Origin of the sequence: Pseudarthrobacter sp. H2 (assembly GCF_050157045.1) — a bacterium.
Lineage (GTDB): Bacteria > Actinomycetota > Actinomycetes > Actinomycetales > Micrococcaceae > Arthrobacter.
In genome coordinates this window covers 57,672-114,545 of record NZ_CP189596.1, presented here as the reverse complement: position 1 = coordinate 114,545, position 56,874 = coordinate 57,672, and the positions used below count along the sequence as shown (strand labels likewise).

General features: G+C 63.2%; 48 protein-coding genes and 10 pseudogenes (2 of these 58 running past the window's edge). 31 read left to right on the top strand and 27 right to left on the bottom strand.

From position 1 onward, the window contains the following. Positions 1-2,177 carry the 3' portion of a bifunctional salicylyl-CoA 5-hydroxylase/oxidoreductase gene (locus ACQCSZ_RS25980; RefSeq protein WP_427008706.1) on the top strand. 226 nt of this gene lie to the left of the window's left edge, so 2,177 of the gene's 2,403 nt are visible here — the last part of the coding sequence; the start codon falls outside the window, past its left edge; it ends in the stop codon at positions 2,175-2,177. Between the two features lie 434 nt (positions 2,178-2,611). Here ACQCSZ_RS25980 and ACQCSZ_RS25975 read toward each other — a convergent pair. Beyond that, positions 2,612-2,833, bottom strand: a pseudogene (locus ACQCSZ_RS25975) (hypothetical protein); the annotation flags it as partial. Between the two features lie 384 nt (positions 2,834-3,217). On the opposite strand from ACQCSZ_RS25975, the pseudogene ACQCSZ_RS25970 reads away from it, so the two are divergent. Beyond that, positions 3,218-3,727 (top strand): annotated as a pseudogene (locus ACQCSZ_RS25970) (IS630 family transposase); the annotation flags it as partial. Between the two features lie 52 nt (positions 3,728-3,779). Here ACQCSZ_RS25970 and ACQCSZ_RS25965 read toward each other — a convergent pair. Continuing rightward, entirely contained in the window at positions 3,780-5,927 is a 2,148-nt protein-coding gene (locus ACQCSZ_RS25965; protein WP_427008705.1) for a glycogen debranching N-terminal domain-containing protein, read from the bottom strand. Between the two features lie 383 nt (positions 5,928-6,310). Continuing rightward, on the bottom strand, positions 6,311-6,874 hold the full coding sequence (locus ACQCSZ_RS25960) for a recombinase family protein (RefSeq protein ID WP_427008803.1): 564 nt from the start codon (positions 6,872-6,874) through the stop codon (positions 6,311-6,313). A gap of 238 nt (positions 6,875-7,112) precedes the next feature. Between ACQCSZ_RS25960 and ACQCSZ_RS25955 the strand changes: the two genes are divergently transcribed. The 7 genes from ACQCSZ_RS25955 (at position 7,113) to ACQCSZ_RS25925 (ending at position 15,354) form a co-directional block, all read left to right on the top strand. Then, the gene (locus tag ACQCSZ_RS25955) at positions 7,113-8,351 is read left to right on the top strand and encodes a hypothetical protein (protein ID WP_427008704.1); all 1,239 of its coding nucleotides are present in this window, start codon (positions 7,113-7,115) and stop codon (positions 8,349-8,351) included. 388 nt (positions 8,352-8,739) lie between these two features. Next, positions 8,740-11,523: a class I SAM-dependent DNA methyltransferase gene (locus tag ACQCSZ_RS25950; protein WP_427008703.1), complete on the top strand. Its 2,784-nt coding sequence runs from the start codon at positions 8,740-8,742 to the stop codon at positions 11,521-11,523. A 176-nt stretch (positions 11,524-11,699) separates the two neighbouring features. Next, a complete protein-coding gene (locus tag ACQCSZ_RS25945) occupies positions 11,700-12,491 on the top strand; it encodes a TIGR04255 family protein (RefSeq protein WP_427008702.1) in 792 nt (263 codons plus the stop codon). Continuing rightward, a complete protein-coding gene (locus ACQCSZ_RS25940; protein WP_427008701.1) occupies positions 12,481-13,128 on the top strand; it encodes a hypothetical protein in 648 nt (215 codons plus the stop codon). Before ACQCSZ_RS25945 ends, ACQCSZ_RS25940 begins: the two co-directional genes overlap by 11 nt. A gap of 17 nt (positions 13,129-13,145) precedes the next feature. Beyond that, positions 13,146-13,829 (top strand): hypothetical protein, encoded by a 684-nt coding sequence (locus tag ACQCSZ_RS25935; protein WP_427008700.1) that lies wholly within the window; start codon positions 13,146-13,148, stop codon positions 13,827-13,829. Positions 13,830-14,084: 255 nt separating this feature from the next. Continuing rightward, entirely contained in the window at positions 14,085-14,564 is a 480-nt protein-coding gene (locus ACQCSZ_RS25930) for a nucleoside deaminase (protein ID WP_427008699.1), read from the top strand. Between the two features lie 190 nt (positions 14,565-14,754). Continuing rightward, positions 14,755-15,354 (top strand): recombinase family protein, encoded by a 600-nt coding sequence (locus ACQCSZ_RS25925; protein WP_427008698.1) that lies wholly within the window; start codon positions 14,755-14,757, stop codon positions 15,352-15,354. A 157-nt stretch (positions 15,355-15,511) separates the two neighbouring features. Here the strand turns inward: ACQCSZ_RS25925 and ACQCSZ_RS25920 are convergent. Then, positions 15,512-16,711: pseudogene (locus ACQCSZ_RS25920) on the bottom strand (IS4 family transposase). 27 nt (positions 16,712-16,738) lie between these two features. Here ACQCSZ_RS25920 and ACQCSZ_RS25915 point away from each other — a divergent pair. From ACQCSZ_RS25915 to ACQCSZ_RS25900, 4 genes are all read left to right on the top strand, one after another. After that, positions 16,739-16,975 (top strand): hypothetical protein, encoded by a 237-nt coding sequence (locus ACQCSZ_RS25915; RefSeq protein WP_427008697.1) that lies wholly within the window; start codon positions 16,739-16,741, stop codon positions 16,973-16,975. 108 nt (positions 16,976-17,083) lie between these two features. Then, the gene (locus ACQCSZ_RS25910; RefSeq protein ID WP_427008696.1) at positions 17,084-17,383 is read left to right on the top strand and encodes a DUF4193 domain-containing protein; all 300 of its coding nucleotides are present in this window, start codon (positions 17,084-17,086) and stop codon (positions 17,381-17,383) included. 348 nt (positions 17,384-17,731) lie between these two features. Further along, positions 17,732-19,531, top strand: a complete 1,800-nt coding sequence (locus ACQCSZ_RS25905) for a translation initiation factor IF-2 N-terminal domain-containing protein (RefSeq protein ID WP_427008802.1) — start codon at positions 17,732-17,734, stop codon at positions 19,529-19,531. Next, positions 19,528-20,649, top strand: a complete 1,122-nt coding sequence (locus ACQCSZ_RS25900) for a hypothetical protein (protein WP_427008695.1) — start codon at positions 19,528-19,530, stop codon at positions 20,647-20,649. Before ACQCSZ_RS25905 ends, ACQCSZ_RS25900 begins: the two co-directional genes overlap by 4 nt. 1,531 nt (positions 20,650-22,180) lie before the next feature. Here ACQCSZ_RS25900 and ACQCSZ_RS25895 read toward each other — a convergent pair. From ACQCSZ_RS25895 to ACQCSZ_RS25885, 3 genes are all read right to left on the bottom strand, one after another. After that, on the bottom strand, positions 22,181-22,960 hold the full coding sequence (locus tag ACQCSZ_RS25895; protein ID WP_427008694.1) for an FAD-dependent monooxygenase: 780 nt from the start codon (positions 22,958-22,960) through the stop codon (positions 22,181-22,183). A 249-nt stretch (positions 22,961-23,209) separates the two neighbouring features. Further along, positions 23,210-23,530: a YegP family protein gene (locus ACQCSZ_RS25890; RefSeq protein ID WP_427008693.1), complete on the bottom strand. Its 321-nt coding sequence runs from the start codon at positions 23,528-23,530 to the stop codon at positions 23,210-23,212. A 218-nt stretch (positions 23,531-23,748) separates the two neighbouring features. Then, positions 23,749-23,979, bottom strand: a complete 231-nt coding sequence (locus ACQCSZ_RS25885) for a hypothetical protein (protein WP_427008692.1) — start codon at positions 23,977-23,979, stop codon at positions 23,749-23,751. A gap of 240 nt (positions 23,980-24,219) precedes the next feature. Here ACQCSZ_RS25885 and ACQCSZ_RS25880 point away from each other — a divergent pair, with 240 nt between their 5' ends. The 3 genes and pseudogenes from ACQCSZ_RS25880 (at position 24,220) to ACQCSZ_RS25870 (ending at position 26,215) form a co-directional block, all read left to right on the top strand. Further along, positions 24,220-24,654, top strand: a complete 435-nt coding sequence (locus tag ACQCSZ_RS25880; protein WP_427008691.1) for a hypothetical protein — start codon at positions 24,220-24,222, stop codon at positions 24,652-24,654. 86 nt (positions 24,655-24,740) lie between these two features. Beyond that, complete coding sequence (locus ACQCSZ_RS25875; RefSeq protein WP_427008690.1) at positions 24,741-24,971, top strand: hypothetical protein; 231 nt, start codon at positions 24,741-24,743, stop codon at positions 24,969-24,971. 43 nt (positions 24,972-25,014) lie between these two features. After that, positions 25,015-26,215 (top strand): annotated as a pseudogene (locus ACQCSZ_RS25870) (IS4 family transposase). Between the two features lie 341 nt (positions 26,216-26,556). Here the strand turns inward: ACQCSZ_RS25870 and ACQCSZ_RS25865 are convergent. Further along, positions 26,557-29,052, bottom strand: a complete 2,496-nt coding sequence (locus ACQCSZ_RS25865; protein ID WP_427008689.1) for an ATP-dependent Clp protease ATP-binding subunit — start codon at positions 29,050-29,052, stop codon at positions 26,557-26,559. 445 nt (positions 29,053-29,497) lie between these two features. Here ACQCSZ_RS25865 and ACQCSZ_RS25860 point away from each other — a divergent pair, with 445 nt between their 5' ends. Next, positions 29,498-30,436 carry an endonuclease/exonuclease/phosphatase family protein gene (locus tag ACQCSZ_RS25860; RefSeq protein WP_427008688.1) on the top strand — a complete coding sequence of 313 codons (939 nt, stop codon included), beginning with the start codon at positions 29,498-29,500 and terminating at the stop codon, positions 30,434-30,436. A 248-nt stretch (positions 30,437-30,684) separates the two neighbouring features. Here ACQCSZ_RS25860 and ACQCSZ_RS25855 read toward each other — a convergent pair whose 3' ends face one another. From ACQCSZ_RS25855 to ACQCSZ_RS25845, 3 genes are all read right to left on the bottom strand, one after another. Then, complete coding sequence (locus ACQCSZ_RS25855; RefSeq protein WP_427008687.1) at positions 30,685-31,974, bottom strand: ArsB/NhaD family transporter; 1,290 nt, start codon at positions 31,972-31,974, stop codon at positions 30,685-30,687. Next, complete coding sequence (locus ACQCSZ_RS25850; protein ID WP_427008686.1) at positions 31,971-32,459, bottom strand: hypothetical protein; 489 nt, start codon at positions 32,457-32,459, stop codon at positions 31,971-31,973. Before ACQCSZ_RS25850 ends, ACQCSZ_RS25855 begins: the two co-directional genes overlap by 4 nt. A 203-nt stretch (positions 32,460-32,662) precedes the next feature. Next, a complete protein-coding gene (locus tag ACQCSZ_RS25845) occupies positions 32,663-33,853 on the bottom strand; it encodes an FAD-dependent monooxygenase (protein WP_427008685.1) in 1,191 nt (396 codons plus the stop codon). An 85-nt stretch (positions 33,854-33,938) separates the two neighbouring features. On the opposite strand from ACQCSZ_RS25845, the gene ACQCSZ_RS25840 reads away from it, so the two are divergent. After that, positions 33,939-34,244, top strand: coding sequence for a helix-turn-helix domain-containing protein (locus ACQCSZ_RS25840; protein WP_427008684.1), 306 nt, complete (start codon positions 33,939-33,941; stop codon positions 34,242-34,244). A 27-nt stretch (positions 34,245-34,271) separates the two neighbouring features. Here the strand turns inward: ACQCSZ_RS25840 and ACQCSZ_RS25835 are convergent, their stop codons facing one another. The 4 genes and pseudogenes from ACQCSZ_RS25835 to ACQCSZ_RS25820 all read right to left on the bottom strand — a co-directional run bounded on the left by ACQCSZ_RS25835 (position 34,272) and on the right by ACQCSZ_RS25820 (position 36,519). After that, a complete protein-coding gene (locus tag ACQCSZ_RS25835; RefSeq protein WP_427008683.1) occupies positions 34,272-35,003 on the bottom strand; it encodes a hypothetical protein in 732 nt (243 codons plus the stop codon). Then, positions 35,000-35,380 carry a hypothetical protein gene (locus ACQCSZ_RS25830; protein ID WP_427008682.1) on the bottom strand — a complete coding sequence of 127 codons (381 nt, stop codon included), beginning with the start codon at positions 35,378-35,380 and terminating at the stop codon, positions 35,000-35,002. Before ACQCSZ_RS25830 ends, ACQCSZ_RS25835 begins: the two co-directional genes overlap by 4 nt. Positions 35,381-35,494: 114 nt before the next feature. Continuing rightward, a pseudogene (locus ACQCSZ_RS25825) lies at positions 35,495-36,046 on the bottom strand (transposase); the annotation flags it as partial. Positions 36,047-36,147: 101 nt separating this feature from the next. Next, the gene (locus ACQCSZ_RS25820; RefSeq protein ID WP_427008681.1) at positions 36,148-36,519 is read right to left on the bottom strand and encodes a DUF427 domain-containing protein; all 372 of its coding nucleotides are present in this window, start codon (positions 36,517-36,519) and stop codon (positions 36,148-36,150) included. Positions 36,520-36,845: 326 nt separating this feature from the next. Between ACQCSZ_RS25820 and ACQCSZ_RS25815 the strand changes: the two genes are divergently transcribed. From ACQCSZ_RS25815 to ACQCSZ_RS25800, 4 genes are all read left to right on the top strand, one after another. Beyond that, complete coding sequence (locus ACQCSZ_RS25815) at positions 36,846-37,847, top strand: acetamidase/formamidase family protein (protein WP_427008680.1); 1,002 nt, start codon at positions 36,846-36,848, stop codon at positions 37,845-37,847. 160 nt (positions 37,848-38,007) lie between these two features. Beyond that, entirely contained in the window at positions 38,008-38,586 is a 579-nt protein-coding gene (locus ACQCSZ_RS25810) for an acetate uptake transporter (RefSeq protein WP_427008679.1), read from the top strand. A gap of 19 nt (positions 38,587-38,605) precedes the next feature. Next, positions 38,606-39,367, top strand: coding sequence for an SDR family NAD(P)-dependent oxidoreductase (locus ACQCSZ_RS25805; protein ID WP_427008678.1), 762 nt, complete (start codon positions 38,606-38,608; stop codon positions 39,365-39,367). An 83-nt stretch (positions 39,368-39,450) separates the two neighbouring features. Then, entirely contained in the window at positions 39,451-40,338 is an 888-nt protein-coding gene (locus ACQCSZ_RS25800; RefSeq protein WP_427008677.1) for a recombinase family protein, read from the top strand. A gap of 386 nt (positions 40,339-40,724) precedes the next feature. Here the strand turns inward: ACQCSZ_RS25800 and ACQCSZ_RS25795 are convergent, their stop codons facing one another. Then, positions 40,725-42,020, bottom strand: a complete 1,296-nt coding sequence (locus ACQCSZ_RS25795; RefSeq protein ID WP_427008797.1) for an MFS transporter — start codon at positions 42,018-42,020, stop codon at positions 40,725-40,727. Next, entirely contained in the window at positions 42,017-43,390 is a 1,374-nt protein-coding gene (locus ACQCSZ_RS25790; protein WP_427008796.1) for an MBL fold metallo-hydrolase, read from the bottom strand. Before ACQCSZ_RS25790 ends, ACQCSZ_RS25795 begins: the two co-directional genes overlap by 4 nt. Before the next feature lie 107 nt (positions 43,391-43,497). On the opposite strand from ACQCSZ_RS25790, the gene ACQCSZ_RS25785 reads away from it, so the two are divergent. The 4 genes and pseudogenes from ACQCSZ_RS25785 to ACQCSZ_RS25770 form a co-directional block, all read left to right on the top strand. Next, a complete protein-coding gene (locus tag ACQCSZ_RS25785; RefSeq protein WP_427008801.1) occupies positions 43,498-44,193 on the top strand; it encodes an ArsR/SmtB family transcription factor in 696 nt (231 codons plus the stop codon). Next, positions 44,148-45,361, top strand: a pseudogene (locus ACQCSZ_RS25780) (cysteine desulfurase family protein). Before ACQCSZ_RS25785 ends, ACQCSZ_RS25780 begins: the two are co-directional and overlap by 46 nt. 40 nt (positions 45,362-45,401) lie before the next feature. After that, on the top strand, positions 45,402-45,752 hold the full coding sequence (locus ACQCSZ_RS25775; protein WP_427008795.1) for a DsrE/DsrF/TusD sulfur relay family protein: 351 nt from the start codon (positions 45,402-45,404) through the stop codon (positions 45,750-45,752). A gap of 159 nt (positions 45,753-45,911) precedes the next feature. Beyond that, positions 45,912-46,058: pseudogene (locus tag ACQCSZ_RS25770) on the top strand (ISAzo13 family transposase); the annotation flags it as partial. On the opposite strand, the pseudogene ACQCSZ_RS25765 reads toward ACQCSZ_RS25770, so the two are convergent. From ACQCSZ_RS25765 to ACQCSZ_RS25755, 3 genes and pseudogenes are all read right to left on the bottom strand, one after another. Continuing rightward, positions 46,055-46,387 (bottom strand): annotated as a pseudogene (locus ACQCSZ_RS25765) (hypothetical protein); the annotation flags it as partial. The pseudogenes ACQCSZ_RS25770 and ACQCSZ_RS25765 overlap by 4 nt on opposite strands. Next, on the bottom strand, positions 46,384-46,992 hold the full coding sequence (locus tag ACQCSZ_RS25760) for a helix-turn-helix domain-containing protein (protein WP_427008794.1): 609 nt from the start codon (positions 46,990-46,992) through the stop codon (positions 46,384-46,386). The gene ACQCSZ_RS25760 and the pseudogene ACQCSZ_RS25765, both read right to left, overlap by 4 nt. A gap of 97 nt (positions 46,993-47,089) precedes the next feature. Further along, positions 47,090-48,427, bottom strand: coding sequence for an alpha-hydroxy acid oxidase (locus ACQCSZ_RS25755; RefSeq protein ID WP_427008793.1), 1,338 nt, complete (start codon positions 48,425-48,427; stop codon positions 47,090-47,092). Between the two features lie 92 nt (positions 48,428-48,519). Between ACQCSZ_RS25755 and ACQCSZ_RS25750 the strand changes: the two genes are divergently transcribed. Beyond that, entirely contained in the window at positions 48,520-49,206 is a 687-nt protein-coding gene (locus ACQCSZ_RS25750; protein WP_427008792.1) for a FadR/GntR family transcriptional regulator, read from the top strand. Between the two features lie 244 nt (positions 49,207-49,450). Here ACQCSZ_RS25750 and ACQCSZ_RS25745 read toward each other — a convergent pair. Then, a pseudogene (locus ACQCSZ_RS25745) lies at positions 49,451-49,549 on the bottom strand (LexA family transcriptional regulator); the annotation flags it as partial. A 649-nt stretch (positions 49,550-50,198) separates the two neighbouring features. On the opposite strand from ACQCSZ_RS25745, the gene ACQCSZ_RS25740 reads away from it, so the two are divergent. Further along, positions 50,199-50,762, top strand: coding sequence for a recombinase family protein (locus tag ACQCSZ_RS25740; RefSeq protein ID WP_427008800.1), 564 nt, complete (start codon positions 50,199-50,201; stop codon positions 50,760-50,762). A 129-nt stretch (positions 50,763-50,891) separates the two neighbouring features. Here ACQCSZ_RS25740 and ACQCSZ_RS25735 read toward each other — a convergent pair whose 3' ends face one another. Both ACQCSZ_RS25735 and ACQCSZ_RS25730 read right to left on the bottom strand, forming a co-directional pair. After that, positions 50,892-51,473, bottom strand: a complete 582-nt coding sequence (locus ACQCSZ_RS25735) for a protoglobin domain-containing protein (protein ID WP_427008791.1) — start codon at positions 51,471-51,473, stop codon at positions 50,892-50,894. Between the two features lie 187 nt (positions 51,474-51,660). Continuing rightward, a pseudogene (locus tag ACQCSZ_RS25730) lies at positions 51,661-51,873 on the bottom strand (transposase); the annotation flags it as partial. 423 nt (positions 51,874-52,296) lie between these two features. Here ACQCSZ_RS25730 and ACQCSZ_RS25725 point away from each other — a divergent pair. Continuing rightward, on the top strand, positions 52,297-53,265 hold the full coding sequence (locus tag ACQCSZ_RS25725; protein ID WP_427008790.1) for an oxygenase MpaB family protein: 969 nt from the start codon (positions 52,297-52,299) through the stop codon (positions 53,263-53,265). A gap of 95 nt (positions 53,266-53,360) precedes the next feature. Here the strand turns inward: ACQCSZ_RS25725 and ACQCSZ_RS25720 are convergent, their stop codons facing one another. Further along, positions 53,361-53,585: a hypothetical protein gene (locus ACQCSZ_RS25720; protein ID WP_427008789.1), complete on the bottom strand. Its 225-nt coding sequence runs from the start codon at positions 53,583-53,585 to the stop codon at positions 53,361-53,363. 110 nt (positions 53,586-53,695) lie between these two features. Here ACQCSZ_RS25720 and ACQCSZ_RS25715 point away from each other — a divergent pair, with 110 nt between their 5' ends. Together ACQCSZ_RS25715 and ACQCSZ_RS25710 are read left to right on the top strand one after the other, a co-directional pair. Next, complete coding sequence (locus ACQCSZ_RS25715; RefSeq protein WP_427008788.1) at positions 53,696-53,998, top strand: DUF4193 domain-containing protein; 303 nt, start codon at positions 53,696-53,698, stop codon at positions 53,996-53,998. 705 nt (positions 53,999-54,703) lie between these two features. Beyond that, positions 54,704-55,252, top strand: a complete 549-nt coding sequence (locus ACQCSZ_RS25710) for an OsmC family protein (RefSeq protein WP_427008787.1) — start codon at positions 54,704-54,706, stop codon at positions 55,250-55,252. A 432-nt stretch (positions 55,253-55,684) separates the two neighbouring features. Here the strand turns inward: ACQCSZ_RS25710 and ACQCSZ_RS25705 are convergent, their stop codons facing one another. From ACQCSZ_RS25705 to ACQCSZ_RS25695, 3 genes are all read right to left on the bottom strand, one after another. After that, positions 55,685-55,945 (bottom strand): hypothetical protein, encoded by a 261-nt coding sequence (locus ACQCSZ_RS25705; protein ID WP_427008786.1) that lies wholly within the window; start codon positions 55,943-55,945, stop codon positions 55,685-55,687. A gap of 280 nt (positions 55,946-56,225) precedes the next feature. Further along, positions 56,226-56,618, bottom strand: a complete 393-nt coding sequence (locus ACQCSZ_RS25700) for a ParB family protein (RefSeq protein ID WP_427008785.1) — start codon at positions 56,616-56,618, stop codon at positions 56,226-56,228. Then, positions 56,615-56,874: the 3' end of a ParA family protein gene (locus ACQCSZ_RS25695; protein WP_427008784.1), read on the bottom strand. It continues 664 nt past the right edge of the window; 260 of the gene's 924 nt are visible here — the last part of the coding sequence; its start codon lies beyond the right edge, outside the window; it ends in the stop codon at positions 56,615-56,617. The genes ACQCSZ_RS25700 and ACQCSZ_RS25695 overlap by 4 nt, the downstream gene beginning before the upstream one ends.

The following is a 56,874-nucleotide window of genomic DNA, read 5'->3' as shown; positions in this document are numbered from 1 at the left end:
ACATCCACTTCAAGGGCGAGACCATGACCGTCGGCGGCCAGGGATTCGCCGCCATGAGCCGGAAGGAACTGCTCGAACTCCTGCAGCGCCGCTGTGCCGAGCTCGGCGTCGACCTGCGGTTCTCCACCGTGGCCCCCCCGGTGGAAGAACTGGCGGCTGGCTACGACATGGTCTTGGCCTCCGATGGCATCAACTCCCAAATCCGGGCCAAGTACGCCGAAACATTTAAGCCGGCCCTGGACCCGCGCCCGAACAAGTTCATGTGGTTGGGCACCGACCAGGTTTTCGAGGCCTTCAAGTTCTTCGTCAAGGACACCACCTGGGGCACCATGCAAATCCATGGGTACCCCTACTCGGACCAGGGTTCGACGTTCATCGTGGAGATGAGCGAGGAAGTCTGGCATGCCGCGGGCTTCGATGAGACTGCCGGGGACGTTTTTCCGCCCGGCGCATCGGACGAGAAAGCCATCGCCAAGATCCGCGAGATCTTCGCAGAGGAGCTGGGCGGCCACGAGGTACTGAAGAACAACTCGAAGTGGCTGAACTTCACCACCGTCCGCAACGCCACCTGGCAGTACGGGAACATCGTGCTCCTCGGCGACGCAGCACACACCGCGCACTTCTCCATCGGCTCCGGAACCAAGCTGGCGATGGAGGATTCCCTGGCCCTGGCCGCATGCCTCCATGAGCACCCCGACCTGGAATCTGCATTGACCGCGTACGAGGCCGAGCGACGTCCAGTGGTGGAATCCACCCAGCGCGCCGCCCAGGCGTCGTTGGAATGGTTCGAGCGGATCGGCCAGTACAAGGACCAGGACGCAACCCGCTTCGCCTTCAATCTGCTCACCCGCAGCCGTCGAATCACCCAGGAGAACCTGCGCCTGCGTGACCCCGGGTTTGCCGCACGCGTCGAGGCCGATTTCGCCGCCTTGCAGGGCAGCGCCGATGTTGTGCCCGCGATGTTCCAGCCGTACCGGATCGGAAACCTGGAACTGAAGAACCGCGTCGTCGTCTCACCCATGGACATGTATTCGGCGGTCGACGGCGTCCCCGGGGATTTCCACCTGGTCCATCTGGGATCCAAGGCACTCGGCGGGGCCGGCCTGGTGATGACGGAGATGGTGTGCGTGTCCGCCGAAGGCAGGATCACGCCCGGCTGCACCGGGCTGTACTCGGACGGACAACGGGACAGCTGGACGGGCATTGTGGACTTCGTCCACTCCCGTTCCACCGCCAAGATCGGTGCGCAAATCGGCCATTCCGGGCGCAAAGGGTCTACCCGCCTCATGTGGGACGGCATGGACAAACCTCTCGAAACGGGCAACTGGCAGGTGTCGGGGCCGTCGGCGGTGCCTTACGGCACCGAGAACCAGACACCGCTGGAACTGGACCGGGCCGGGATGGACGTGGTGGTGGCCGACTTTACAGCCGCCGCTGCGCGAGCCGACCAAGCCGGGTTCGACCTGTTGGAGGTCCACGCCGCGCATGGCTATTTGCTGTCCTCGTTCCTCTCGCCGGTGGCCAACAAGCGCACCGACGAATACGGCGGAAGCCTGGCAAACCGGCTGCGCTTCCCGTTGGAGGTCTTCGACGCCGTCCGTGCCGCATGGCCAGCAGACAAACCGCTCACAGTGCGCATCTCGGCCACCGACTGGATCGAGGGCGGCAACACCTCCGATGACGCAGTGGAGATCGCCCGGGCCTTCGTCGCACATGGAGCGGCCGGTATCGACGTCTCGACCGGACAGATCGCGGCGGAGGAGAAACCAGCCTTCGGACGCAGCTACCAAACGCCGTTCGCGGACCGCATCCGGCAGGAGGTGGCGGCCCCTGCAGGAGTGGCAGTCATCGCGGTAGGCGCCATTTCCACCTACGACGATGTCAACTCCATCCTGCTCGCCGGCCGCTGCGACCTGGTCGCTCTGGGGCGGACGCACCTGTACGACCCCCAATGGACCCTGCACGCGGCCGCCGAACAGGACTACAAGGGAGATGGAGCGGACTGGATCCCGCCGTTCCGGGCCGGACGCCGCAAGCCGCCCAGCACCCGCACCGACGCCGTGCGCCCCCGCCTTTCCCTGCTCACCGAACAGGACGCCAGCCAGGAGCCGACGCATCTTCGGTGGACGCCGGCCAAGGCAAACTCGGCGGAGGCTGAACCGGTGATGGCGCAGTAGGAACCACCGTCAAACCCAAGAAGGGCAGCACGGAAAATGCTGCCCTTCCTGGTTCTTATCTGGCGTTCCTTCAGGTTTGATACCGGTTTGGGACCGTTATGGTAGCTTGGACCGATCTGTTCGGCATGGTCGCCAGCGTAAACCGATCGTGACCATGCGGCACAGGGTGTGCAGGTTCTTTTGACCGGTGACGCATATCCAACCGGTAGCAATCGGCATAATGCTCAATCGGAGTTGGGTAGCCGCTCTAAGCCCAATACCGTTCAGTTAAGATTCTTGAATCTGGATTTGTGGCCCGTGCAGGGGTTGTGGCCAATGGGTGTGGTGCTCGCGTTTGGCTGCCCATTTGAGGACTTTGCGTTTGACGACGCGTGGGTTTGACCGTTTTCGGCGGGCGGAATTGAGGCGCTTGCCAGCCCGCAGATCGCTTGGCGCTAGGCGGCCTCGGCCTGGTCAGGGCGTTGAGGGGGAAAGGCGCCCTGGCCGGTCGAGCGGCGGGCTACGACGAACGAAACCCGGTCCGGGTAGCGGCCCGCATGGGCCGCTATCTCGGCCATCAGGCTGCGGATCGCGTAATGGCAGCAGAGGTGCCCCCAGATTTCTTGCTGGACGTGGCCGGGAGATTTGGAGCGCAGCACGGCGCGGGGCCCGCGCTGCAGACCCTTTCTATGGTTGTCAAGCGTGGCAGGGTTCGGATTTGTTGCGTTGAGTGTTCGGTAGATCCGTCGGGCGAGATAGCGTTTCACGCACCGGCGGATTTCCCTTTTGATCCGTCCATCGGCTTGTCGTCCGTCCGGCCTGGGACGCGGAATGCCTCATCCGTCCGAGCTCTGCGCAAGGGCAAACCTTGGGAGTATGAGCGTGACGGTGTAGCCGAGGGCTTCGAGTTGTCGGACGTGGCTGTGCTTTTTGGTATCCGGGTTGGTGGTGTGGCGGGTGAAGTAGTCGGTGCCGAGGTCATGGAATTGTGCGTCCGGGTCGGCGCAGGAGGTGCTAATGCCCTGCGCCTGAAATTCGTTTCCTAATTGTAAAGTTGGTGCATGGCGAATGTCGGGCGGCCGAAGGCGTTGCTGGAACTGACGGATGAGGAGCAGGCGACCCTCGTGCGGTGGTCCCGCCGGGCGAAGTCGTCCCAGGCGTTGGCGACGCGCTCGAAGATCGTTTTGGCCAGCGCCGAAGGGCTGACGAACGTGGCGGCCGCTGCCCGGTGCGGGGTCGAACCGCATACGGTGGCGAAATGGCGGCGGCGGTTCCTGGAACAGCGCTTGGACGGGATGGTCGACGAGCCCAGGCCGGGCCGGCCGGCCACGGTCACCGCCGAGGAGGTCGAGGACGTCGTGGTCGCGACCCTGGAATCGACGCCGAAGAACGCGACGCACTGGTCCCGGGCGAAGATGGCAGAACGGACCGGGCCTCGAAGTCCACGATCGGGCGGATCTGGAAGGCGTTTGAACTCAAGCCGCACCGCACTGACGGGTTCAAGCTCTCCACCGATCCGCAGTTCGTGGACAAGGTCTATGACGTTGGTCGGGCTCTACCTGAACCCGCCGATGATTCCCGCAAGGGTCATAAAGGCTACTTTGTGCAGTAGTACGGAAGCAGTCATTTCGTCCGGGTCAGGTTCAGGAGTTCCCGAAGGGCGGGGCGCGCTTCGAGCCGGAGTTTTATGGATTCCGGCAGCCCATCCACCGTAACGGAGTTCTGAGTGATGTTGATGGCGAGCCTGTGACCGGCAAACGGCACGTTGTCCACCCGGAATTGCCCGAACCCTCTTGGAAGTTCAGGCGCCAGCCATAGCTCATTCCAGGGAAGGGCAGGGTCGAACCGCATCAGCATACGGATCAGGTGGATCGGAGCCGCTGCGGCCCACGCCTGGGGTGAGCACGCCGCAGGATAGGGTACCGGAACTGGAAATCTAGTCCGGTCCAGTCCGCAGAACAGCTCCGGAAGCCGGCCGCCGAAGTGCTCGGCTGCTTCGAAGAGTCCGTAAGCGATTCTCTGGGCCTCTTCGATAAATCCGTATCTCATCAGCCCATGAGCTACCAGGGCGCTGTCGTGCGGCCAAACGGAACCGTTGTGATAACTGAGGGGATTGTAGGCGCCCATGGTGCTGGCTAGAGTGCGGATGCCCCAGCCGGTGAACATTTCCGGTGACATTAGGTGCTCCACTATCTGCGCTGCCTTGTCTGTGTCCACGATGCCCATCCAGAGGCAATGACCCATATTGGAGGCGAGGGCATCAACGGGTTTCTTATCCCCGTCCAGTGCGATGGCAAAATATCCCCGGTCGGGCAGCCAGAAGCGTTCGTTAAACGCCTCTTTCAGGCGGACTGCCTTGGCTGTCCAGAGATCCGCGGTCTCAGTGTCGCCGTCGTGCAGCGCCATCAAGGCACGCCCGACATAGGCCCCATACGTGTATGCCTGGACTTCGCACAGCGCTATAGGCCCCTGAGCGAGTGAGCCGTCGGCGAAATTGATGCCGTCCCACGAATCTTTCCAGCCCTGGTTGATCAGCCCGTGCTCAGTTTGCCGCTGGTATTCGACGAATCCGTCGCCATCACGGTCGCCGTAGTTCTCGATCCAGGCCAGGGCGCGGTCTGCGGCCGGCAGCAGGGCATGGACTGCATCTGTTTCCAGCCCCCAACGTCCCAGCTCGCTGAGGATTGCGACGAACAATGGGGTGGCATCGGCGGTTCCGTAGTAGATGCTGCGGCCGCCCAGGACGGACTCGGTGCTGGTACCCAGACGCACTTCATGGAGGATCCGGCCGGGCTCTTCTTCCGTGGCGGGGTTCACTTCCTTGCCTTGGTGGTCGGCCAGCGTCTGGAGGGTGCCCAGGGCCAAGGACGGATCCAGCAGGAGGGACATGAGGGATGAGAGCAGGCTGTCACGCCCGAACAGGGCCATGAACCATGGGGCGCCAGCCGCGGCCACGATGCGGTCGGGGTGGTCCGGATCAAAGATCCGGAGTGAACCGAGATCCTCCTGACTGCGCAAGATCGTATTTTGGACGGACGCGTCGCCCAGATTGGGGATGGGCATGGACATCCGCCAGGAGAAGAGGCGCTGCCGGGCCTCGGAGGAAACTCCACCAGTGCCGTATGCCGCCGTGGAAATCACCTCCTGCCCGTCCAGGTAGGGCGTGGCAGTGAACGCCTGGGTCCAGTTCCCGTGGGCAGGAATGGTGGGAGTAAAAAGGAGTCTGTGGGCCTCTAGAGCCGCGCCTGGTGCGCGGACGGCAAGCCCATGACGCCGGCCTGCCCCTTGACATTCAAGGAGGAGACTATCGCCCTCTATCCGGACCTCCTGCTGCCCCGGGCTGGCAGGCCTGCCATCCTTGACCTCGAAGAGATCGGCGAAGTCCGCCTTTACGGTCAGGGCTAGCCTGAAGGTGTTCGGCACCGCCAGGTGATTCTCGATCGTGATGGTTTCTGTAAGTCCGGCACCAATGATCCTTTCCCGCTCTATCAGCAACGGCGTGTCGGCGCTGCCGACGTGGCCGCTTACCCTACCTATAAACACGGCCCGGAAGGGTTCCAAGGCCGTCGCGGCAAGCGCCTCAAGCGGCGAGTCATCAACGCTGATGTTCCATTCGGTTATGTACCGGGTATCGTGAAAAAACGCGCCATGGGGACTCCCCGGGCGCATGTCACCGTTGGACGCAGTCAGACAAAACGAGGAGCCATCAAGGACTGTGACGGCTCCGGCGCCCGCGGGACCGGCGGCATTGTCGGCGTTCCAACCCGACATTTCGTGATCCTCCTAGCATCAGGCAATCGACCAAAGCGCCTGCACGCACCAATGCCGGGCGTCCGGCCGGCACGCATATCAGAACTATCGTCCTTGGCCCCAGAGGAAACAAGCCCTCGTCAGTTCCAACGCCTGAATGGTGGCTCCTCCAAGTGATGCTCCGGAGGTCAGGCGAGCGTCCGATAGCGGACAGCGTCACTCGAACGCCGGTAATGGAGATTTCGTCAGGCTCGGGCCACTCCGGCGATCGGCGGGCGCCGCTTTGGGGACCGCGGGTGTTGTCCTGTCTCATCCAAGGTGACCCAATCTCACTACAGTTGGCCCATCCCGCCAATCTGTCTTGTCATTTTCAGTACCCGCCTGCACGATTCGACCGCAGTGTTCTATTTGGGCTCTGGTTGAAGGTATTGGTAGACGGTTTGGCGGCTGACCCCGAATTCTCGTGCGAGTGAGGCTTTCGCTTCGCCAGCGGCGGCGCGCTGAATGAGCGCGGCCGCCTGCCCGGCGTTCAACATCTTGCCCCTGCCTTTGTAGACGCCGGCCTTCTTGGCCAAGGTGATGCCCTCGCGTTGGCGTTCCCGGATCAGGGCTCGTTCGAACTCGGCGAAGGCGCCCATGACGGAAAGCAAGAATGTGGCCATCGCGGTGTCGTCTCCGGTGAAGGTCAGGTTTTCCTTCACGAATACGACCTTCACCTTCTTGTCGTTGAGTCGCCGGACGATGGCGCGGAGGTCCTCGAGATTCCGGGCCAGGCGATCCATTGAATGCACCAGGACGGTGTCGCCGTCGCGGGCGAAGTCGATCAAGGCTTCCAGCTGTGGACGGTTCTGGTCTTTCCCGGATGCCTGGTCGGTGAAAACCCGGTCGAGCTGCTCGCCGTCGAGTTGCCGGATCGTGTTCTGGTCCAATGTGCTGACCCGCACGTAACCGAAAGTTTGACCAGTCATTGTTCCCATCCGCCCAAATAATGTCAGGCCAACTCTAAGAGCCTGCCGCTCACGTGTCAAGAAATTTTTATTCGGACCTCAGGTTGACACGTATTCATTGGGGTCGCGCTACAACGGGTTTACGTCTGTTTGGGGTATACCTCAGAATGACAGCGGGATGAGAGAAGACCCTTCCTCGAAACCTCTAGGTGGCGTCGTAGCGACCGTTGAAGGGTGAGCCATTTTGTAAGCTGGCGAAGTGAGTACTGAGGAATCCCCAGCGGACAAGACCAAGCTATTGCGAGAGGCAGCGAGCACGTTTCTCTCAGCCGCCTTCGCGGCCCTCACCGAGGAGCACGTGCTCCCGATCCCTCGGTGGCGGCCACACCTGCACGTGGGCCGAGACTACGAGGGTTCGGCTCTGATGTTTCTGCCTGAGTTTGAGAGATTCACGAAGGTACTCAAAGCTTTGTATACGCATCGCCTGGATCGGCCTCTGGCTGAGGGGCCGAGCGAGTACAGCAACCACTACGCCTTTGTCCTGCTGGAGGCTTGTATCGCTGAATTCGCAAGGTCTGGCGAATCGTATGATCCGGATTCGAACATCGTCGACGGCGTGATCGATGACCTCATTGCGGTTCTCGAAGCTGAGGAGTATGAACTCGTTTGTTGTCGTGCTGTCTCGCATCTCACAACCGAAGACGGCAGCCCAGCGCAGGTGGGGCGGTTTCTGATTTCCCCTGAACTCGAGCCAGCCGGCACATCTCGTCCCTTGAAAACGGTCATAGGAATGATTCCTTCGGCGAGGAGAGCCTTCGACCACCATCCTCCGTCGGCCTACGATCCGCCAATATCAGTCGTGACGGTGAGCGAAACGACGAAGGACAAGCCACAGCAGGTTATGAGCCGGCTCTCAGGCGATATTGAGAGGTTCCTTCTGCTGACGCGGCTCGTCTACGGAGCGACGACGCAGTCACACTGGCAAATCGTCGGACCTTCCACGCGTGTTGGCAGGATCGACCCTGTAGGGAAGTCATTCGTCGCTGATGGCGCCGGCCCGCAGTTTGTGCAGCGAGTGGCCACTCTTTCGGAAGCCCAGCAGAAAGCTTTTGATTCGCTCGACCGGATGCTCGACAGTACGGAGGTTGTCCGCAAAGGAAAAGTGACTACATCGTTCGACATGGCAGTCCACCGATTCTCCCGGAGCTATGCGAACAACGATGTGTTCGACGCCGTGGTAGATCTTGCGACCGCAATGGAGGCGATTCTGCTCGGAGGCAGCAGCAGTAAAAGCGACGTGGGGCTGAGGCTCAAGCTACGGGCGGCAGCGCTATTGGCCATTGACAATTGGCAACAGAAAATGATCCGGGACCAAAGATCTTCCGCGACATCACTGCCCTCTACGACATCCGATCGACATTGGTTCACGGGGGCTCGTTGGCTCATAAGGAAGTGGTCAAGTGTCTCCGCGGACTGTTTCCCGACTACGAGGATCTAATGTTTGGTGTTGCCTTTGCCAAGGCCGTTGACAGGTTTAGAGATCTCGTGCGGAGGGCAATATTGGCCCGAATCACCCTTGCTGATGGACCGGATCCGCTGTGGCGATTGGAAGAGGACCCAGGAATCGATGCGGCGCTCTCTGACGATGCGACTCGAGACCTTTGGCGGAACCGGTGGCACCGGACACTGTGTCCTCTGGGGCTCGGAGAGGCGGCACAGCCAGCTACAGCCCCAAAGGAATGAGGCCGCTTCTATAGGCACCAGGACGAGTGCTCACGGCAGGGTTGCGGTGATGGGCCTTCGCACGGGCCAAGTGGCAGCCGCTTACGGCTACCGTCCGGCCTCCGTGGTTGAATCAGTTGTACTTGCAACTAGATGGGGAACTGATGCACCGCACGCGTAACGACATCGTCGAATCTCTTAAGGCGTTCGTGGCCAGCTGGAGTGGCTATTCGGGAACGGAGCGTGCTGGCGCCCAGACCTTCGTTAACCAGCTTGTGCAGGCTTACACCGGAGTTGAAGACCCCCGGACGCTCGACGCCAGCCACGAGTCACATCTCCCCTTGGACGAGGGCCAGCGACATGGCTTCATTGACTTCTACTGGCCTGAAGTGGTTCTCGTAGAGATGAAGGGACCGAAAGAGTCGGTCCGCTTGGCCGAACATCGGCCTCAGATGCTCCGATACTGGAAGTACTGCGCAACTGAGGAAATTGCCGCTCCCCCGTTCACAGTCCTATGTTCCTTCGACCGTTTCGAGGTATGGGAGCCGGGCAGGTTCCCCAATGCGCCCAGGGATGTGTTCACCTTGGAGCAGCTGCCGGACTTCGTAGACTCCCTGGCGTTTCTGATGGGGCGCGGCAAAGTTCCGACGTACGGGGGACCCGGCCGGAAGATCACGGTCGGCGCCAGCGCGGACATGATCGCTCTGTTCAACCGGTTGTATGACCGCTTCCACGACCGCGAGGAATACGGGCTCAAGGATGACGACCTTCGCCGATTCATCATCCAGACAACATGGACCCTCTTCGCCGAAGACCTGGGCCTCATTCCGGAGAACCGATTCGCCAACCTCATCAGGGACCTTTCTGCCGACTCCCGGGGAGCGAAGCAGCGCATCCCCGGGAGAGAAGTTCAGTCCTTCCTCGCTGCAATGAACTCCCGTAATGCAATCGATCGCAGTGAGGGGTTCCTCGCGGGACTCCCCTACGTGAACGGCGGACTTCTTGAATCAGTCCCATACGTCCCGCTGAACAGCTTTGACCTCGATCTGCTCGTGCAGGCGTCGAGGTACGACTGGCGTTACGTGAACCCGACCATTTTTGGCTCCCTCTTCGAGGGATGCCTGGGCGACCGCCGCAGGCAGTTCGGGGCGCACTACACGCATGAGCAGGACATCATGCAGATCGTGGAACCGACGATCCTGAAGCCTTGGCGCGAGCGGATCGACGGCACCCAGGATTACAAGAAGCTTGAGCTTGTCCTCAAGGAGTTGTGCCAGTTCAAGGTGCTCGACCCGGCCTGTGGATCAGGGAACTTCCTCTACGTGGCCTACCGAGAAATCCGCCGCCTTGAGCACTATCTCAAAGACCGGATCGACGACCTCAAGCATGCGGCAGGCAAGCCCCTGTCTATGCACCTTGAGTTCTACCCGATTGAAAACCTGTACGGAATCGAGATTGAACCCTTCGCCGTACAGATTGCACGGCTCACGATCTGGATGGGTCATGCGCAGATGGCCAGAGAGATGAACGTGCAGGGCGATGACCCGCTGCCGCTGCACAACCTTGACACCATCATCGAGGCCGATGCACTCAAGGCGGATTGGCCTGACGTTGACGCGATCATTGGAAACCCGCCTTTCATAGGAAGCCAGCACATCCGACGCCATAACGGGGATGACTACATCGAGTTCCTGAAGAAAGAGTTCCAGTGCGGAATTGTCGACTTGTGCGTGTACTGGTTTCGAAAAGCCAACAATCATTTGGGAGATGGTAAACGAGCTGGCCTCGTTGCTACCAACTCCGTCACCCAGAACAAGGCCCGCAAGGCATCTCTGGAGTTCGTTGTAGCCAATGGCGGGATCATCACTGAAGCCACCTCTTCGCAGCCTTGGCCCGGCGAAGCGAACGTTCATGTCTCAATCGTCAACTGGGTCAAGAAGCCGAAGTCGATCCTGTCTGACCCAATACTGGACAAGGTTCCTACGCAGGCGATCACATCCTCTCTAAAAGCTGGGCTCCTACGGCAGGCGCCGTCAGTTTTGTCCGGCAACGCAGGTCTCGCTTTTCAGGGCTGTATTCCTGTAGGGAAGGGATTCCTGATCACTGAGCAGGAGGCCACAGCGCTCCTTAGCTTGACTGATGCTGACTATGCGGACGTCGTGAAGCGCCATCTAGGAAGCGATGACATTGCTAATAACCCCACCCAGGTTCCTCAGGGGTGGATTATCGATTTTGGAACGCGAGACCTAGAAGACTGCATGGCGTATCCTGCCGCATTGAAAATCGTCAGGGAGCGGGTTAAGCCCGTTCGCGACAAGAACCGACGTCAGACCACGAGAGACCGCTGGTGGCGTCATGGCGAGGCGCGTCCCGCCATGCGCCAAGCAATCGAGGACCTGAGCCGATTTATTTCCGTCGGGCGCCACGGGAAACGGTTACTGTTCATTTGGGGCGAAAAGAGTTGGTGCCCCAGCGATGCGACAAACCTTATTGCCCGTGATGATGACTGGTCCTTCGGCGTGCTGACATCGTCCATACATGAAGCCTGGACAAGGGAACATGGTTCGACTCTCGAGGATCGGCTGCGGTATACCCCGTCATCGACCTTCGAGACTTTTCCCTTCCCGGACCCTTCATCCGCCGCCTCGGACAAGATACAGCAGGGGGCCAGAGACGTTGTCGTCGAGCGAGCGAATGCCTGTAGCAAACTCGTCTCCATGGGAAAAAAGCAGGCGGGATTGACCGCAGCCTACAACGCAATGGACGAGGGAGCCTTCGCTGACCTGCGGGCAGCGCACAAGCACCTAGACGAAGCAGTGTGTAAATCGTACGGCTGGCCCACTTCCGTTCTTGATGATCGTGCGGAGATCGTAGAAATGCTCTATGCGTTAAACACCAAACTCGCCGCGGATCCAACTGATTACCATCCGTTCAGAGAGAAGAAATGACGTACCTCGCCTCTCAAGTGCCCGCGGAGAAAGAGTTCGACGGACGGCCCCGTTGGTCAGAGGGCGGGGTGGCGCCGACCCAAGACCGTTTTCAGGGGAAACGCCGGGCGCGTGGCCTGGTCCGCAGCGTCCCCTCTTGGTTGTATTCTCAGTTTCTTTTCTAGTATGTTGAGAAAGTGACTTCCAATGAGGTATACCCACGTTCCGCTCTTGCCCTAGCCGTTGTTGAGCTCAGGCATCCGTCAACCGAGCCCTTAAGTTCGTCCGCTTTGGGTTTGATTAAAGCGGGCCTTGCAGCCGTGACGCCGATCCAGCGCTGGGAGGAAGTCATGACTATTGACGTGCAAAGCGGCACGCAGGAGGTCCGGCGCTTTCCTAAGTTCATTTCCCGTGACCAACGGACGGCGGTCTCCTTCAGGACTGAAGCCATTGCTGTTGAGACGACGAACTATGAAGGCTTCGCGGGCTTCCGGGACGTCGTAGAAACAGCTGTGCGGGTTCGCCATGATGTGGATCCCCTGGATGCGATTGAGCGCGTAGGCCTCAGATACATCGACGAGGTTCGCGTACCGGTGGCGGGCCCTGTCGCGTGGGGGGATTGGATTTCGCCCAAGCTGCTGGGGCCGGACGCACCGCACTCCTCGGAGTTCCTTTCGGTCGTCCAGCAGCAAGGGGTCACAGTGTTCGCCGCCCAAACGCCAGGGGACTCGATCACGTTGAGATATGGCCTGGGTGAAGGTCAGGCTGTTGTCGGCAGTCCAAATCTGGCGAGGCCCGGGGAATTTAGCGGCCCGTTTTTCCTGATCGACATTGATGGCGCCTGGGCGGCGCCGGAAGGGATGATTCCTGAGTTTGATGTTGACGACGTGATAGGTGCGTGCACGCGTCTCCACGGCCCGATCAAGGACGTTTTTGAATCGTTGGTTTCGGAAAAGCTTAGAAACGAGGTGTTCCGCAATGTCATCTGATCTTCTTCCCGGCGGCTCTGCCACTGGCGGTAAATCATTTCTTCCTGTCATTGACCAGACGTCGAGTGCGCCACGCCGGGATCTACACGGCGATGCTGCCGTGATTCGGCATCAAGCCGGGGACTTGCATTCCTCTACGAAGGACCTGCATCACCAACTCCGCGTCAGTGCCCTCAACCGGCTTATGCAGGAGTGGGGGAAGAAGGCTCCGAATGAACTTCTGGAACATGTTTCGTCGCTGGGCTTTGCATGGCGCGATATTGCCCGAATGATTCATGTCAGTGTCCCGGCCGTCCAGAAATGGCGTCGGGGAGAGCGGATCACGGGCGAGAACCGGTTGCGCCTTACTCGTCTGATCGCAGTGATTGAAATGATCACTGTTGAACACCTTGTGTCGGACCCGGCATCTTGGTTCGAGATGCCAATCGAGGACCGGGTTGCCGTTACGCCCATCGACCTATACGCCGCCGGCAAAACCGATCTACTCCTGGACTGGGTCAGTAACCACGAAGCCGACCCAGTCACGGTTCTGGACAAGTTCGATGCCGATTGGAGGCAGCACTATGTTGATGAAAACTTTGAGACGTTCACTGCTGAAGACGGCGAGCTGTCCATCCGACCCAGGCCAAGCGTCTGAAACAGAGATAATTGCCTGTGAGCACGAACCAGCCGGAAACCCCCGCATCCATAGATGACCTGTACTACGCGCGCGGCGAAGACGTTGACAATAACCGCCCGGTCTTCACCGGCGACGTTTTCGCCGCCGCTGACCCGTCCGAGCAGAATGAGCCGGCGGCGGCATTCATCATTGTTCAGCATCCCTGCGCCCTCCGCGTGGGCGGTGTTGAGCTGGTTGACCCCGTCCTGGTCGCCCAAATCTCCCAGGTCCAGGGGACACGGAGCAACTGGGCAAAAGAATCTATCAGGCAGATGCCCTTGCCTGACCTCTTCCTGGACGGACAGCACTACGCCGCCAAATTCACCGACCTGGCATTGGTGACGCGTGCCGACATTGGCGGCCGCGAACGGGTGGCCATCCTTTCCCAGCACGGCGTGAATCTCCTGCTCCAGCGGTGGGTGCACCACAACAGCCGCGTGGTCGTGCCAACGATGACGTACAACGAACAGACAACCGGGGAATTCGAGGAAGCTGACCTAGCAGCAGAGTGGTGCGCCGAGCGCGGGCACGACGGTGTTGAGGAGTTCCACGACTGGATTCGGACGACGGACACCGGGGCATCAGCTACGCGTCAGAAACTGCTGCGCAACCCTCAAAGCCGGGCGACCGTACGCAGGGCCATGAACGCCGAGTTGCGGCGGCTGCGCGCCCAACCGTAGGTGCAGACCTGAAGAACGGAAAGGCCCTGGCGCGCAACAGAGCTCCGCAAGTATGCATTGAAACCGTCGCCCGGTGCGGTGGTTTATTCGGTGAATAACCCGCTCCATTACTGAACATGGTTATTGAGCAGCACAATGGGGTTGCTACGTGCCACAACCTTAGAACCGGGACACTCGGTGAGCATCCGCTCATGGATGCATAGCAGAAGCCAAGCTATTAGTGAGGACAAAATAGCCGCATGCGAAAATGACCGCATGACCGACGAACAACACCAAACCGCCACTCAGAAACCGCAAGCAGTCCCCGACCACGCCTTCGAAGCCGCCTACCAAGCCGCCCAAAAGAGCCTCAGTGAAGGCGGTATCCCCATCGGAGCAGCGCTAGCCCGTGACGGAGTGGTTATCGCGAGCGGACACAACGAACGAGTCCAAAACGGCGATCCGATCGCGCACGGCGAAATGTCGGCACTTCGCGCAGCCGGCCGGCAGAAGAGCTACCGGGACACCACGCTCTACACCACCCTCGCCCCGTGTGCCATGTGCACCGGAACCATCATCCAGTTCAAAATCCCGCGCGTGGTGGTGGGTGAGGCGCGCACGTTCGATGGCGAATTCGCGCTTCTGCGATCACGTGGCGTTGAGGTGGTGGTCCTGGATGACCAACGCTGCGTGGACATGATGCGCACCTTCCAGGACCACAACCTGGACCTGTGGGCGGAGGACATCGCTGAGTAGGACTAGGCGTCGGGTCCTGCGCAAAATCCTGAGAGACGTCTCGGTTCCTTGGAACTGGGACACACCCCGTGGGACACTCGCCGACGGACTGGATCGTCGGAGTGCCGCGTAACCCGAGTATCCCGTATGTTGTTCCAAAACACGCGCCACAATCACCTGTCACAGGGATAACTTTCGGTGCGGTTCAGGCATGGAAATCGGTTACGCGCGTGTATCAACGGCGAAGCAGGACCTCGCCAGGCAGTTGGATGCCTTGGCTGTCGCCGGCATCGAGACCGTCTTCTCGGATAAGAAGTCCGGCGCCACCACGGATCGCGCGGGGCTTCAGGACGCACTGCGACACGCCAGGGCCGGTGACGTGCTCGTCGTCCACACGCTGGACCGGCTGGGACGCACAGTGCGGGACACCCTGAACCTGGTCCACGAACTGAAAGAGCGCGGCGTAGGCGTTCGGACGCTGGCTGATCCCCTGCCGATCGACACGTCCAACCCGGACAGTCCCATGGCACAGCTGGCGGTTGTCCTGCTGGCACTCTTCGCAGAGATGGAACGGACCTACGCGGCCGAACGCGCCTCCCACGCCCGGGCGGTGGCGACCGCCAACGGGCGGCGCACGGGACGGCCTTCGGTGGTCGATGCCGACAAACTCGAACACGCCGCCCTCCTGCGGGACAAAGGCTTCTCCATGAAAGAGATCACCGCCAAGACCGGGCTGAAACGCACCACCCTGTACCGGCACCTGCCGCCCCGCTCCCCCGCAGCTGACCCGGCAACCACTGATGCCCTTTAGCCCCAATGCCGTTTACTTAGGTTTTTTTGGTGTTCGTTTGAGCGGCCAGTTCGACATTTTGCGCTTGATGACGCGGGGGTTGGTCCGTTGCCGGCGTGGAGGCAGGAGTTCGTTCAGGATTTCCCGGCAGAAGACGGCGAAGGCCTCCGCCAGTCGCTCAGGGGGAAAAAGCCGGGCGCCCGGCGAGGGAACGCCGGGCGGCCCGGAGGGTGCGCGTGAAGGAGAAGCGCAGGGGGTCTTCCTCGAAATGTTGGGCCACGCCGCCGATGAGGGACCTGATCGCGTAGTGCACGCAGAGGTAGCCGTAGATTTCCTGCAGGACCCCGTCGGGGGTTTTGGAGCGCAGCACGATGGACGGTCCGCGCTGGTGTGTCTTCAACTCATCAAAGCAGGACTCGATTTCCCAGCGTCTGGCGTAGGCCTCGGCAAGCTCCTGCGCCGGTGCCGCGGCCGGGGCCAGGAGGGTGGTGATGAGGCGGAATTCACTGCTCGTTTCGCCGGTGGTGACGGTGTATTCGATCACGCGCACCCGGATCGGGTCCGTGTTCGTCCGCCGGTCCTTGGGGCTGGCATAAAGGTCCGAAAGGTAGGACCCGTCGTCCAGCTCTTCCATCACGGGAAGCACGTTGGAGGCCTTCACCCGCCACAACAGCGCCGCCCCCGTGGCGGCGCTGTCTTTCCAGGCGGTGTAGGAGAAGAACCCCCGGTCGGCCATAGCCAGCATGTCCGCCTCCAGCCGGTGGAGCAGGCCCGGATAGAGGTCGTGTTCGGACGTGGAAAAGCCCGAGACCACGGCGCCGATCACCGCGTGGGTGCCGCATTCGACCAGGCCGAGCACCCGCGCCTGCGGGTAGGCGCTCTTGAACTCCGTGGCCGTTCCGGGCCGGCCGTACGCGCGCTCGTTCACCGGGGTGTCCGCCAGGTCCAGGCAGGTCCCGTCCACACTGACCAGCCGCCACCCCTTGTAGAACCCGGGCCCGCCCGGTGCCGCCAACGGCTTCGCGACCTCGGCGAACAACTCGGCCATCACCGTGGAGCCCAGCCGGGTCCTGGCCTTGAAGATCGCGGCCTTCGTCGGCATCTGCTAGGGCCGGAACCGCCCGGTGATCCATTCCATCCCGGCCAGCAGGGAGCGCATCACTTCCTCATACGAACCGGCCGAAAACAACGCCAGCGACATCACGTAATACACCATCAGCCGGGACGGCAGCAGCCGGGTCCGCTGCTCCCCGGCCCCGGTCCGGGCAATCACCGCATCAACAACATCCGGCGGGAACACCCGCGTCAAAACACCGAGCGAGACATGATCACTCAACCGCTCAGGACCCTCCGGGGTCACCCATCCGCTACGCGCCATCCCGAAAGATTAACACAACCACCCTAAGTGAACGGCATTGCCTTTAGCCCGGACACGCTAAGTTATGCCCCGACCTATGGCGGAATGCTTGTCCTCGCGCTGCTGATGTTCATCGGCCAACTGACCGCGGCAGGGATCCTATTGGTTCTTGCCGGTTTCACCTGGCTGGCGGCGTACCCGATCCAGGCAATCGCGCGATCGTTCAGCCGACCTGATCGGCCACAGACCGGCTCACCGGCTTCACCGACAGCTCCAGGATGCTGATCGACCCGCCGCGCATTGGCACACCTGCCCATGCCCAGGGGAATACAGAGTCGATGCTGTATGTTGCTATCGCGACAAGCTCAAAACAAGAGAAAAGAGAATGCCCCAGTGGCAACCGATTACGACGAAGTCCGCTCTGACGTCAAGGAAGTCCAGGAAAGGTCCCTGGAGGCCCTGCGGACCGCGAATACCCCTGACGCCCGCAGCGTGGTTTCAGAACTCGATGAGGCCGACACAGTTGATGGCCTCAATCTCCCCGGCGACTTCATCGCCGAGGAACTCATCGTTGAAGTCATCCCCCAGAAGGAGGACGAGTTCATCTGCTACTCCTGCTTCCTGGTCCGCCACCGCTCCCAGATGGTCAAGGAGAAGGACGGCCACGCCTACTGCATCGAATGTGAAGACTGAGCCCATGCCTCACCACTGACCCCACCGTCTGGACCGCTACAGTTCCGCCAAAAGTTTTTCAGCTGCGCAAGGACGTTTATGCAGCGATTAACATCCATGCCCCCGCACGATCAGCAACACGTCTCACAACAGACATGTTAGTTTCGAGACACATTTCGGTGATGGGGTTGAGCTCCAGTGCATGGTTCACTCGGTGGTGCAACGGATCGCTACCCACGCCTAGGGCAGCCGAAGGGCACTTACGAGCTCTTCATTGGCCAAAAAAGAACGCCTCTATGCGTCCGGCCGCACCAATCCCCCATAATGGGAATCGAGCCCAATTCGGCCAGGAGAAAACAAGTGGAGAAAATGCGAGTGCATGAATTGGCCAGCGAACTTGGCGTCGACTCCAGGATCGTGCTTCGTCGGCTGCGAGAGCTTGGCGAATTCGCAAGAAGCGCTTCGTCGACTATCGAGCCTCCGGTGGCTGCCAAAGTGAGGGCTTCCTTTGGTGCTCGAATTCCACGGACTACGCCGCGGCCCTTCCCGGTGCGCCGTGACCAAATCGCCCCTTACATTGATAGCCCAACATTCGATCCCACTGCTCCATCAGCGCGTCAGTATGGATGGCGTTCAGGCGCGGTTCCTCATCCCCAGCACCCCGACCTACTCGCAAACATTCAGCGAGTTGCACGACGCTTTCCGATATTCGAGGAACATATGGACGCCTTACGCGGCGTGGGCTCACAAGCCGTATTCGCGGGCTCGTGCCGACAGGAGGGTTTTAGGGACTGTGTGATCGTCCACATTCGTTTCAGCGGTGCAATCGAAGCCGGCTTCGGATTTACACGCGAAGTTATGCTCTTCTACAGTCCGCATGCCGACCTGCAGGTGCGAACCTTCGAAGCTGCTGCGCGAGAGCTTGCAAGTTCCGATAGGTTCGTGACGCCGGACATCTTCTTCATGTGGTCGCCGGACCTACGGTTGCAAATCAAGCTGAAGGACTGGTCACGGCCGTCGAAGCTAGCCATTCCGTTTCAAATTGACGATGAAGACGAGCTATCGCTCATCAAACTGCTGCGTAACTATATCTACGCACGCGACCTTTTTTATCTGACTACGCCTGTTCATGGGGCCAGCTTCTTTGGACGCCGAACTCTTCTGCAGGCGCTGCGAGATGACGTGATAAACCAGCGTGTTACCGGGGTTTTCGGGCTCCGCAAATCAGGCAAAACCAGCATCTTGATGCAGCTCAAACAGGAGCTCCAGGAAGATCACATCGTTACGGTACTGATGGACTTAGAGACATTCCCGTCTCCGCCAGAAGACCCCACCGATGACATCGTCAGCGACTTGCGCCGACGGCTAATTGACGAGCTAAAGTCCCGAAAACTTCGCACCCAGGAACTGTCTCAGCTTTCGGAACGCCCTTCGATTTTGGAGTTGAAGAACGCCCTCCAGACGATCCTGAAGTATCTCTGGAAGGACGGAAACCGAATCCTTCTCCTGCTAGACGAGATTGAGTACCTCACACCCGCAGACCGCGTCGACATAGCCGAGGGCGACATGCCGAAGATCGCGCAGCTACTTTCTGCTTTGCGAAGCATCGTGCAGGAGTCAGAAAATTTCACCTTCGTACTGTCCGGACTCACCAGTGCAATCGTAGAAGGCGGGCGTCTCTATGGCCGACCAAATCCGTTGTTTTCGTGGGCGAAGGCGGTCTACGTAAAACCCCTAACTCGCGAAGAGGCAGATGAACTCGCAAGTACGGTCGGCGGCAAGATGGGCATACAGATTGAACCCGGCGCGCTGGAAGCGCTACATGAAGCCTCGGGCGGACATGCGTACCTTTACCGAAACCTCAGTTCCGCCGTGGTGAAGCACCTACCAACAGATGTTTTTCAGCGCACGATGGTTCGATCGGCGGTATTGACCGAGCTCAGTGACTGGAAAAGTCGGGTGCAAGGGAACATCGAGGAAATTGTTCAGCATGTCAAGCGTTACTACCCGAACGAGGCTGTGATGCTCGAACTCCTGATGGATAGCCCCGACGACTTCGAAGAACTAGCCACCAGTGAGCATATCGCCGTTCGACGACTACAAGATCTTGGACTAATCCAGGAGGGTACCAGGGGGTACGAAGTGAGTGTTCTCTTGGAGTTGGTGTGACCGTGGTCGACTATTCTGACTGGGTCGAGCACATCCATCGCAAGGCAAAACAGCTAAGTGTCGTTTTTCTCCAGCTTGGTTTCAGTAATGAGCCCGCCCGTCGCGCCCTCGTTGCATCAGATCTGACCGTGCTAGGCGTCGGGGATTATATGGAATCAAACAGGGGTGACGCCGACGGAACCCTGGTAATCGACGCCATGGAAAAATTTGTGGCCCCCGCTGCAGATGTTTCACTGGGCGCTCTTCGAGAGCGTGTTTTTAGCGATGTCGAACACGGCACACGGGTAATTTTGCTCTCGAGGGCACCGCGGATTGCGTTTCCAGCCGTCGTCGGTAGCTCACTTCTCGACGATGCTAGCTTTGCGCACGCGCCAGTCCTGAAGTGTCAAGGGGCGGAACAATTCCCAACGTGTGCGGAGGACGGTGCGGACCCAACGGAAGTCCTGCACCACACATTGAGGGAGCTCGGCTCAGAGCTGTGCGCGTCGCTTGATCGAGTGATCTACGAGAATTCACTAACCGGGGAGACAGCCCTTGGAACACTGAATGCGCGCGAGCTAGAGGCGCTGGACGGGGCCGGTATCACTGCGCGCACGGGAGCGCTTCGTGAATGGAACTTCCCGAAGTACCTCATGCCACTGAAGAACGCGCTTGACGTCGCTCTCGCAGACGATGTTGAGCCGCAACACCATCTCGCCGAAGTGAGCGCCGGCCTCTGGAAGATAGAGCGCATCATCCGTCGTGAAATCCGTCGCCAGGCTATTGCAGCTTGGGACCAAAAGTGGCGACAACAGTGTCTTAAAGGTGATCTTCCCGGAAAGGTACTCGAGCGGGCAACGGAGGCCGCGTACCTTGGTGCCACATCAATTAAACAGCTTCGAGATCCATTGGAATGGCTGTCGCTTGGCGAATTGTTGCAAATCAAAGACAGGACCGAAATCGGAGACTTAGGCTTGAATGCAGCGCTGTGGCGTAATTTTTGCGCCCAGATCATGCCCATCCGCAACCGCCTCGCGCACATGCGCGCTCTTCGTCCGGAAGACGCGGCCGAAGTTGTGAAGTGGCAGCGAGTGCTCGAACTCCGTTTGGTGCGTGATTCGGCCAAGAGCCGCTCGTAATATGCCGGGGGCGTCTCAACCTCATCACGTCCCTGTCGGTCGATGTCTCCTTACCCTTGGGTTACGAGGCAGATCGGTTGCGAGACACTCTCGGTGGGGTCGCTTTAGTTTTCGACATGGTGAACCGTCCCGGGAATCATGCCGCCGTTTTGTTCGCGGCGTCACCTGTTGATGGGCCCGTGGGTTGGGTCCGATTCACTAGATCGGTGACTCTGACGATTGTGCCTGTCGCCTCAATAATGCAGTTGTAGCCCTCCTGGCTACATCGGAGTGCGGCAAGCCTAACCGGAGTAGACATATGAACGAACGGCCTGGATCAGGGTAGGGCTAACACGAGCGACGCCCGCGTAGGGCTGGACTTCCTGGAACTCTGTTCGGTGCTACTGGCAGGGAAACAGCGAATGCGCTACGAACAAGCAAGGCCACCGCGTGCCGCAAGGTCATTCGCCTGTCGCCTGGACGGCGAGTAGGCAGTCGATGGCACTACTGATCCGACGGCCCCGCCTATCAACTGCGGTCCGGGATGCCCGTACGATGAATTCATGACTGACGAGCCCCGCGCGCCTCTTCGTTTACTTCCCCTTGAAGAGGCTGGCCAAGTACTCCAAGTCCGCCACAATCCTGCCACTCTCTCTTTCGACGAAGAAGCCCTTGCCTTAGTGTGCCGAATGTCGGGACTGGTCGATATAGGCATCGACGGACCCGACTTGGAAGTAAGCGCGACGGCTGTGGACCCGATAACGCTGCGTAGAGCGCGGGTGCACCTCTCCCGTAACCGTCGTGGGGCACGAGTCTTCGAATACAGCAGTCTCGACCACTCACCGCCACCCGTTGTCGGCGCAAACTACAGCGACCTCTTGAAGGCTCTAGACGCCCCGGATACCGCCTTTTGGGATGACGCTGTGACGTCCTTGTGGAAGATCTTTGACATGGCAGATGGCAGGATCCGGTTGGGGACCAACATAAAGGAACCTGCGGCAGCCACATACGAGTCACTGGGAAATCTGGCAGCCGGAGCAGAGCCGATTGCCCTGCAGGCGGCAAAGAAAACCACGGCTCATTGGTTTGACGAGTTTGCCGCTGCCTGGACAGAACTGTTTTACGACGGTACAGGCTGCACTGCGGGCGTGGTCTATGCCCACGATTTTGGAACAGACGTCGAAGTTGAGTTCAGTCGCCCTGTGGGAGATGACTATGAACTAACCAAGTTCCGAATTGGCACGAGGAACCTCAACGGTGTCCGAGGGCAGGTCTTTATGATTGCGGATTACGCGTTTCACCTCGATGAGGCTGAAGGCTTTTTTGAGACGGTTGACCCCGCAAGAGACTACCGTGAGGGCTACGACCTGCTGTTGAGACTTAGTGCCGCCTCGGCAGGCATGTTTGACGCGTGGACGGAGGAACATGCCCGAGCTGTGGATAGGGAACTCCACAAGCTTGTTCCGGGACTACTGCGCAACGAGAGGGAAGCTATCGGTGCGTACGAGCAATGGCAACGGGAGCGAGAAGACGATTGGCGGCGAGAATGGGACTACATGAAGCCTCTCAAGATGCTCAACCATTGGCTGCACGGCCACTTTCCCAACGACGAATTAAGCGGCGTCGCACTGGATGATGATTCAGATTTCGAGTACACGGATTGGAACACGGATTCGACCCGAAGTGAGGCCGGCTCAGCCTGAGGTCCACTCTGCCCTAGACGACCCTCCGCTGCTGTTCCAGATGACCGAATGAGCGGACCCGGCAGCGGGGTAAGTTCGGCCGTCTCTGCAGCGAAGGCAACCGGGGCTTCTTGGGCAGACACCCATATAGCGGGGCCGAACGCCATGGCCCGGACGGTGGAGTGCAGTCCGTCGGCGCCGACGACCAGGTCGAACCGGCGCGGGGCCGCGCGCTCGAAGATGACGTCGATACCGCCGTCATCCGCGCGCAGCGCGGTGATGGAGTCCCCGAACAGGAACTCTGCATCGTCTGCCGCGGCCTGGCAAAGGATGGCAGCGAGGTCGTCCCGGGGTACCTCGACGTCATCGCCCCGGGGCCGGCCGAGCCGCAGCGGGCCGATCCGATGCCCGGATGCGGTCATGAAGGCCAGGTCCGGGGCGTGGGTGGCGGCATCGCGCAGGCGCGGCAGGATGCCCATCCGCCGGGCCACCTCGGTGGCCGTGCCGTGCACGTCGACCGGGCTTCCGCTGGAGCGCAATCCCCGGGCGCGTTCGACCACCGTCGGCCGGAACCCGTGGCGGGCCAGCCAGTACGCCAGGGTGGGGCCGGCGATGCCCGCCCCGCAGATCAACACGGTGCGTTGTCCCATGCCCGTCAGCTTAACGGGAACGACACGGCCATGATGCCCGCAGACCTCGCCAGGATCCGCGTCCCGCGGGTTGGCCGTGGACGGCCCAGGACACGCCCGGCGCGTCCTGGCCGACAAGGGCTGTCCCTCGCGGGCGAACCGGTCCTGGCTGGCCGCATGCGGGATCGGGGCCACCATCCCCGAGAAGACGGACCAAGCGGCGGCCACCGCCGAAGGAGGCTGATGGAGTCCGGGCCAGGTCCCGGCCGCTCAGGCGGCTGTGGTGATGGCGGGGGCGCGGGGACGGGTCAGGGAGTGCGTGGGCCGTGTACCGGGACGGCCGGGGGCGGCGGCCCTGGTTCTGTGATCCGGCGAGGGTACGGGCCCGGCTGCCGTGTCGGTGGAAGGAGCCGGGCACCTGTCGGTGATGTGGCCCATTCCGGCGTATTCGCGGACGTCCCGGATTCCGGCGACGGCGGACTGCTTGTCGGGAAAACTTCGGGAGACCGCCATCACCGTCCCGTCGGGTGCCGTGATGCTGAATCTGAAGCCCGAGTCTTCGTCGTTGAAGAGTTCGAACATGCCTGCCATGGGTCTCCTCCCGGCGGTGACCGCCCGCCTTGGCTTCGATGGTTTGTCGTCGGGGCGGAAACACGGCGCGCGGCTGCCGTCCCGACGGTCTGGTAAAGGCACGGAATCTCGGATGGCGAAAAGTGTGAAGCAGGCCACACGTCCGCCCCCAAAGCTACCCGGGAAACCGGGTACCGGCCAGTAGAAGTTTTAGCGTCAGGGACTGGTCACTCGCGGAGTCAGGCCCGTTCCGGGATTTCCCAGCCGGCGGTTTCGGTGTAGCCGGCGACCACACCGCCGCCACCGAAGGTGCGGCTGGGCTCGAGGCTGAAGCGCAGCAACGCTGTTCTGCAGCCGGCCTCCCGCACCGCGCCGACAGCCCTGACGAGGGCCTCCTGGAGGTCGCTGCCGTCCACGGCCGAGCGGATCTCGGCATGCTGGTTGGCGGTGTACTCAAGGTAGAACGGCATGGGGGAAGCATGTCACAGGCAGCCGGGGAACGACATGTGCCCTTGAGGGCTCCGGGCAAGGCAAGCCCGGTGGCAGGCGGCATCAACCGGCTTCCCGGACGACGAAGGGGACTGACGGGTTTCCTTGTCAGGTTCTCGGTCCGGGATTAGCCTGAAGTCCGGAACACAGCTCATTGCCTGGGTCTGCGGGGTACAGCCCCACAGACGGGCCGAAGCTCTCCACGATTAAGGAGCACGTCAATGTCGACCATCTCCCATGCCCACAGGCCCGGCAATTCCCGGCAGCCCCACGGGCAGCGACTGTGGTGCATCAGGTGCCGCACGGACCAGCACCTGGCCATCGATGGCATCGAGCAGCCCTCTCCTCCTGAACAAGAACTGGTCGAGGTCTCCTACACCTGTGGGGGCTGCGATTTCCTCTACGCCCACGCCGCCACCGTTGCGCAGGCCGCGGCCATCATCAACCGGCCGGGCCCGGCGAGGACGCCGGGAATTTTGCAGTTCGGCGGGGCGTATATCCACTGCGGTGAGCCCATGCACGCCGCCGGTTCCGAAGCGCGCAGCATTTATGCCCCGATGAGCACCGGACAGTCCGGCGAACCCGTTCTGGACGTTTATCTCCGCACCCGGGTTCTGAAATGCTCCTGTGTCTTCCAGATGGAAATACCGGACTGAACCCGGATCCACATGAACAGTTATGGCATATCCCGGGGCGGCCGGCGGCGCTGTGCCGACAGTGCCCGGCATGAGACGATTCCCGCATGAATCAGAACGACTCCCGCTCGGCCGGCCGTCCCGTCCGTGGTTACGCCGACACCACCGGACACAGCCACCGTCAGGAGATCCTGACCAGAGAACAGCTGCAGGCTATGGGGCAACGGCGCAAGGACGCTGAACAAAAACTTGAACGCCACCAGTTGGAAGCCCGGAGCAGGGAAAGCCTCCACGACACCATCCTGAACCCACCAGACCCGGCGCACAACCGCCCCTAGCCGCAATGCCGTTTACTTAGGATTTTTGTGTTAATCTTTCGGCGTGGCGCGTAGTGGATGGGTGACTCCTGAAGGTCCTGAGCGGTTGAGTGATCATGTCTCGATCGGTGTTTTGACGCGGGTTTTTCCGCCGGATGTGGTGGATGCGGTGATTGAGCGGACCGGGGCCGGTGAGCAGCGGACGCGGCTGTTGCCTTCGCGGTTGATGGTGTACTACGTGATGTCGTTGGCGTTGTTTTCCGCCGGTTCGTACGAGGAAGTGATGCGGTCGCTGTTGGCCGGGATGGAGTGGATCACGGGGCGGTTCCGGGATTGGCAGATGCCGACGAAGGCCGCGATTTTCAAGGCCCGGACCCGGCTGGGGTCCACGGTGATGGCCGAGTTGTTTGCCGAGGTGGCGAAGCCGTTGGCGGTTCCGGGCGGGCCCGGGTTCTATAAGTCCTGGCGGCTGGTCAGTGTGGACGGGACCTGCCTGGATCTGGCGGACACGCCGGGCCAACGAGCGCGCGTACGGCCGTCCGGGCACGGCGACGGAGTTCAAGAGCGCCTACCCGCAGGCGAGGGTGCTCGGCCTGGTCGAGTGCGGCACCCATGCGGTGCTCTCCGCCGTGGTCTCGGGCTTTTCCACGTCGGAGCATGACCTGTATCCGGCCCTGTTGGCCGATGTCCAGGAGTGGATGCTGCTGATGGCCGACCGCGGCTTCTTTTCCTACACGGCCTGGAAGGACAGCGCCGCCACCGGCGCCGCCCTGTTGTGGCGGATGAGAGCCTCGAACCTGCTGCCCGTGATCGAGGAACTCGAGGACGGGTCCTACCTCTCTGTCCTCTACGCCAGTACGAAGGACCGGAGGACGAACACGGATCCGATCCGGGTGCGGGTGATCGAATACACGGTCACCACCGGGGAACAGGAAAGTGAATTCCGCCTCATCACCACCATCCTGGACCCGGGCCAGGCACCCGCGGACGACCTCGCCCGCGCCTATGCCAGGAGGTGGGAAATAGAGTCCTGCTTTGACGAGCTCAAGACCCACCAGCGCGGCCCCGGGACCGTGTTGCGCTCCAAAACCCCCGACGGGGTCCTGCAGGAAATCTACGGCCACCTGTGTGTGCACTACGCGATCAGATCGCTCATCGGCGGCATCGCCCACCACTTCGACGAGGACCCCCTGCGGTTCTCCTTCATGCGGACCCTCCGGGCCGCCCGGCGTTCCCTTGCCGGGCGCCCGGCTTTTTCCCCCTGAGCGACTGGCCGAAGCGTTCTCCGTCTTCTGCCGGGAAATCCTTCACGAACTCCTGCCTCCCCGCCGGCAACGCACCAACCCCCGCGTCATCAAACGGAAAATGTCCAACTGGCCACTCAAGCGAATACCAAAGACACCTAAGTAAACGGGATTGCCCCTAGCCGGACTCTGGCCTGCTGCTTCGGGGCGCTTCAGGAAACGGAAAAAATACCGCGCTAAGCCGTGGAAGGTGATCGTAGGGGCCTGAATTTGCCCGTGCCGATACTGTGCGGCCTGCAGGGCAATGAGGTGAGAGACCGGATTTCAGCCTGCCTCGGCGGTGGCCAGCGGCGGTTTTCCGTTTAGCTAGCGGCGGGCAGTGCGTCCGGGATGCGCGGCTTGGTGTTGCCGGCGAAGGTGAACTTGGCGTTGTCGCCTTCGCCTTCAACATCCACCACCACGATGTCTCCGGCGTGCAGCTCGCCGAAGAGGATTTTCTCGGAGAGCTGGTCCTCGATTTCGCGCTGGATGGTGCGGCGCAGCGGCCGGGCACCCATCGCGGGGTCGTAGCCGCGGGTGGCAAGGAGCACCTTGGCCGCGGTGGTGAGCTCGATGCCCATGTCCTTGTCCGCAAGGCGCTTCTCCAGCCGGCTGACGAACATGTCCACGATCTCGATGATTTCGTCCTGGGTCAGCTGCGGGAACACCACAACGTCGTCAACACGGTTCAGGAACTCGGGGCGGAAGTGCTGCTTGAGCTCCTCGGTGACGCGGGCGCGCATCCGGTTGTAGCCGGTCTGTGTGTCGGTGCCGGACTGGAAGCCGGTGGCCACGCTCTTGGAGATGTCGCGGGTGCCGAGGTTGGTGGTCATGATGATCACGGTGTTCTTGAAGTCCACGACCCGGCCGTGGCTGTCGGTCAGGCGGCCGTCTTCCAGGATCTGCAGCAGTGAGTTGAACAGATCCGCGTGGGCCTTCTCGACTTCGTCGAAGAGAATCACGGAGAACGGACGCCGCCGGACCTTCTCGGTCAGCTGCCCGCCCTCGTCGTAGCCGACGTAGCCCGGCGGGGCGCCGAAGAGCCGCGACACCGTGTGCTTCTCCGAGTACTCGGACATGTCCAGGGTGATCAGCGCGTCCTCTTCACCGAACAGGAACTCAGCCAGGGCCTTGGCCAGCTCGGTCTTGCCGACGCCGGTAGGGCCGGCGAAGATGAACGAACCGCCCGGACGCTTCGGGTCCTTCAGCCCTGCACGGGTGCGCCGGATGGCCCGCGACACCGACTTTATCGCCTCCTCCTGGCCCACCACGCGCTGGTGCAGCTCGGCTTCCATCCTCAGCAGACGCGAGGACTCCTCCTCGGTGAGCTTGAAGACCGGGATGCCGGTGGAGTTCGCCAGCACCTCGGCGATGAGATCCTCATCGACTTCGGAGATGTCGTCCAGACCGCCCGCCTTCCATCGGCGCTCCCTCTCTTTGCGCAGGGCGGCGAGTTTCTGCTCCTCGTCGCGCAGCGACGCGGCCCCCTCGTAGTCCTCCGCATCCAGTGCGTGCTCTTTCTCGATTTTCATAGCGGCGATGCGCTCGTCCAGGGCCTTGAGCTCCGGCGGGGCGGTCATCCGGCGGATGTGCAGCCGGGCGCCGGCCTCGTCGATCAGGTCGATGGCCTTGTCCGGCAGGAAGCGGTCCGAGATGTAGCGCTCCGAGAGGGCCGCCGCCGAGGCGAGGGCGCCGTCGGTGATGGTGACGCGGTGGTGCGCCTCGTACCGGTCACGGAGGCCCTTGAGGATCTCGATGGTGTCGGCGACGGAGGGTTCCTTGACCTGGATCGGCTGGAAGCGGCGCTCCAGCGCGGCATCCTTTTCGATGTGCTTGCGGTATTCGTCCAGCGTGGTCGCGCCGATGGTCTGGAGTTCGCCCCGGGCCAGCAACGGCTTCAGGATCGAGGCCGCATCGATGGCGCCCTCGGCCGCACCGGCACCGACGAGGGTGTGGATCTCGTCGATGAACAAAAGGATGTCGCCGCGGGTGCGGATCTCCTTGAGGACCTTCTTCAGGCGCTCTTCGAAGTCGCCACGGTAGCGGGAGCCGGCAACCACGGAGCCGAGGTCCAGGGTGTACAGCTGCTTGTCCTTGATGGTCTCGGGCACGTCGCCACGGACAATCGCCTGGGCCAGGCCCTCGACGACGGCCGTCTTGCCGACGCCCGGCTCGCCGATCAGCACGGGATTGTTCTTGGTGCGGCGGGAAAGGACCTGCATGACGCGTTCCATTTCCTGCTCGCGGCCGATCACGGGGTCCAGCTTGTTTTCACGCGCGGCCTGGGTCAGGTTCCGGCCAAACTGGTCCAGGACCACGGAACCGGCGGGGGTGCCTTCGGCCTGGTCCTGGCCGGGGCCGGCACCGGTGGTTTCCTTGCCCTGATAGCCGGAGAGCAGCTGGATGACCTGCTCGCGGACCCGGTTCAGGTCCGCGCCGAGCTTGACCAGCACCTGGGCGGCCACACCTTCACCCTCACGGATGAGGCCGAGCAGGATGTGCTCGGTGCCGATGTAGTTGTGGCCCAGCTGCAGGGCCTCCCGGAGGGCGAGCTCCAGCACCTTCTTGGCGCGCGGCGTGAAGGGGATGTGGCCGGACGGGGACTGCTGGCCCGGGCCGATGATCTCCTGGACCTGCTCCCGGACGCCGTCGAGCGAAATGCCCAAGGACTCAAGGGCTTTGGCGGCAACACCTTCACCCTCATGGATCAGACCCAAGAGGATGTGTTCGGTACCAATGTAACCGTGGTTCAGCAGGCGTGCCTCTTCCTGGGCAAGCACAACCACGCGACGGGCACGGTCCGTAAATCGCTCAAACATTTTCGCCACACTCCTGGCTGCCCCTACCTTGATGCTACGTCGCCTCAGACCCCCTTGGGCTGTTCGCCGCAGGCAGGATATTACAGAGCCAGATTCATGTGACCTTCCCGGGTAAGGAGCAGGCTTTCACACCGCCATCTGGCGAGCCACAGCAAGTGACCTCCGCCGCAATGGCACCTCCTGTAGTGTGCGCGCACCAATGCTGAACCGCAGCGGATCGGTTCCAGCGTCGACTCTTAAGATGCGGTGGGCCCAAGCAGCGCATCCGATGCCTTCGTCATCCGCTGGCTTCCGCGTGCCGTAATCGGTCGATATTGACGCGCTAGCACCAGATTCGTCCCGAGCGCCACCAGGCCGTGTGGTGGACTATGGCCGAACATATACCCGGACAACCCACTCCTGTGCGCCTGCTTGCCTAACCCGAGGCATCTGCTTGCATGGAGTCATGACTGAGCAGCCGCCGGGAGCAGTGACCGAGGACCTGGACAGGCTGCGTACAGCCCTGACGGAGTCCATTCCTGCGAAGACAGAATCCAACCTCCTGGTTGGGACGTGGAACATCCGGGCTCTGGGCGAACTGACGGCCAAGTGGCTGGCAGGGCCTAAAGACTCACCCAAGCGGGACTGGCATGCTATCGCCTGCCTGGCCGAGGTGATTTCCCGGTTCGACGTCGTCGCCGTCCAGGAGTCCCGCCGGAACCCCGTGGCCCTCAAGCGGCTCCTGGAAGACCTCGGGCCGCACTGGAAGGTCATCGTCTCGGACGCGGTCGAAGGAGCCGCCGGCAACGGCGAACGCCTCGCCTTCCTCTACGACAGCACCCGGGTCCAGCCCTCGGGCCTGGTCGGGGAGATCGTGCTGCCCCCGATCGGGGATGACCCGCAGCGCCAGTTCGCCCGCACCCCCTACACCGCCAGCTTCGCCAGGGCCGGGGTGGAGTTCACCCTCGCCTCCGTGCACATCCTCTGGGGCAAGAACCCCGCGGAGCGCCTGCCGGAGATCACGGCGTTCGCCCAGTGGATGCGTGCCTGGGCGGTCCGGCCCAATGACTGGAACGCCAACCTCATCGTGCTCGGCGACTTCAACCTGGACCGGATCGGCGACCCGCTCTACGAAGCGTTCATCTCCACCGGCCTGTGGCCGCCGACCGAGCTGAACGCGGTCCCGCGGACAATCTTCGACGACGACAAGACCAAACACTTCTACGACCAGCTCGCCTGGTTCTCCAAGCCCGACGGCACCTCCCTGCTGCAGGGCCTCACTTACAGCAAGCGGGCCGGAACCTTTGACTTCGTCCCGCACATCTTCCAAGGCCTGAGCCGCAGCGAGGTGTCCTGGCGGGTCTCGGACCACTACCCGCTCTGGTGCGAGTTCCTGCTGGCCTGAAGTTCCTTTTCAGGCGGAGGCGCCGGCCGGCGGTCAGGAGTTCGGTGCTCCCCGGTGGGCAGTTTCCGCCGCTTCATCTCGATGGAGACGAACTTCCCGCGCAACCCGGTCTGCGCTCCACCGCCAGCACCCAAGGGTTATGGCATTCGTTGGTCCAGCCGAACGTCCAAAACCAGATTCCGGGCACTACGTGCCCGATGCTGTTTTCTTCCAGGCCCTGCACGCTGTGGTGGTGAAACCCGGGTTCCTCAGAACGTGTAGTACCGGATGAGCAGGTACGGTACGCAGAGCCCTACGGTGACGGCGGTGACCACCAGCCCGTACTTGGTGAAGGTCCAGAAGGAAATCCGGTGGCCATAGCGCCTGGCTATCCCGATGACGACGACGTTCGCGCTGGCTCCGACGGCGGTGGCGTTGCCGCCGAGGTCCGCGCCGAGAGCCAGTGCCCACCAGAGGGGCTTGGCGGCCGCGCCGCCTGCCTGCACCAGGTCATGTGTAATCGGGGCGAGCGTGGCAACGTAGGGGATGTTGTCGATGACACCGGACACCACGGCCGAACCGGCGAGCATCCCGACCGCGGCGAGGTCGTGCCTGTCCCCGATCAGCGAAGCCGCGGCCTCTCCGACGGCGTCAATGACTCCGAGGTTGACCAGGGAACCGACCATGATGAACAGGCCGGCAAAGAACAGCAGCGTCTCCCACTCGACGTCCCCGAACACTTTGCGCGGCTCAATCCGGGCGAGCAGCACGAGCAGCCCCGCGCCGAGCATGGCGACGATGGATGGTGCCAGGCCCAGCAGCGGCCGGGCGATGAAGCCGGTCAGCACCAGTCCCACCACTATGAGTGACTTGATCAGTAAGGACTTTTCGCCGAGTGCCTCCTTCTCGTTCAGGGCCATCACGCGCGCTGCACGGTCCGGATGAAACCGGAAGGCCGAGCGGAACATCCAGCGGCACAATCCGATGAAGACGATGAGAAGCACTGCGGCTATCGGCGCAAGATTGATGATGAAGTCGTTGAAGGTCAGGTCCCCGCGGCTGGCGATGATGATGTTTGGCGGGTCACCAATCAGCGTCGCCGTGCCGCCGATGTTGCTGGCCATCACCTCTGCGATGAGGAACGGGACGGGTGGGGCCGCGAGCCGTTCACACACCAGGAGTGTGACCGGAGCCGTGAGCAGCACCGTGGTGACGTTGTCCAGAAGGGAGGAGAGCAAGGCGGTGATGACCACCAGAATCACCATGATCCGGAACGGCTGCCCGCGGGCCTTTTTGGCAGCCCAGATCGCGAGGAATTCGAAGAGACCGGTCTGCCGGAGGATGCCGACGATAATCATCATGGCCAGCAGCAGGAAGATGACGTTCCAGTCGATGCCGCTCTTGGGCGAAAAAAACATTCCCGTGTCATTCGTGGCACCGATCAGAACCATTGCCGCTGCGCCGCCAAGCGCTGTGGTCATCCGCGGAAGCTTTTCGGTGGCGATCAGAACATAGGCCCCGACGAAGACAGCCAGGGCAAGAATGACCTGGGCGGTCACTGTGGCGCACTCCGGGGTCCGGGGTCGCCGGCGCCGGCGAGGACGGCGCTGATGACAGCGGGAAGCGTGACAAACGTCGGGGCCTCCCGGGGCGAGTCCCGGACCAGGGCAATCTGGGTGCGGGCGTCAACCATCCGCGCCGCGATCTCAACCAGCGTCGCGTCAGATTCGATGGCCAGAATCTTGCGGACGGCAACACCCTGATCGTCGAGCAGATCGCCAACGCTCCGGTCGGCCAGGTGTTCCCACAACTCGCCGGCCCCGGCCTCATCGAACACGGCCGCCAGCGACACGTCATCGAGAAGGTAGCCGGGCACCATGAGCCGCAGCACGTCCACGGCCGAGACTATGGCGGTAGGAACTCCCAGCTTGTTGGCAATAACGAGGCCCACCAGACCGCTGTCCGCGATCAGGCGCCCGGCTTCCACCGCCGTAGTTTCACGGCGCACCACGGGTAAGGGAACCCCCAGGTCGACTGCGCGCACGTCCGCTCCTAACTGCCTGGCAAGACAGAACGTAGTCTCCATCCAACCACCGGCCCCCGCTGCCGGCCAGCCTTCCGGTCACTTCTCCAGCCCATGGACTTGGTGCGCAGCAAAGCTCACGAACCAGTACATCGCGATACCACCGCATCCTTGAGAACCAGACAGTTCTACGGCTTCCTGGGCGGCGGGTGTCGGCCGGGGCCTTATTTTGCGATCCTGCCCACGATCTGGCGGGCCACGAGCCGGTCGATGCCCGGCAGGTGGGTTGCCCGTATGATCCACCGGCGCAGCAGGCGCTGGGTCCGGTTCGCGGGAAGGAACGACGACGCGGCACGCCTCCCGGCGGCCTGTGCCTCCTCCACCACGGGTCTCCAGCGTCGCTCGAATTCGGCAAGGGCCGGGCCGATCCCTTCGGGTGAGGCCACGGGTCCGAGGATGTCCCCCAGCAGTGCGGCACCGGCGATCGCGAGCGAGCCGCCCTGACCCGCGAGGAGCGACACGGCCCCGCAGGCGTCCCCCACCAGAACGGTCCGCCCTCTCTGCCAGCATGGCATGACAATCTGCGCGACGGCATCGTCGTATGGATGCTCCGGGCACAGTTCCAGGAGCCGGTCCACCGCGTGGCCGAGTCCGGCGAACTCGCGGCGCAGCCGCTCCCGCGGACTCCCGGACGGCAGGTACCCTGTCGCGCCGGTGGCATCCCGGTAGACCATGAATGCGGCCACCTCCTCCTCGGAGCGGAGGCTGTAGAGTGCGGCTACCCGGTCGATGCTGTCGGTGAGGACGAACCGGTTCCGGAAGCGGGCATTCAGGTCCGGTTCGGTCACGATGAATGCGGAAGCACGCATGCCCAAAGGGCGGAGATACTCCTCTTCGGGGCCGAACAGTTGGGCGCGCACTTCGGAATGGATGCCATCGGCGCCGATGAGGGCATCCGCGGCGAGCGTGCCGTCCGGAGAGTCGTCGACGCCGACGCGCACGCCGTCCTCATCCCCCCATGCCTGGGAAACCGGAGCCCCGTAGCGGACCCGCACCCGGCCCGAAGGAACGTCCTCGAGCGCGGCGAGGGCGGCGCGCTCCATGTCCGGGCGCAGCAGGCTCAGGACCTTCCCGCCGGCAAGCCGGGCGAACTGGTCGTAGTCGAGGCTGGAGGTGGGGTGTCCTTGTAGATCGACATACTCGGCGGCCTCGACGTGGTAGGCAACCGCTGCGAGCCGCGGGTAGAGGCCGATCCTCTCTGAGGCCGCCACCCCCGGACCAAAGAAATCCATCATGTAGCCATCGCCGCGCGGAACGTCCGACTTCTCAAGGACCTCGACGTCCCAGCCGGCCAAACCGAGCTGGCGGGCCGCGACCAGGCCCGCAATGCCCGCGCCGACAACCACAGCCTTCATTTCCTGCCTCGAACGATCACATCAGCCGGGCTGAAGGAGCCCGGCCGGGAGCGCAGACGTTCCTACGACACCTGCTGGCCCATTCTTGGCTCTTTCCCCGCGGCCTGTCCAGAGCGTCGTCAGTTTGCACCATGCTTGGGATTCTGCTCGAAAAAGGGAGGCCCGGGCGGCAAAGAGCCTCCGCCAGCAACGGGGACACGGTGCCCGCGGCCGGACCGGTGGCCAGAAACCCAAGCTCGGACCCCGCCAGGTGAAACTCGCCCGGGACATGTACGAGGAGAAAACCCCGGACGGCAAGCGTGCCCACACCGTCCAGCACATCGCCGACGAATTCGGAGTCACCCGGCCCACAATCTACAGACACCTCACAGGCAGCAACGACAAGCACTGACGTATCACCGGGTCTTGTTGGAAAGCCTTAGCTGACGTGGACTCCGGTTCGCTTGACGGCTTCGGCCAGGTCAGGGTCGGTCACTGAAAACTCCGAACCAGTGCACCCACAGCCGCTGTTGGGCTTGGCAATGAAGCCGGCATAGCAGTAGTCGCCCTCGGAGAAACCGAATTTTGACGGGTACCTCAGTCCGGCCGGTTGCGTGCCGCCGTCCAGTCTCTGTGCGCGGATCCACTGCGCCACTGCGGTCGTCAGCGCCCGATCGTCACCTGTCAGGTCGGCCAGGGACATCCGGTCGGCGGCGGCGATGCCGGATGCCTTGATGGCGACAACAGTGTCCGGATGGGTCAGGTCGACCCAGGGACGGGCGGGGAAATCGAGGCGATAGATTTCGCGGTCAAGCCGCCAGTCCGGCTCCATGCCGTCGACCGGCATGCCGGCGCTGCGAAGGTCAGCCAGGAGCTCGTCGAGTCCGATGCCCAGGAACCGGGCCTCTTCGGCCAAGGCGGCGTAGCCGCGCGCGGAGGGCGCCTTGTAGGCGAGGGACTCTGTGAACGCGGTGGCCCTCTGGTCGGCGCCGTAGATTGTCAGCCCCGGGGTGTCGAACCGGTTCCAATCCCGGCGGTCCACAACCGGGTTGGCCGGGCGCTCCATGGGATTCAGCGGCCCGCGTCCGTGCTTGGCCATGGAGACGCGGTACATGGTGACGGGCCCCTCGATGATGGAGAGGCCCGTCAGTGCGCATAATCGGCGGCTCATCCGTCGTAGGCCTCTTCCAGCAGCGCCTTGGCTGCGGCTGCCGTTTCCTGGAACCGGTCGTCCCGGATCGCCTTGATGGGTGATTCGTATCCCAGGCGCGGGTTGATCGACATGGCCCAAGCCTGGGCTACGCGCAGCCCCTGAGCGCTCTCGATTTCCTTGATGACGTCGTGGGCGAACCGGAGACGCTGCTGGGCCGGCTGGGTTGGCTCCAGTTCACCCCGGGCCCACTTGCGGGCCTGCCCCGGGTCTTTGACCCCGGCAAGACCGGCTACGAGCTTTGATGTCAGGACATCACAGAGTTCCTGGACGACTTCAGAGGTCTCCATGAAGACGGACCGGGCCCGGTGCCTTGGGCCTCCTGGTGCAATCGACATAACCGTCTCCTTCCTCTTGAGGTCCCTAGCATACGACGGAATGCCCACATCGTGCCAGACCTATGCCCGAACTTTGCCAACACTGTGCCCGTTTGATGCTCGACAGATAGGTACCCATGCCTCGGGAGCGATGGTGTCCACGGCCAGGTCCGCCAGCCGGCGGCGGACCGGTTCGACCTTCCAGGACGAGGAGGATACGAACTGCCGCAGCTGCTGGTAATCGACCCCGAGCCGCTCACCCATCGGCTCCATGGATTTCCGCCGGCCGTCATGCATCAGCCCCCGCAAATACAGGCTTCCCTTCGCCCGCTGGTCCGACCTCGGCAGCGACGAGAATGCCTGGGCCACGAAGTCCTCCCACTCCGTCCGGACTCCTGTATCGTCCCAGTTGTCGGTGGCCTCGTCCCGGATCCTCTCAGCGACGCGGGCGAAGTCTGCCTTGACGTCGGCTGTTCCGGCCAGGGATGCGACCCGGTGCGCTTCGGCGAGGACGTCTGCGGCGCGGACCATCATCTTGGTCGGGATGCAGCCGTAGTAGGGGCATTCCCCGCCGACAAGGTTCTTCTCGATTCCGACCACGGACAGCCCGGCTTTGGCCAGCTGCGCTGCTGCGGCCTCCCCTCCAGGGCCCATGCCGATGACGATGACGTCAGCATTGTCTGCCATGTTCAGTTCCTCTCGCCTGTGCTGTGCGGACGGGCCACTCCGGGTGCCGTCTTCGGGTTTCGGGCTTCTCGTGCCTGTGCCTGGGCTCGTCATGGCCGGTCTCAGATTCGGCCGAGGATTCGGGCCAGGAGGCCTCTGGCTGGTCTCTCGTCTGCGGGTTCGGACTTTCCGGCCTCGAGGACCCGCACGCCTTTCCAGAAGGCGATGTGGCCTTTGATCTCGCGGGCGGCCAGGCTCGGGACCGGGTAGTACCAGGCCGCGTCCCGGTTGGTCCTGCCGTCGACCTCGAGGGTGTAGTAGCTGGCGGTCCCCTTCCAGAAGCAGACGGTCGTGTGGTCGCTCGGGCGGAAGTACTCGGAGTTGATCGAGCCGGGCGGGAAGTACTGGTTCCCTTCGATCTGGACGGTCCGGTCCGATTCGGCGAGCACGGTGCCGTTCCAGATCGCCTGATAGGTCTTGCGCGGTTCGGGCATCTTTCCCTCCTTCATCCTGTTGTGGCGAGCTTAGCCCGCAGGCGAGGGCTGATCTGTGATCTGCATTGCAGAGCCACCGGTCCGCGCGTGGCGGTGTGTGGGAGCGCCGCGTCAGCGGTGAAGGCCTGACGGGGCTGCCCGGTGTGCCGGTGCGGATCTGGATGCGGATGTGGCCCCTGCTGCGTAGCCGGATTTTTGGGTCGGGTTTGTTGTGTTCGGGTCGGGTTCGGCCGGTCTCAAATGATTCATCGAATACGCGCAGGCGGGCATCTTTGATGAGTCGCGGATGGTTGCACTACCCATGTGGTCCGCCTAGCATCGCTAGCATGGATGCTCTCACTTTCAAGCCGGAACGCGGGCAATATGTTTATACCTTTGGTGGTGCCGCACCCGTGATGACTGTGAAGCCGGGTACCGTTCTGCACCTGTGGTCGGAAGATGCCTTCAACAATGCGCTCACGTCCGTGAGCGATGTCGCCAGCCAGAAGCTCGACTTCCGGTACCTCAATCCGCAAACGGGGCCCTTCTTCGTAGAGGGGGCGGAGCCCGGAGACACCCTTGTCATCCATATCGTCGATCTGACGCCGGCTCGCAGCTGGGGGGCGTCCGCGGCAATCCCGTTCTTCGGCGGGCTCACGAGCACGGACCGTAGCGCGATGCTTCAGGAGGCGCTTCCCGAGGCGACCTGGATCTACGAGGTGGACTCCGAGGCGGGCACGGTTGGCTTCCAATCGCGATTTGGCGATTTCGAGGTCGCGCTGCCGCTCGCCCCGATGCTCGGCACCGTCGGAGTCGCGCCTTTGGGAGGCGAGGTTCGCTCCTCGCTCGTTCCGGAACGGTTTGGCGGAAACATGGACACGCCCGAAATGAGGGCGGGGACAACGGCCTACCTGGGTGTCAACGTCGAAGGAGCGTTGTTTTCGATCGGGGACGGACACTATCGGCAGGGGGAGGGCGAGGCGTGCGGCACCGCGGTCGAGGGCGCGATGAACTCGACCATCATCGTGGAACTGATCAAGGGCGGCGCGCCCGCCTGGCCTCGGCTCGAGACGGACGACTACTGGATGGTCGTGGGCTCCTCCCGCCCGATGGAGGACTCGTGGCGCATCGCGCAAGTGGAGATGATCCGGTGGTTCGGTGAGCTCTTCGACCTGCACCAGATGGATGCCTATCAGTTGCTGACGCAGATTTCCGAGGCGCCGATCGCCAACGTCGTCGATCCCAACTACAGCGTCGCCATCAAGGTCCGCAAATCCCTCCTCCCCAGGAAGAATGCGTTCGATGGCATGCATCATGAGTTGCGCACCGCGGCGAGCACACGGCGTTAGCAGGCCCGTTCGGCCCGGCATGGCTGTCACTGACAGGTGCGCTTAGCCGAGGCATTATACTTCATGAAGATCAACGACTGATATGATTTTGTTATTGAGTTGTGATCGTGACCGGCTTTTCCCGTAATGAGGAGGATCTGCTGTGAGTGACTCAAATGTCGTGACTGAAGCAAAGGTCGACCTGTTGGCAGACCCCATTCCTCTTGGGCTCCTTGGGTATGGCATGACGACCGTTCTGTTGAGTCTGGCGAATGTCGGGTTATTTCCGGTGGATGGCATGGTTTTTACCATGGCCATTTTCTTTGGTGGAATCGCCCAGGCGATAGTGGCCGTGTTGTTGTTCATGAAGGGAAACAGCTTCGGAGTGACCGCATTCGCGGGGTATGCGTTCCTTTGGCTGTCGTTCGCGTTCCTGAATATTGGTGCAGGCAATGGTTGGTGGCATGTCACCAGTGGCGCGGTGGGCGCATATCTGCTCGTGTGGGCACTGTTCACGCTCGGGCTGGTGATCGCATCGGTCGTCGCCCCCAGAGTGTTGACGGTCATCTTGGTCCTCACCGTCATCCTTCTCGGATCCCTTGGTGCGGGTGCACTGACGGGCAGCGCGGGGCTCAACCTGTTCGGTGGCTATGAGGGCATCCTGACCGGTGCGCTGGCGATCTATCTGGCGTTCGCGTTCCTGATCAATGAAATGTTCGGGAAAGACGTCCTCCCAGTTGGCAAACCGTTCCGAGCTTGAGACAGAGGAGGACAAAATCGTGGACCTGCACATCAAGGGAAAGACTGCTTTGGTCACCGGCGGCACACGAGGCATCGGTCGCGCCATAGTCGAAACGTTCGTCGCGGAGGGTGCCAATGTGGCTTTCTGCGCCCGTAACGCTGACGAGGTGGCGGCAACCGAGGCCGACTTCGCCTCAAGCGGCAACAAAGTTGTCGGCACGGTAATGGATGTCAGAGATGCGGACGCGATCTCCGCGTGGGTCGACGGCTCCGCCAAGGAATTCGGTGGCATCGACATGGTCGTCAGCAACGTGAGCGCGCTGGCGATTCCGGACACGGACGAAAACTGGGTCGAATCGATCGAGGTGGACCTGATGGGCACCGTCCGCTTGGTCAAGGCTTCGATTCCGTACCTGGAGAAGAGCACGGCGCCATCGATCGTCGCGATTTCCAGTGTGTCCGGTCGCGAAGTGGATTTCGCATCCGGCCCATACGGGACCGCGAAGACGGCGATCATCGGCTACATTGCCGGCGTCGCGTTCCAGCTCGCGGAAAAGGGAATCCGGGCGAACACCGTGTCACCCGGGAACACTTATCACGACGGCGGCGTGTGGCCGAGCATCGAGCAGGGCAACCCGGAACTCTTCAAGTTCGCGATGGGGCTGAACCCAACGCACCGGATGGGGACGCCACAGGAAATCGCATCCAGCGTGGTGTTCCTGTCCAGCCCCCTGTCCAGCCGCACGACCGGAGCCAACCTGCTGATCGATGGCGCGTTGACCCGCGGGATCCAGTTCTAGGAGTCGGCTGTCCGGTGGGCTCCTGCCCGAGCTCCGCCGGCTGCTGATCGGTGACGCGATGTTCCTGAATGGCGTCGTCTTCGGTGACACGTACGCTCCCTTCTCCGATCGACCCCGAGGGAATTTCGATCCCCGCTCAACGGGTCGCCTGCCAGAAGAAAGCTGAACAGCTTGGACTGACCGTCATCGATGAGTGTGTCGAGCCTGGAAAGTCAGGCACCACTATGGCCAACCGCATTTCATTCCAGCCGATGCTCGAACGTGTCCGACACCTCAAAGACATCGACTACATCATCGTCCACAAGCTCTCTCGGCTGTCGCGCAACCGTTACGACGACGCCGTCGTCATGGCCGACCTGCGCAAGCGAGGCGTTACCCTCATCAGCGCCAGCGAGTCCATCGATGAAACACCGGTGGGCCAGCTCATGCACGGCATTCTGGCCGCGTTCAATGAATACCGGTCACGGGAGGATGGCGCCGACATCACCTACAAGATGGGCGAGAAGGCCAAGAAGGGCGGCACAGTCAGCCGCGCCCCCTTGGGCTACACGAATTCCATCGACCGCTTCGAGGGCCGTGAAATCCGTGCCGTGGAAATCGACGAAGCACGCGCACCCCTCGTGAAGCTGGCCTTCGAGCTGTACGCGACCGGAGACTATACGCTGGCCGACCTCGCCGACGAGCTGGGTGACCGTGGTCTGTTCAGCCGACCGACCGCGCGGCGCCCCAGCCAAGCAGTCTCAGTCAGCAAGATCGCCCAAATGTTCCGCAACCGCTACTACCTCGGCTACGTGACATACAAGGGCCAAGAGTACGACGGACGCCACGAGGCGATCGTCGACGACGAGACTTTCGCCCAAGTACAGACCTTCGCAGCGCCGGCATGCCGGTCGACGGCATGGAGCCGGACTGGCGGCTTGACCGCGAAATCTATCGCCTCGATTTCCCCGCCCGTCCTTGGGTCGACCTGACCCATCCGGACACTGTTGTCGCGATCAAGGCATCCGGCATCGCCGCCGCCGACCGGATGTCCCTGGCCGACCTGACAGGTGACGATCGGGCGCTGACGACCGCAGTGGCGCAGTGGATCCGCGCACAGAGACTGGACGGCGGCACGCAACCGGCCGGACTGAGGTACCCGTCAAAATTCGGTTTCTCCGAGGGCGACTACTGCTATGCCGGCTTCATTGTCAAGCCCAACAGCGGCTGTGGGTGCACTGGTTCTGAGTTTTCAGTGACCGACCCTGACCTGGCCGAAGCCGTCAAGCGAACCGGCCAATCGATGGCCGGGTGCGGCTCCTGTGGGAGTGGTTCTCGGTGCCGGGATCCTGTATGGACGATACGGAAGGGATGGCGCTTATGCGGGGTGTGGGGCCGGTTGGTGGTCGGATCCGCGCATCCGCACGGCGACGATGATTCCGGAGGCTGCGGTGAGGGCGCCGACGGCGGCGACGGCTGTCGGGATGCCGTAGGCGTCCGCGAGGAGGCCGGAGAGCAGGGCCCCTACGGCGAATCCGCCGTCGCGCCAGAGCCGGTAGATCCCGACGGAGCGTGCCCGCCAGTGCGGGTGGGCGACGTCGCCGACGGCGGCGAGCAGGGTGGGGTAGACCATAGCGGTGCCGGCACCGAGGAGGATGGCGGCGGTGAGCCAGATCCCGAAGCCGGTGCCGAACGCGGTCATGCCCAGGGCGGCGGCCTGGATGAGCATGCCGCCCACGATCAGGGGCTTGCGGCCGATCCGGTCCGAGAGCGCCCCCGTGACCAGTTGGCCGGCTCCCCAGACGGCGGGGTAGACCGCGGCGAGGATGCCGATGCGTTCGATGGTGAGTCCGGCGGCGGCGAAGAGGACGGGGAACAGTCCCCAGGCCAGGCCGTCGTTGAGGTTGTTGACCAGACCGGCCTGGCTGACCGAGGACAGGGACTTGTCCCGGAAGCTGGTCAGGGTGAAAATTTCCCGGTTGCTCAGTTCCGCGTGGGCGTCCGCTTGCGTGGAGGCGTGGCTGGCGGCTTCGAGCCGGGCGTGGTGGCGGGTTTCCTTCACGGCGAGCACGGAGATTCCCAGGCCGAGGGCGATGTACGCGGCGCCGAGCAGGAACGGGCCCGGCCGGAGGCCGTAGGTCGCGGCGATGTAGCCGGTGGCCAGCGCGGTGGCGGCGACGCCGAGATAGCCTGCGGCTTCGTTCAGGCCCATGGCCATCCCGCGGCGGGAGGGGCCGACGAGGTCCATTTTCATGATCACGGTGGTGGACCAGGTCAGGCCCTGGCTGATGCCCAGAACGATGTTGGCCGCGACGATCCAGGCCCAGGAGGGTCCGAAGATCAGCATCAGCGGGATCGGCAGGGCGATGATCCAGCCGGCGACGAGCACGGGTTTGCGTCCGTACCGGTCCGAGAGGGTCCCGGCGAAGTAGTTCGTGGCCGCCTTGGCCAGGCCGAAGGCCAGGATATAGGTCAGGGCGGACGTGTACTGGTCCAGGTGGAAGACCTCCCCTGCCAGCAGGGGCAGGACGGTGCGTTCCTGGCCCAGGGTGCCGCCGACCAGGGCGTTGACCGCCACGAGGAGCATGAACTGGGCGAGGTTCTGGCGCAGACCGAGGCTAATCCCTGACTTCCGGCCGGCGGGATCGGTCCGGTGGGTTGATCCGGTGCTCATCGGCTTGTCTGAAGGGCTTTGCCGGTCGCGTTGGTCCAGTCGCCGGGTCCGCCGTCCAGGACGCTGATGCCGGTCCGGCCGCCGGCGGTGAGGATGCTGGCGGCGCTCATGGCTCGTTCGCCGTGTCCGCACATGACCAGCACGGGGCCGTCCGGGACCTCGGAGAGGTGCCCGGCCAGGGCGCCGAGTTCGATGTTGCGGGCGCCGGGGACGTGGCCTGCGGCGTATTCGCCGGCCTGCCGGATGTCCAGGATGGTTGCCTCCGGGGCGATGAGGTCCGCGGGGACCAGCGGGGCGGCAACCTCTGCATCGGGTGCGTCGGCGGCGGCGTTCCAAGCCGATAAGCCGCCGGCGAGTTCCCCGGCGAGGGCGTCGAAGCTGACTTTGGCGGCCTCCCAGGTGATGTCCTCCGGGTCCTGGTCCGGGGCGCGGACGATGATGACCGGCTTGCCGGGGTCAGCCAGCCAGCCCAACCAGGTGGCGAACACCGGGCGCAGCGTGTTGGACAGGGACCCGGGGATGTGGCCGGCGGCGAAGTCCGCCGGGGTGCGGACGTCGATAACCTGCGCGCCGTGATCCTGCAGTTCTCTGACACGGCCAGGCGTCAGGGCGGCCAGTGCCGGGGCGGCGCCGAGCACGGCGGGGCCTTGTTTGTTGATTTCCCCCAGGCGCAGGAAGTGGCCCGGGAAGGTGCCCAGGGAACCGAGCAGGGCCTCGACGAAGGCGTCTTCGCCGCTGACCTGCAGCAGCGGGTTGGTGGCCCGTTCCCTGCCGATGGTGCTGACGCGGTCCCCGCCGGCCGCGGCGGAGCAGAAGGAGCCGGCGCCGTGGGTGGGCCAGACGGGTGTCTCATCGGGCAGTTCCATCAGCCGCTGCAGCGAGTGGTACTGGGCCCGGGCGAGCGGGACCGTCCGGTCCGGGCTGACCAGATCGGTGCGGCCGGCGGTTCCGACCATCAGGGACCCGCCCGTGAAAACGCCGGCGATCCGCCCGTCGTCCAGGACCAGATAGGACAGGTGTTCCGGGGAATGCCCGGGTGTGGCCACCGCCTGCAGGGACAGTGCGCCGAGGCCGACCGTGTCGCCGTCCCGCAGACCCGTAAGGGCAAACCCGCGGGGGCCGACCTCGGGTGCCAGGATGGTCGCGCCGTCGCTCCCGGCCAGTTCCCGGACTCCGGAGATGAAATCGGCGTGGAGGTGGGTTTCGACGGCGTAGGCGATGCTCAACCCGAGGCGCCGCGCCTGTGCGCGGACGCCGCGGATGTCCCGCTCCGGGTCCATCACCAGGGCGCGGCCGTCACCGAGATCGAGGATATACGTCGAGTTGCCCAGTCCCTCGTCGATGACCGGAATCAGATCAAGTTTGGCCATGGCCGGATGCTCCTTCGGGGTGGACCGCCGGACAGCGGTACGCTGGTATTCCAGATAAACATGGAATAAACTATATTCCAGTATTACATGGAAATTTGGAGGATGTAGTGGGTGACCGGGGCAAGAAAGCCGCACTGTTCGATCAGTTCGCGCGGGTGGGCAAGGCGATGGGTAACGGCAAACGCCTGGAGCTGATCGACCTCCTTTCCCAGGGGGAGCGCAGCGTCGAAACTCTCGCTGCCGCCGCGGGCCTGGGGCTGAGCACGGCATCGGCCCACCTGCAGGCCCTGAAACAGGCGGGCCTGGTCACCACCCGCAAGGAGGGCACCCGGATCCACTACGACCTGGCCGGCGATGACGTCCTCCGGCTGTATGAGCTGGTCCGCACAGTGGCCAGGGAACGGGTGGCCGAAGTGGAAGAGCGGGGCAATGATTATCTCAGTGCCGGGCGCGCCGCGGAAGCGGATCTGGACGAGACGGCCCGGGAAATGACCCGGGAGGAACTTCTGGCCCGTGCCGCCGACGGCACGGTGACGGTCCTGGACGTCCGTCCCCCGGAAGAGTACCGCGCGGCGCACATTCCCGGTGCCGTCTCGATCCCGCTGGAACAGCTGGCCGAGCGGATCAGCGAGCTGCCCCCCGGGCGTGAAATCGTCGCCTACTGCCGCGGCGCGTACTGCGTGCTCGCCTACGAGGCCGTGGACCTGCTGCGCAGGGGCGGCCGCCCGGCGCGCCGGATGGCCGAGGGCATGCTCGAATGGCGCCTGGCGGAACTGCCGACCGACAAGAGCCTGGCCGCGTGAGTGCCGCGGGCCATCCGGGCCATTTAGGCGGCCCGGTGTACCTGGAACACAACGCCACGACACCGGTGGACCTGCGTGTGCTCGAGGCAATGGAGCCCTACCCGGGCCGGTGGTTCGGCAATCCCTCCAGCGACAACGCCTACGGCACCGAACCCCGCAACGCCCTGGCAGCGGCTCGGGCCCGGGTCGCCGCGCTGATCGGAGCGGGCCCTGAGACCACCGTGTTCACGGGGTCCGGATCGGAAGCTGACCAGCTCGCGATCCGCGGCGCGGTCCTGGCGGCAAAAGCAGCCCGGCCGCATGTGATCACCCAGGTCACGGAGCACCCTGCGGTGCTGGAGAACTGCAGGGCACTGGAGCGTCTGCACGGCGTGCGGGTGACCTATCTGCGGGTGGACGCCAAAGGCCTGGTCGATCCCGCGGGCCTGTCCGCGGCATTGACCCCGGACGCGGTGCTGGTGTCGATGATGGCCGCGAACAACGAAACGGTCGCCATCCAGCGCATCGCCGAACTCGCCCGGATCACCCGGGACCACGGGGCCTGATGCACTGCGATCCTGCCCAGGCCGCAGGAAAGATACCCCTGGACGTCGAAGAGCTCGGCGTGGACCTGCTCACCGTGGTCGGGCATAAAATGTATGCCCCCAAGGGCATCGCTGCCCTCTACATACGGAACGGCGTGAGGCTGGAACCAGTCATCTACGGCGGAAGACAGGAACACGGAATGCGCGCAGGCACAGAAAACGTCGCCCTCGCGGCAGGCCTGGGTGCGGCAGCGCAGCTCGCCGCTCGGGACCTCGGCAACGGCGCCCAACATCACCTGGCCTCCCTGCGGGACGACCTCCACGGCCGCCTCCTGAAAGGGCTTCCCGGCCGGATCACCCTGAACGGGCCGGCCGCGCGGCGGCTGCCGAACACCCTGAACATCAGCATCGAAGGCATCCACGGACACGAATTCCTCGCGGCTCTGCCCGGAATCGCGGCATCGACCGGCTCCGCGTGCCACAGCGGAAACCACACCCCCTCACCGGTCCTGACCGCCATGGGCATCGGCCAGGACCGGGCACTCGCCGCACTGAGGCTGACGCTGGGCCGCTGGAGCACGCCGAAGGACATTGAGATCGCAGCAGAACTGATCACGACGGCCGCCGCGGCGGCGAAGGACTGATCAGCTCTCTTCGTCGGCGCGAACCATGCAAGGACCGGACATGACAACCCTCATGATCATCAACGGCGCCGCGTACGGCCAGGACACCACCTACAACGCCCTTGGCCTCGCCGTCGCCTTGTCCAAAAGGGATGGAGTCACCGTGCAGGTCTTCCTGATGGGTGACGGGGTCACAGCCGCCATGGACGGCCAGAAAACACCCGACGGGTACTACAAGCTGGACAAAATGCTCTCCGCCGTGGCAGCACACGGCGGCCGGATCGGATGCTGCGGCACCTGCATGGACGCCCGCGGCATCACCGACGCACTCCTGACCGGCGCCGCGAAAAGATCCACCATGGAAGACCTAGCCGACTGGATCCTCGCAGCAGAGAAAGTCCTGGTCTTCTAACCGGACGAAAATCTCAGAGACAGCAGATGCCGCGCCAGTTCCCCCGGGTGCGCCCGCGGCCGGAAGCCAGGCCTTCCCGCTCCCAACCCCATCGTTCAAGCCGCTAAGGGCGCGCCGATAAATAAACAAGTCTAATTACGTTTTAGGTGAAAATGGTGTATGCCCGTTTCTGCTGAAACCGTCGAATCGCTGAGTGCAAAATTCGATACGATCATGCCCCACCTGGATGAGCGCTCCGCCCGCTTGGTCCTGGCCGCGGAGGCCCGCGCCTTGGGCCACGGCGGCATCGCCGCGGTGGCCAGGGCGAAGGACTGGCCGGCCAGGGCGGTCTTGCGGAAGATCCGCCACCAGCCTTCCTGCAGGTTCAGCGTTTCCCGCGCCGACCGGGATGAAGGCGTGGCGGTGACCACCACGATCTCCCCGTCCGGGTTGTCTTCCTCCACCGCGTGCAGGAACTGCTGGTACCCGGCGCTGTTCCGCGAGGATGCGGTCATCGTGACCTCGCGGCCATCGGAGGCCCGCAGCGCCCCGTAGACCCAGGTCTTCTCCGGCCCGCGGCTGTAATCGAGTTCGCTTTTGATCCGGTGCCCGTCCACGGACCAGGCCGGCGCCGGGGCAAAGGTGCGCGGGATCACCGGGCCGAGTTCATCGAGGCAGAGGACCGTCGAGCCCTCGGGCGGGCGGGTGTAGAGCTCGACGATCCGTGTCCTTTTGGGACGAAGTCCGGATCCTTGCTCCGGATCCAGGACCGGGTGTGCCGCCACCGGACCCCTTCGGCAAGCAGGATCCGCCGCACCTGGCTGCGGTGGACCTCAATACCGGCGGCGCGGGCGGCGTCGGTGAGGGTGTCCAGGGTCCACTCCGGCGCCCCGGTCTTCTCGGCGGCGGCCAGATCGCCCTGGCTGTCGCGGACGAGGCGGCCGGGCGGGGCCTGGCCGGCCAGGGCGATGATGCGGGAGCGCTCGTCCTCGCTCAGGCGGCGCGGGCGTCCGCTGATCGGCTTGTCGCCGAGCCCGTCCAGGCCTTCGGCATTAAAACGGTGCAGACGCTCCCGCACGGTCTTGGTGTGACAGCCCAGCTCCGCGGCGATGACACTGACGGGTTTGCCCGCCCAGCTGCCGGTAATCATACGGGCCCGGCGAATCCAATCGGCGGGAGCATGCCGGGCACCGGCCAGCATACGGATCTTACGTTCCTCGTCCGGATCACGCGGCGGACGGGCATACAAAGACGTGAACATAACGCTGCCCTCCGCTACCCATGATCCGCCGTCCCACACCGACGATCCATACCTCCTTTGAGGAATGCAGCACTAGGCCAGCTGAGCTAGGGCGGGGCTACTTGCCGAGGAGCCGGACGTGGTCCGGGGTCAGCTCGGAGAGCTTGCTGACACCCAGCAGGGCCATGGTGCGGGCCATGTCCTTTTCCAGGATCTGGATGGCACGGTCCACACCTGCGCGGCCGCCTGCCATCAGCCCGTAAAGGTAGGCGCGGCCAATCAGCGTGAAGTCGGCGCCCAGGGCAAGGGCTGCAATGATGTCCGCGCCGCTCATGATGCCGGTGTCCAGAATGATGGCGGCGTCGCTGTTGTCGGTCTTCAGCGCGGCAGAGACCTCCGGTAGCAGGTGGAACGGGATGGGCGCCCGGTCCAGCTGGCGGCCGCCGTGGTTGCTGAGTACCACGCCGTCGGCGCCATGGTCCACTACCTTGCGGGCGTCGTCAACGGTCTGGATGCCTTTGACCACCAGCTTCCCCTTCCACGTTTCGCGCAGCCAGTCCAGGTCATCGAACGTGAGTGTGGGATCAAACATCGAGTTGATGAGATCAGCCACGGTGCCGGTGTACCGCGACAGCGACGCGAAGGTCAGCGGCTCGTGGGTGAGGAAGTTGAACCACCAGGCCGGGCGGTAAGACGCATCCAGCACCGTCTTGATGGTCAGCGCCGGCGGGATGGTCATGCCGTTGCGGACGTCCCGCAGGCGGGCACCGGCGACGGCGGTATCGACCGTGACCATGAGCGTGTCATTGCCGGCTTTGGCAGCTCGCTCGATCAGTTCAAGCGAGCGGTCGCGGTCCGTCCACAGGTACAGCTGGAACCAGTTGCGGCCGTTCGGCGCGGCTGCGGCCACGTCTTCGATAGATGCCGTGCCCATGGTGGAGAGCGTGTAGGGGATGCGCGCGGCCTCGGCGGCCTGGGATCCCGCGTACTCGCCTTCGGACTGCATCATCCGGGTGAAGCCCGTGGGTGCGATGCCCACGGGCAGCCGTGAGGACTTGCCAAGAATGTCGGTGCTCAGATCAATGCTGGAAACGTCGCGCAGGATGCCCGGCCGGAATTCGATGTCGAGGAACGCCTGGCGGGCACGGCGCAGGGTGATCTCGGCCTCCGCTGCACCGTCGGTGTAGTCAAACGGGGCCTGGGGTGTGCGGCGCTTGGCCATGTCCCGCAGCTCCCAGATGGTGCTGGCCCGGCGGAGCTTGGAGGCCCGGCTGAACTCGGGCCTCTTGAACTGCATCAGCGGGGCCAGGTCCGAATACTTGGGGATGCGGCGCTTTAATGCTGGCGGCACAGCCGGTTTGGAGGATGCGGAGGCGGCGGCGCGATGCCCGGGTGGAGTGGGGGCCTCCGGCGCAGTGGGCGCCTCAGGGTTGGTTGGTTCAATGGCCTGCATCATGGCTGCCTCCCGGCGGGTATGACGGTGCTTGATTCTGTGGTCTAACCACACTCTAAAGCATGTGGTCCAACCACATCAACTAGGATGGCGATATGCGCACGCACCAACTTGTCCTGCAATGGATCGAGAAACAGCTCATTGACGGCCAGCTTACGGTAGGCGGGCGGCTCCCTGCTGAGCGCACCCTCGCCGAACAGCTGGAAGTATCCCGGACCTCGGTCCGTGAAGCCATCCGCATATTGGAAGCCATGGGGGTGGTTCGCGCAGGAGTGGGGTCAGGCCCGGACGCCGGCACGGTGGTGATCGCGGATCCGACGGCGGCGCTCGGCTCGGCGCTGCGGCTGCACGTTGCCACGCAGCACCTGCCGGTGGCGGACATCGTGGAAACGCGAGTGCTCCTCGAATCCTGGGCGGCCGCCCGCGCGCGTGCGGATTCCCCGGCGCTTGCCGAGGCCGCCGCGCTGCTGGAGCAGATGGACGCAGGCCCGGACACAGAGGATTTCCTGGCGCTGGACGTCCGCTTCCACCTGGCCCTGGCCGAGGCCGCCGGCAACGCCGTGGTCAGCGCCATGATGGGTTCCCTGCGCGAAGCCATCCAGGGTTACGCCGGCCGGCTCACGGCCAATTTGCCGGACTGGGATGCCACCGCCGCAAGACTCCGCTCAGAACACCGCGAGATTCTGGCGGCCATCAACAACAACGACGGCGTCCGTGCCGCCCTGCTGGTGGCGGACCACATCGAGGGGTACTACAAGGAAGCCGGACTGGGCTCCTGGTAGGACTTTGTTAGGTTTTGCTGTGGTGCCTTTTTGATCTTCGGGCGGGGCCGAATGAAGCTCAAGCATTAGGAAAAAGTTTCACAAATACCGTGTGGCACATGACATATGGAAAGACTGGCGGAGACATGTCACTGGGGAGCGGCCTGCGCCCGTCAACCCGGTGATTACCGCATGCGGGGCGGCGCCCCTGCATGCCACCATCTGCAAAGGAGCAGTAACTCATGAGACATTCGAGTTGCGCATAAGGAGATGGATACCCGGCCGCGACAGCGACCGGCGAAATCAGCACCGACAACAACGACGCACCCGCGTCTATCACGCGGGGACCAATAAGAACGCCCACAACACACCTTTTATTCGAATATATCTTCGAATAAGCATACTGCTAAGCACCGACAGAAGACCTATCGGCCGGTGGGGCTGGTCCTCCGGCCGGGCCGGGTTGCACGCCAGTGGGGACAGCTTTGAGCTGTGCGGAGGGCTCCACCTGACCCCAATGGGCACAACCCGGCGAAACGGCGCGCTTTACTGAGGGGACGTCGGGCGGCGGACCTTTGGCTGGGGGGCATGAGGAAGCCTCCGCGCGAATCCGGGGACTCAAGCGTGGAGGCTCCCGGCTCTCCAAGCTGGGGGGACTGGAGAGCCTCAACGAGTCAACCGGGGCCGGGCCGAACATTCAGGGCCCAGTACTCCTATAGCTGACCCTAGGTGACAAGTAGCTTGGCTGGTTTGACCTATACCAGGCTGACACCGCGGGGGGTGTCACGAAGAATCTCATCGACCGGGCACGCCAAGTGAACATGTGTCAGGTAACACCGACTGGGCGCCCTTTGCGTGACCTACTATAAGTTACGGGTTAAGTGACAGGTTGTGAATCGCTACTGGTCCGAATCTGGTTGTCACTTATACGGCCGTATAAATAACAAGGGAGAACTGCCGTGCTGGTCGGATACATGCGCGTCTCCTAAGCCGACGGATCCCAGAGCACCGACCTGCAACGCGACGCCCTGCTCGCGGCCGGCGTCGGGCCGGGTCAGTTGTATGAGGACAAGGCCTCCGGGAAAACGGATGACCGGCCGGAACTGGCCGCCTGCCTGAAAGCGCTCCGCGACAACGAAGACACCCTGATGGTCTGGAAACTGGACCGGCTCGGCCGGAACCTCCGGCACCTGGTCAACATCGTCCACGACCTGACCGACCGCGGCATCGGCCTGAAGGTCCTCACCGGCCAGGGCGCCGCCATCGACGCCACAACGGCCGCCGGGAAGCTGGTCTTCGGGATCTTCGCCGCCCTGGCCGGGTTTGAACGCGAACTGATCTCCGAACGCACCCTCGCAGGCCTCGCCTCCGCCCGCGCCCGCGGCCGCAACGGCGGACGCCCCTACAAAATGACGCCCGCGAAACTCCGCCTCGCCATGGCCTCCATGGGCAAGCCCGACACCAAAGTCAGCGCACTCTGCACGGAACTGGGCATCACCCGCCAGACCCTCTACCGGCACGTCTCCCCCACCGGGGAACTGCGCCCCGACGGGCAGAAGCTGCTGAACCGGAAATAGGGGGCGCTCCTGCGTGCCCCGCCATACTTCCTGTCCCGCCGGCGCTCAGCGGGGGCACGCATCCATACCGCGAACAGCCCCTTGTGCCCGCGTGCCTGTTCGCCGTTCTGGACCGGTGTCACCGGAGGTTCACCAGGAGAGTGAGTATGGCTCAGCCCACAGTGCAGCCGTGATCGTGACCGCCTTGAACCATGCCTGATACATCGCTTCCACGTCATCCGCGTCCAAGGCCTGTTCTGCAAGGAATGGCCGAATCGTTGCTGTCAAGGGAACGATGAAGGCGATGATGTAGCGCAGGTTGATCATGGAGGCCGGTGAACTCACGCCGTCGGTGAGGTTCTTCTTCGCTGCTGTGTGGCGGAGCGCGATCTCGTGTTGGTAGTCCAGCCACTGCTGATCGCGCTCCCGTGAACAAACATCCACGATCCACTGGGCGAATCTGGCCCGGACAGCTCCCAGGTAGTCCGGGTTCGCGGTCCCGTCCGCGCCGGCGAAACTTGCGATCAGGAAGTCATGGCTGCCAACGAATCCGTACCAGACATCGAGAATGCGATCGGCCTGAGGGCCAAGAATCTCCCCTGCGCGGCGCAATGCGGCCACGTCGTCGTCAGTCCATAGCACCGTCGACTCGAGCCGGGCGAGGTCTTCGAGGGACACCGGGGACGTCGCACTAGTCTTACTCCCAAATGTGTAGCCGGGAATCGAGGACATTTTTTACACCTTTCGCAGGCAACATCATCAAGGTATCCACCAGCAGCGCGCCCGTAAAGTGGCTCTTCAGAATTGAGAGTGTAGTTTCGGTCTGAAGCCGCCGGATTCCAGCAGTGATCTGGCGACATAGCTGGTGAGGTTACGGGGCTCTTCGTGGTTCGTGGGGAAAGTGGTTCCCGGGTGAGTGTCATGCCGCCGTCCGGACGGCACTTCTCAAGAGGATAACCGATTTGTAGTTGGCGGCGTTGCGATAGCCGCGCGCGGTGCGTTTGATGTTTTCTATCGCCGTGTTGTTGGCCTCGACCTTGGCCGTGGTGGCGCCGGTGATGACGAGTACTTCGATTTTCGGCCACCACCGGCAGATCGTGCGGTAGAGCCTGTTCGTCTCGGGCCTGCCGGCTGCTTTGGGTGTTGAGGGACATTTGCCCGGAATCCGGCGCTAGAACGCTCGGATCTGGCCGGCCGATATAAGGGGAGGGCCGACCCACGCGAAACTTCGGTACGTTCGGAGTTGGTCGGGTTCGAGCTGGGGACCTAACCAGGGCGAAGGCGAAGACGACTGTGAGCATGGTATCGGCGGTGCAGAGAGGTGCCTACGGGCAGTCCCGTCAAAGGATCCTTTACTGAGACAGGGGCCGATAGTCCCTACAAAAGGTGTCCACACACTGCATCGACGCACCTGACCCCAGCAGCCGGCCGTGCCAGCGGCGCCCATCCGGGTACGAGCCTTGCAGTGAACCCCGGGGGCCAGGAATGAGAACGTCCTGCCGGGGCCATCCGGACCGGCCACAGCCCCGGAAAACCGCTCGGGTACAGTGTTTGAATGGTTCGTGGACTTGCCGACATCGGGGCGGAGGGTGTTTTGCTTGCCGGCGCGGGGCGCGCCGTGTTGCTGCAGATCGCCCATCCTGCCATCGGTCATGCTATCGCTGAGCACAGCAACTTCTCCGAGCGCCCGTTGGACAGGCTCCGCAGCACGATGAGTTATGTCTACGCCGTGGTCTACGGCACCTCGGGCCAGGTGGCCGCCGTCAGGCGTGTCGTGAACCGGGCCCATGCCCGTGTCCTCCGCCAGCCGGACGCCACCTCGAGGGGGTACAACGCCTTCGACGCCGAAACCCAGCTCTGGGTAGTTGCAACCCTGTACGACACGATGGTCACGGTCCACGAGAAAATCCACGGTCCGCTCGAGGACGCCTCGGCCGATGTTGTCTACCGCGAATACGCCAGGATCGGCACTGCCCTGCAGTTGCCGGAGCAGATGTGGCCGGCTGACAGGGCGGCCTTCCGCGAATACTGGAACCGCACCCTGGCCGGACTGGAAGCCGACGAGGTCGCGGTGCGCGTCGCACGTGACCTGCTTTATCCCTCAGCCGGCCCGGCCGTAATGCGCATGGTCATGCCCCTGGCGCGCCTGATCACCGCAGGGCTCCTGCCGCGCCAGCTTCGGAAGGACTTCCGGCTGCCGTGGAACCGGCGGCACCGTCTGTGTTTCGAACGCACGATGAATCTTTTGGCCAGGGTTTATCCGCTGCTTCCGCAACGTCTCAGGCACTGGCCGAAGAACTATTACCTTGGCCAGCTCGCTCCAGCGTTGGGCACACCTAGCAAGGCCGGCGCCTTGCGGCCGCCCCGGAGGCAAGGGGCCGGCAGCCCAACGCCGATAACAGCGCATACGTCTCCCGGCCGTAACCAGGTGCAGCGCCCCGGCTACAGCAGGACGCACCCCTTCGCCCGGTCCTGCACGGCGGCAAGCTCCAGCCCGGTGGCGACGGGTCCGTCCCGGAAGTAGCGCGCGTACCCGGCGCCGGGGTCCTCCGCGGTCAGCGTCCATTCGCTGACTACCTGGTCGTAGGCGTCCAGGATCCTCGGGTCCTGGGCCGGGGATCAGTGCTCGTCGGCCAGTGCCTGCAGCAGATCCTCACGCGTGCAGCTGACCACTTCGTCGGGGCAGTGCGGCATCGCTGGACCTCCGGTCCTGGACCCGGCAGGCGCTGTGACCCATATCGTGACGGCCGGATCAGCCCAGGCAAGCCCGCGGCCGCGGGCGGCGCGGCCCACGGCTTCCAGTGCGTCGAAATAGCCCAGGCGATCCCCTGATGCCCTCGCCATCACGTACCGGCCGCACAAACGTTCATGCCGCCCTGTAACTGTGGAATAGCCGCGGCATCCTGTACGTTGCACCGGAGTCAGTCACCACACGAGAAAAGAGAACCAGCCACGTGGCAACCGATTACGACGAAGTCCGCTCCGACGTCAAGGAATCCCAGCAGAACTCCCTGCAGGCCCTGCAATCCGCGAACGCACCCGACGCCCGCAGCGTCGTCCTGGAACTCGACGAGGCCGACGGCCTGGACAGGGCCGGTACCCCGGGCGGCGAGTTCATCGCCGAGGAACTGACCGTCCAGGTCATCCCGCAGGCCGAGGACGAGTTCACCTGCTACTCCTGCTTCCTGGTCCGGCACCGGTCCCAGATTGCCCGGCGGAAGGGCGCCCACGCCTACTGCACCGACTGCGAAGGCTGAACCCGGCCCGCACCGGTCCCGGGATCCGTGGCGCGATGGACGATGATCTCCGGGCCGACGCCGGGGCCGGGTTCACGCGTCCTTCCCCGGAACAGGTCCGTGGGCGCCTTGCGCCGCTGCCGCCGGGCCCAATATGCAGACACGGGAAAGCCCCTCGGACGAGGGGCTTTCAGCGGGCAGGTCAGTCATTAGGTCGTGTTGGCCAGCGGTGATGCGCTCCCCCTTCCCGGACGCCTGACGCGCCCCTGCCGGACTTTGTACTGCAAGACATTAATATGCGGATCAGTGGCCCGTCCAGCGACACGCCACAGCCTTTGCGCCGGACGGGACGGATGCACGCCGCGGCTGTGGGCAGCTGTTGGAGCGCAGCGGAAACCAGGGTGCTGCTTCCAACGGATGTGACTTAAAGCGAACGAGCGGGCATGGTGTGCCCGCTCGTTCCTGGTGGCTGCCGCCTTTGGCATGACCGAAGGAGGTGCCCTGCACTGCGTCACCGACTCCGTCGACAACGAGGAACACGTCTTCAGGCCGCATCTGTGAACTTTAGGCACGAAAGCGCATACGTTGACCCGAACCTGTCAGCTTTGGGAACGGCGGCGTTACCCGCGATGACGCCCCGTGACCGTCCATGACAGAACCCGGTCATCGGGTCTTCGCGCTCTGTACTCTGAACCGATTGCCCACTACGCAGCCGGAGGAAACCCGATGACCATCACGACCGAAACAAGCCTCGACATCACGGCCGCAGACCGGGCGGCCCGCCTGGATGCCGCCGGGGATTTCTGGACGAAGCGGATCAGCTCCGATGCCGGGAACGCGCAGCTGACTTACTTGGCCAGCGGCACCGTCGAGGGCTCGGTGGCCACGCGGATCACCGCCGGCAGGCACGAGTTCCTTGTCGACGAGCCGGCGGGCTTGGCGGGGGACGATGCAGCGGCGAGCCCCGTGGAGTATGCCCTGGGCGCGCTGATCTCCTGCCAGGTCGTCGTCTACCGCCTCTACGCCCACCAGCTGGGGATCCCGTTCGACACGATCGCCATTGACGCCGAAGGCGATCTGGACGTGCGCGGCCTGTTCGGCGCGGACGAGACGGTACGCCCGGGCTTTACCGCGGTCCGGCTCACGATCAGGATCACCGGCCCGGGAACCCCTGAGCAGTATGAGGAACTGCGCCGCGTGGTCGATGCCCGGTGCCCGGTCCTGGACCTGTTCTCCAACACCACACCGGTTACCGCCGTCATCGCCGCCGGCTAGGACCCCCTGATCACGCGCAGCCAGGAATGACCGGGAACGTCGGAGGTCTGCGACGTCGGGCACGGGCCCCCGCCGGGCGCGGCGGCGGACGCCCGGACGGGCGTGAGCCTTGCGAGCATGTCAGGAAGCGGGAAACATCCCTTGGATCGGCAGGAGAATGTCAATTACCTTCAAGACGGTAGGTAGCGCGCTGACTCCACTCCGCAGTGTCTGAGCCAAACGAATCTGGCAGGCGAGGGACTTGCTGGGCTGGGCACGGTGCCGTGGTTGAGTCATGGCTCCAGCGTCATTGAACGGAGGCCTGGCGTGGGGGAAGGCTTCTATCCAGGGATGACCCGGGGGTTTAAAACGCGAAGGCCGGCGTGCGCCGGCCTTCGCTGGTTTTCCCTCAGCAAAAAGGAAATTTGTGGTGCGCGTCATCGCTGCAGATTGTTACAGCCCGTCGAGCCGGTGGTCTCGCCTGGGCAGGTCTACCGGGCCGGTTTCTTTCCCTGCGGTAAGCAGGCGCAGTTTCAGGATCTCCTCGGCGGCGCTGGCGCCCGGAGACACGAGGTCCCTCTGCAACTGCACGACCTGCGTCTCGGCCTCCTCCCCCAGCTTGGTGAAGAACTCCTCCGGATTCTGAATCTGGCTGTAGCGCGTCGGACTGGCTGACTTCAAGGCTTCCTGTGCCTGCCTGCCGTACCTGTTCATTCCGGTCCTCCTCCGGTGCTGCCCACAGAGCATCAAAGCTCAGCTGACCACCTACTTGCTTCTTGCGTCCTGCCATGCCCCCCTTACTGAAAAGATTTCAGTAAACCACAGTAGCCGGTTCCTTTGTATTACCTGTCATGGTGGACTGAATGCCTGGAGTGCAATCTGGTTGAAATATTCGTGTGCAGGCGCAATTTTGGTGCGTCCGCATTCCTGTCATTTCGAAGTGCACTGGCAGCATCAAGGACCGACAGCATTACTTTCAAAGACAGCAATGCCGTCAAATTTGGATCTTGCGCCCCGGCGCCAAGTTGCGTGACCCACCTTGAAACTGCTGCCCCTCGTTGTAGAGCCGTTCACGGCGCTCCACTTCCATGAGCACGGCTCGGGAGATGAACTCGGACCAACTGCGGTCCATTTCCTGGCCGCTGGTCCCTGTGTAGGCAGCCTTCGCGCGCTTCACGTCATCGCTGGCCATGTAAAACGTGACCTGTTTCGGCGCCGAGTCAAGCAGCGGCTCCTGGACCGCCGAGGTAGGTTTTGGCACAGTTTGCGCCGCATTGCCCTCGGTTGTGCCGGGGCTTCTGTTGGCCTTCACAAGGTTTTGAACGGAAACGCTTTCTGCTTGCCGACGGCGTGGGACGCTTATCGGTTGGCGGATTCTTTCAGTCATGATGCATTCCTTTCCTCGGCGGCTTCGAGGCGGGCAACGAGTTCATGGGCGATCTGATAAAGATCTTCTGCGACATTTCCGGCGGAGCGTGGCTGGCTCTGACCGGCTTCGGCGGTGCCTTTCAGCACCTCGTACCATTTCGGAGCGGCCTTGACCTGTTCTTCCAGTTCGTGGACCAGCACTCCCCTATCGCGCGCCGCCTGGGCCGGGGCTTCTGCGTGACGCACCATCCCCTTGAAGAGGACGTCATCTGTTC

Coding starts and splice junctions, on each gene's coding strand:
- ACQCSZ_RS25965 (WP_427008705.1), bottom strand. CDS start 5,927: ATGTCGGGTTGGAACGCCGACAATGCCGCCGGTCCCGCGGGCGCCGGA.
- ACQCSZ_RS25960 (WP_427008803.1), bottom strand. CDS start 6,874: ATGACTGGTCAAACTTTCGGTTACGTGCGGGTCAGCACATTGGACCAG.
- ACQCSZ_RS25950 (WP_427008703.1), top strand. CDS start 8,740: ATGCACCGCACGCGTAACGACATCGTCGAATCTCTTAAGGCGTTCGTG.
- ACQCSZ_RS25940 (WP_427008701.1), top strand. CDS start 12,481: ATGTCATCTGATCTTCTTCCCGGCGGCTCTGCCACTGGCGGTAAATCA.
- ACQCSZ_RS25930 (WP_427008699.1), top strand. CDS start 14,085: ATGACCGACGAACAACACCAAACCGCCACTCAGAAACCGCAAGCAGTC.
- ACQCSZ_RS25925 (WP_427008698.1), top strand. CDS start 14,755: ATGGAAATCGGTTACGCGCGTGTATCAACGGCGAAGCAGGACCTCGCC.
- ACQCSZ_RS25905 (WP_427008802.1), top strand. CDS start 17,732: ATGCGAGTGCATGAATTGGCCAGCGAACTTGGCGTCGACTCCAGGATC.
- ACQCSZ_RS25895 (WP_427008694.1), bottom strand. CDS start 22,960: ATGGGACAACGCACCGTGTTGATCTGCGGGGCGGGCATCGCCGGCCCC.
- ACQCSZ_RS25890 (WP_427008693.1), bottom strand. CDS start 23,530: ATGGCAGGCATGTTCGAACTCTTCAACGACGAAGACTCGGGCTTCAGA.
- ACQCSZ_RS25885 (WP_427008692.1), bottom strand. CDS start 23,979: ATGCCGTTCTACCTTGAGTACACCGCCAACCAGCATGCCGAGATCCGC.
- ACQCSZ_RS25880 (WP_427008691.1), top strand. CDS start 24,220: ATGTCGACCATCTCCCATGCCCACAGGCCCGGCAATTCCCGGCAGCCC.
- ACQCSZ_RS25875 (WP_427008690.1), top strand. CDS start 24,741: ATGAATCAGAACGACTCCCGCTCGGCCGGCCGTCCCGTCCGTGGTTAC.
- ACQCSZ_RS25865 (WP_427008689.1), bottom strand. CDS start 29,052: ATGTTTGAGCGATTTACGGACCGTGCCCGTCGCGTGGTTGTGCTTGCC.
- ACQCSZ_RS25860 (WP_427008688.1), top strand. CDS start 29,498: ATGACTGAGCAGCCGCCGGGAGCAGTGACCGAGGACCTGGACAGGCTG.
- ACQCSZ_RS25845 (WP_427008685.1), bottom strand. CDS start 33,853: ATGAAGGCTGTGGTTGTCGGCGCGGGCATTGCGGGCCTGGTCGCGGCC.
- ACQCSZ_RS25835 (WP_427008683.1), bottom strand. CDS start 35,003: ATGAGCCGCCGATTATGCGCACTGACGGGCCTCTCCATCATCGAGGGG.
- ACQCSZ_RS25830 (WP_427008682.1), bottom strand. CDS start 35,380: ATGTCGATTGCACCAGGAGGCCCAAGGCACCGGGCCCGGTCCGTCTTC.
- ACQCSZ_RS25820 (WP_427008681.1), bottom strand. CDS start 36,519: ATGCCCGAACCGCGCAAGACCTATCAGGCGATCTGGAACGGCACCGTG.
- ACQCSZ_RS25815 (WP_427008680.1), top strand. CDS start 36,846: ATGGATGCTCTCACTTTCAAGCCGGAACGCGGGCAATATGTTTATACC.
- ACQCSZ_RS25795 (WP_427008797.1), bottom strand. CDS start 42,020: ATGAGCACCGGATCAACCCACCGGACCGATCCCGCCGGCCGGAAGTCA.
- ACQCSZ_RS25790 (WP_427008796.1), bottom strand. CDS start 43,390: ATGGCCAAACTTGATCTGATTCCGGTCATCGACGAGGGACTGGGCAAC.
- ACQCSZ_RS25775 (WP_427008795.1), top strand. CDS start 45,402: ATGACAACCCTCATGATCATCAACGGCGCCGCGTACGGCCAGGACACC.
- ACQCSZ_RS25760 (WP_427008794.1), bottom strand. CDS start 46,992: ATGTTCACGTCTTTGTATGCCCGTCCGCCGCGTGATCCGGACGAGGAA.
- ACQCSZ_RS25755 (WP_427008793.1), bottom strand. CDS start 48,427: ATGATGCAGGCCATTGAACCAACCAACCCTGAGGCGCCCACTGCGCCG.
- ACQCSZ_RS25750 (WP_427008792.1), top strand. CDS start 48,520: ATGCGCACGCACCAACTTGTCCTGCAATGGATCGAGAAACAGCTCATT.
- ACQCSZ_RS25735 (WP_427008791.1), bottom strand. CDS start 51,473: ATGTCCTCGATTCCCGGCTACACATTTGGGAGTAAGACTAGTGCGACG.
- ACQCSZ_RS25725 (WP_427008790.1), top strand. CDS start 52,297: ATGGTTCGTGGACTTGCCGACATCGGGGCGGAGGGTGTTTTGCTTGCC.
- ACQCSZ_RS25720 (WP_427008789.1), bottom strand. CDS start 53,585: ATGGCGAGGGCATCAGGGGATCGCCTGGGCTATTTCGACGCACTGGAA.
- ACQCSZ_RS25710 (WP_427008787.1), top strand. CDS start 54,704: ATGACCATCACGACCGAAACAAGCCTCGACATCACGGCCGCAGACCGG.
- ACQCSZ_RS25705 (WP_427008786.1), bottom strand. CDS start 55,945: ATGAACAGGTACGGCAGGCAGGCACAGGAAGCCTTGAAGTCAGCCAGT.
- ACQCSZ_RS25700 (WP_427008785.1), bottom strand. CDS start 56,618: ATGACTGAAAGAATCCGCCAACCGATAAGCGTCCCACGCCGTCGGCAA.